Consider the following 57,671-nt stretch of genomic DNA (forward strand, 5'->3'; position numbering starts at 1 on the left):
ATCCCGGAAGACGTCCTCGTTTGCGGGTTCGATGACGTCGGCATCGCGCGCTTCACGAAGCCGTCGTTGACGACGGTCCGCCAGCCGATCGAGCGGCTCGGGGGGATGGCCGTGAGCACGGTCCTCCGCATGATCGACGGCGAGGCCGTCGAGCCGCTGCAGCTCGCACCGGTCGAGCTCACGCAGCGCGAGTCCTGCGGGTGCGGGTACCGCGCGGGCGACACGTTCCTGCAGCCGGTCCCCTCGGTCCGCGGCTTTCCGCGCGCCATCGCGGATCAGCGGGCGTCGCTGGAGCGCGCGCTCGCGAGCACCGTGGCGATCCCGAGCGGCGCCCTCGACGGCTGGGCGGGCGACCTGCTCGCCGCGATCGAGGCGGAGCTCGCGGGCGACGAGGGGCGCTTCCTGAGCGCGCTCCAGTCGCTCCTTGACGGGGCGAGGCGCGAGGGCGTGCTCCTCGAGGAGTTCCAGGCGGTGATATCGCTCTTGCGCTCGCGGGTACAGGGGTCGCCCGTGAGCGGCGACGCGGCGCTGGAGCATCTCTGGCACGCAGCGCGCATCCTGATCGGGAGCGAGTGCGTGCACGTCGAGGGGGAGCAGCGGCTGAACGTCGAGCTCGCCGCGATCGACGTCACCTACGGCGCGCGGGGCTTCTCCGCGTGCTTGAGCCTGCCCGTGCTCAAGGGGTTGCTGGCGTCGGAGCTGCCGAGGATGCGGTTCTCGGACGTCGCCGTGTCGCTGTACGACGACGCTCAGCACGCCACCATGAAGCCGCTGTTCGTGATGGAGGACGGCCACGAGGTGGAGGTGCCGGCCGTGAGCTTCCCGGCGCACCTCCTCGCGCCCCCGGGCTTCCTGGACGCCGACGAGCGCATCAGCAGGATCGTGCTCCCGGTCGCGTTCGGCGACGAGGAGAGGTTCGGCGTCGCGGTGCTCGACCACCGCGCCAGCGGGATGATCTACGAGGTGCTGCGCCTCCAGCTCGGCTCCGCGGTCAAGGCCGCGGCGCTGCACCGGCAGGTCGTCCGTGAGGTGGAGCTGCGCGAGCGGCTGGAGCAGGAGCGGGTCCGTCAGGAGAGCCAGGTCGCGGCGCGTATCCAGACCACGCTGGTGCCGAAGCAGCTCTCTATCGAGGGGCTCGACCTCTGCGCGATCATGAAGCCTGCGGCCGAGGTCGGCGGTGATTACTACGATGTGATCCCGGCGAACGGGGGCGGGTGGCTGGGGATCGGCGACGTCGCGGGGCACGGGCTCGCGGCGGGTCTCATCATGCTGATGATCCAGAGCATGGTATCGGCGCTCACGTGCAACGACCCGGCCGCGAGCCCGGCGAAGGTCGTCACGGCGCTCAACAAGGCAATCTACAAGAACGTCCGCGATCGTCTGGAGCGCGACGAGCACGCGACGCTCCTCTTGCTCCGGTACGAGCGCAACGGGCGCGTGACGTTCGCGGGCGCGCACGACGACCTGATCGTGTGCTCGGCGCGGACGCGGCGCTGCGGGTGCATTCCGAGCTCAGGCGTCTGGATCGGCGCGCTGCCGGAGATCGGCGCGCTGACGCGGGATGCCGAGCTCTACCTTGGGGATGGGGACGTGCTCGTGCTCTACAGCGATGGCGTGACCGAGGCGCGGAACGCCCATCACGAGCAGTTCGGGCTGGAGCGGCTCTGCGCCGTCATCGAGGCTGTCCAGACGGAGCCTGTCGGCGTCATTCGCGACCGGATCCTCGAGGCCGTCGAGGGGTGGTGCCCGAGCCCGGACGACGACATCACGATCGTCGTCGCGAGGTATCGCGCGCCCGAGTAGCTGCTGCGGGCCGGCGCTCGCGCGCAGTTACCGCGAGCGCCCTGGTTTCTGGGGCCTTGTCGCGTTCTGTGCCCGCGGTCCACGGTGGTCCGGCGCGCGCGAGCGCGTCTTGGCAGGGGATCGGCGGGTCGTGCTGGCCGGCTTCGACGCGAACACCTCGCTCAGGGACGCCGCCGTCGCTGCGCGGGCGATCCATCGGTCGAGCTCCGCAGGAGCCGTGCAGGCATCGATGTGAGCCCGCTCATCCGCCGTCGGTGACAGGCCGCGCGCTTCGAGCACCGCGAGCAGGGCCTCCTGCTTTCCCTCGATCTTGCCCTCGATCTTGCCCTCGATCTTTCCCTCGGCCCGACCACGCTTCTCGAAGAAGAGCCGGAAACGTCGAGACGCCGGGGTTTCAGGGACTTTGCTCGGATCCATGGCCATCTCCCTGAGCGCGGCCAGCATGGCGTCGCTCAGCACGGCGAGGATCGCACGCGCCTGCGCGTCCCGCAACGGCTCGTCGGCGAGGTGCTTTTCGGTCAGCTCCAGGGCGCGCATCACGATCCTGCGCGCGGCCGGCCCGCGGCGGTGGTGTACGGCCCACGCGGCGAAGAGCGCGAGTTCCGGGTGCATCGGATCGAGCAGCGCCTCGACGCGTCGACCTGCCAGGAGCAGCACCCGCGGCGTCAGCTCGAAGCGCGTGCCGAGCTCGCCCTGGAGGTGCGCGACCCGCTTCGCCCAGGAGGCCACGCGGCGGCTGGCCGTGATCACGAGCACCTCGCCCATCGCCTTCTCCTGATGGACAAGCACGCTGACCGCAAGCGGCCAGCTCCTCCGCTTGCGCTCATCGATGGAATTCTGGACCTCGACCATCAGCCAGCCCCGCTGTCGCGAGCGCAGCAGCAGATCCGGACGAACCTCGATGGCTCTGGTGAAGCGCACGGTCGCGTCGATCACCTCGGCCGGCACGCCGAGCGAGCAGCCGGTGAGCTGGTGGAAGAGATCGGCGAGCAGCGCTGGACGATCCCGCAGCGCGACGACGAGCACCTCGTGCGGAGTCCCCGGCATCCGCCTGTCTCTACTCGAAGGGAGCGAGGTTGGCGAGCCGCGATGTCGCGAATCCAATCGTCCGTCGGACAGGGCCGTCGCTCGGACCGACGACGTGGAAGCGACCAATTCTTGCTGCTCATGATGAAATAGCAAGAGCGCGTGTAATGAGGCGCGGCGGGCGCCACGGGCCACACGCACAGGGACTGGGGACAACTGCCTTGGCCTGTCGCCGTGGCAACGCTGGCTCGTCGGGGTCCTGCCGGTGATCTTCTCGATTCCGGCGACGCCCTCTGGCGGCCGCCACCCCGTCCGCCGTGTCCGCCACCCCTCCCGCCGCGAAATCCCCTGAGTTCGCCGCCCTCTCTGTCTGGCACGCCTTTCGCGAAAGGGCTCTGGCATGCAGGCCACGGCGCTCACGTTCTCTCTGCTCGGGCTCGACGCGCACCCCATCCGGGTGGAGGTCGACTCGGGCCGCGGTCCGTCGTTTTTCCAGATGGTGGGTCTCGCCGAGGCGAGCGTCCGCGAGAGCCGCGTGCGGGTCCGCGCCGCGCTCCAGCAACTGGGCATCGAGCTTGACGAATATGTGATCACCGTGAACCTCGCCCCGGCAGATCTCAAGAAGAGCGGCGGCGCGTACGATCTCGCCATCGCGATCGCCGCGCTCGCGGCGCTCGGCAAGGTGCCCGCCGAGGGGCTCGACCGGATTGGCCTGCTCGGCGAGCTCTCGTTGAGCGGCGCGGTGCGCCCCGTGCGCGGCGTCCTTCCCGCGCTGCGCGGCGCGGCGGCGCAGGGGGTCACGCGCGCGATCGTGCCCCAGGGCAACGCGCGCGAAGCGGCGAGCGTGGCGGGTATCGACGTCCTCATCGCGGAGCACCTCGGCCAGGTGGTCGCGCACCTCCGCGGCAACAAGCCCCTTCCGGGCGCGGAAGCCATGGCCGCGATCGACGCGGAGCCGAGCGCTGCGGCGGCAGATCTCGCGGAGGTCCGAGGCCAGCACGGGGCGCGCCGCGCCCTCGAGATCGCCGCTTCCGGGGGACACAACCTGATCATGGTCGGCCCGCCAGGCAGCGGAAAGACCATGCTTGCTCGGCGCCTGCCAACCGTCTTGCCGCCGATGTCCTATGACGAGGCGCTCGATATCACCGCGATCCACTCCGTCGCCGGGCTGCTCTCCCCGGACAGGGGCCTCGTCGCGATTCGCCCGTTCCGCGCCCCGCACCATACCGTCAGCGCAGCTGGTCTCGTCGGCGGCGGGGATCCCATCCGCCCCGGCGAGGTCTCCCTGGCCCACCATGGGTGTCTGTTCCTCGACGAGCTGCTCGAGTTCCGCCGCGGCGTCCTCGAGTCGCTCCGCGAGCCGCTCGAAGAGGGCACGGTCGCCCTTTGCCGCGCCCGCGCCCGCGTCGTGTTCCCGGCGCGTCCGATCCTGGTGGCCGCCATCAATCCCTGTCCGTGCGGCTTCCATGGCGACCGCGGCAATCGCTGCGCCTGCTCCCTCGATCGCGTCCGCGCCTACCGCGCGCGGCTGAGCGGGCCGCTGCTCGATCGCATCGATCTCCACATCTCCTTGCCGCCCGTCGATGTCGCTCACCTGTGCGCACCGCTCGCCGACGGCCGGTCGTCGCTCGACGCGCCGGAGAGCTCCGCGGCGGTGCGGGCGCGCGTGGTCGAGGCCCGGGCCGCGCAGCGGGCGCGCTTCGAGGCGGGGGAGGTCGCGGCGACGCACAACGCCGAGCTCGGCCCGCGCGATCTCGCGCGCGTCGCCATGCCGGACGCGACCGGCGCGCGCGTGCTCGCGTCGGCCGTGGAGCGGCTCGGCCTCTCCGCGCGGGCGTACACCAAGGTGCTGCGGGTCGCCCGCACGCTCGCCGACATGGACAGGAGCTCTGCCGTGCGGGCAGCGCACGTGGCAGAGGCGATCGGCGCGCGGCTGTTCGATCGCGAGGCCGCCTGCGGGCCGGCGCCCGCCACCACCGGCGCGGGCGCCTGAGCTCGCCAGAGGGCCAAGGACCACCGCGCCCGCAGCGATGCCGGCGCGATCGCGGCCGCCCCGACGGCCGCGCTGGATCGTCTGTCCGCGCGCTCGGGGGCGCGCACGTTCACCACGCAACCGTTGAACCGCAACAAGCAACGAACGCAGTCGAAAAGGAGAGACCGAGATGATGACCGAGATCGCTGAGAAGCTCCGCACCGTGAAGACCGTCGTTGGCACCATCGAGAAGCAGTTCGGGAAGGGGGCGATCATGTCATTGAACGACGAGAACGAGACCCGGGACATCGGCTTGATCCGGACCGGAGCGCTGTCGCTCGACGCGGCGCTGGGGATCGGGGGATACCCGCGCGGGCGCATCGTGGAGATCTATGGCCCGGAGTCGTCGGGGAAGACCACGCTCACGCTGCACGCGATGCGGGAGGCGCAGCGCGCGGGCGGCGTCGCCGCGTTCATCGACGCCGAGCACGCGTTCGACGTCACGTACGCGCGCTCGGTCGGCGTCGACATCGACAGGCTGCTCGTCTCGCAGCCGGACAACGGCGAGCAGGCGCTCGAGATCGTCGAGATGCTCGCGCGCTCGGGCGCCGTCGACGTGATCGTCGTCGACTCGGTGGCTGCGCTCACGCCCAAGGCCGAGATCGAGGGGGACATGGGCGATTCGCACATGGGCCTCCAGGCGCGGCTGATGAGCCAGGCGCTGCGGAAGCTCACGGGCATCTGCCACCGCACCGACACCACGCTCATCTTCATCAACCAGCTCCGGCAGAAGATCGGCGTCGTCTTCGGCAATCCCGAGGTGACGACCGGCGGCAACGCGCTCAAGTTCTACGCGAGCGTGCGGCTCGACGTGCGCCGGGTGGGGCCCGTGAAGGTGAGCGACGAGGCCATTGGAAGCAGGACGCGCGTCAAGGTGGTCAAGAACAAAATGGCTCCTCCGTTCAAAGAAGCCGAGTTCGACATCCGGTGGGGAGCGGGCATCGACGGCGCGGCGGATCTCATCGACTTCGCCTGCCAGCTCGGGGTCGTGGAGAAGAGCGGCGCGCACCTGTCGTTCGCGGGCGAGCACATCGGGCAGGGGAGGGAGCGCGCCCGCGAGGCGCTGCTCGGCAAGCCGACGCTCGCCTCGTCGCTCCGCGCCGCCGTCGACGCGGCGGCGCCGACGCGCGCCAACGGTGGCAACGGCAGCGCGGCCATGGATTCCTGATCTCGGGGCGGCCGGCGCGCCCGGCGGCTCGCCGGCGCCGGCGCGGTCGCTCTCGCTGCGCGACGACGCCGCGCCTCGCGAGAGGCGCAGGGCGGTGGGCGCCGGCGGATGGTGAGCGACCGCAGAGACGACACGGACAAGAGAACGACAGCAGACGACAACACAGAAGCGGACTGGAGCATGTCATGAACGAAGGACTGAACAAGGTGATCCTCATGGGCAATCTCGGCTCGGATCCGGAGCTGCGCTACACGGGCAACGGCACCCCGGTGCTTCACCTGCGCATGGCGACGAACGAGTCGTTCGTGGACAGGAACAAGGAGCCCAAGGAGCGCACCGAGTGGCACAGCATCGTGTTCTGGGGGCCGCGCGCCGAGGCGCTGGCGAAGGTGCTGACGAAGGGGGACGGCGTGCTCATCGAGGGGGGGCTGCGCACGTCGAGCTACGAGAAGGACGGGATCAAGCGCTACCGCACCGAGGTGATCGCGCGGGATCTCCGCTTCGCGGGGCGGCGGGCCCCGTTGACGGAGCCGGTGCCGGGTCCGGACGACGACGGCGAGCCGACGCAGCCCGGGGCGGGCGTGCCGACCACGGCGCGGCTCGGGAAGAACGGCGCACGGGGGCGGCCCCCGGAGGTGCCTGCGCTGGATGAACTGCCGTACTGAGGCGGTCCGTCCGGACGGGCGCGAGGGCGAGGCGGCTTGTCTCGAGCCGCCTCGCCGCGTCCCCAGCATGCCTCGTCTCACCCGATCGGCGACATTCCCCTCCTGCGGTCGCCACTGCGGCCTCATCGAACCCCAGCGCTCAGCGATTGGCGTGTTGCTGGATTCCGCTGAGGCCAGCTTCCAGACCGACGCGTCACGATGTCTCCCTTCACGGACGCTGACGCTGCGCGCCAGCGTTCGCGAAGGGCTCAAGGCGCGCGAGGCGCGCGAGGCGCGAGGCAAACGACGACCGATTCGATGACTCCAGGTCACCATCACGCGGTGGACAGTATCCGGCAGTGCCGTCTGAAGCGCTCTCGTGTCCTACATGAGCACAGAAAAATGATTGAATGGATGGAGAACGTGATCGAAGTGTGTTGACGAATGCCGTGTGTTGGAAGTAAACACTGGATGCTAGGCTCGACGCGACCAGGTGCGATTCTCTGGCTGTAAACGATCGACCTCCTCAACCGAATCTGCTCGGCCTGCGGAACTGCAACGTGGTAACCGTCAACCGAGGTACTTCATGCTCAGCAATGCGGCTCGCTTTCTGATGGTATCTGCTGCTTCTCTCGTCGCGCTCGGCTCTGCCCCGGCCGACGCGTGCTCCCTGCTCTCCGCCGGAGCGCTCGACTTCATCGCTGCCGGTACGCCATCGGGGACCGGAGCTGTCTTCCTCACGGGCGTTCAGAAAGAGGAGTTCTGGTTCGACCCGAACCCGGTAGTGGACGCGTCGAACGACAACGCCAACATGTCCTACTACTGGGGTTCGACGAGCCCGAGCTCGGAGAAGTACTATACCGAGTTCACCAAGACCGGGGCCATCGTCTCGCTGATCTCGAACGTCAGCAGCATCGCTGCGGGCGACGTGCTCGTCCTCAACAAGACGGCGTCGTACGGTGGGCACACCGTGATCGTCACGGGCCCGGCGGTGCAGCTCACGACCCCCATGACTCCGGTTTACGCGAACACAACGCAGTGGGCGTTGCCGATCGCTGACTCTACTTCCTCGGTCCACGGGTGCAGCACCATCTACAAGGACAGCCGGTGGACGGGCACGTGCACCAACTTCACCGCGGGGCCGGGGACGGGCTACATGCGTCTCTATCACGATACTGTCACGGGGAACATGATCGGCCACTCGTGGAGCGTCACGTCGGGCGCCACGGTGTACTGGACGACGGGGAACGGGGCGCGGCCCTTCGTCATCGGCAGGCTGAACTCCTGCCCGCTGCCCACTCCGACCCCCTGAGCCGGCGCGGCCGCGGCGCAGCGGCACGTTCACCGGGCGATCCTGAGGGCACGCGCCCTCAGGATCGCCCTCTCCACCCCTCGGCGGTTACGGCGTTCCGCCCTTCTCGGCCGCCGCGGGCACGCGGCAGAGCTGGGCGATGCCCTTTCCGCTCAGCTTCTCGCGCGTCAGCTCGAACTGCGGCACGTACATGCAGAAGCGGCCGCCCTTCTCGGTCGCGATGCTCGTTCGACGCGAGATCATCTCCTCGAGCTCCGAGCGGCTGATGGCCTTGTCCGTCTTCAGCGTGTCGGAGACCTTGAGATCGACCGCGTTCGGGCAGCTGACGCTGGCGGCGACGGTGAGGTTGGGCTTCACCTTCTCCTGACCTTCGCGATAGTCAGCACCAGGCCCCGCCTGGCCGCCCGCTTGAGCCCTGCCGGCCTGGGCGCCTTCGTGGTGCTGGGTGCCGCCTTGAGCGCCGGCATGGGCCTGGGCCTGGCTGCCGTCGGTCTGGCCCTGCGCCCCCGCGCCGCCGCCCTGCACACCCCCGCTGCCCCGTCCCAGGTTGCCGCTGCCGGTCTGGCCGCCGGACGGCTGCTGCGACTTGCCCGCGGCGACGGGATCGATCCGACCGTTCACGGAGGCCGTGTAGGTGCACCCTTCCTCGACCGGGAACGAGATCTTCTCCTGGAGATTGATCGCCTGTCTCTTCTGACTCTGCCCCTGCTGCTGCTGCGTGCGCTGTGCGCCGCTCGGGCTGGGCTTGTCGCCCTGATGCAGCGCGCCGCCCTGCGCCGCTCCCGGCGAGCCCGATTCGCGTTGCTGCGGCGAGCCAGTGCCGCCCGTCTGTGCGGCCGCGAGCGCCGGCACGACCGCGAGCGCTCCCATGGCGAGCGCGAGTTGGATGGACCGATTCGATTTCATATTACCCCCAACCTTGGAATCTGCTTCCGATCGTACTCACCACCGCCGCGGGCCGACCGCCCACTAAGCGGCTTGTTCCCAGACCTTCCTTGACAGCGCGTCCTTGATCCACGCGAGGTGCCGCTGCTCATCAGTGTAGTTGCGCTCGACGATCGCGCGCGCCTCGGCCGTGAGCGACTCGTCCAGCGCCGCCTGGTATTGCCGGTTCGTGAGCTCCTCGTTGCCGCGCATGGCGAGGAGCGCGCTCTGGTCTCCCTGGCTCGTGATCGCCGTGAACCCTTCGATGAGCTTGCCCTTGAGGTCGCGGGTCTGTGCCGCGATGCCGCCGAGCGACGTCACATGCGCGGTCAGATCCACCACGTGGCGCGCGTGATCGTCCCTGAAGCTCGCGAGCCTCTCCCTGGTATGAGCGTGCTCGCACGCCTCGATGGCGCGGTCGTAAGCGGCGATCGCGTCGCGATCGAGCTGGATGAGGTCGTTGAGCACCTCGATGACGTCTCTCGCCATGATCGACACTCCTTCCGGGATCCCGCTCCGCTCGGACCCCACCGCCCACCACCTGGGGCATTTGCGTGGGGGCGCAAGCCATGCACACGTCGTCACCGGAACTTGTGGTCGCCGTTGCCGCGCCCGGCTCGGCCGCCGCTCGAGGCTGCCGATGCCGGCCGCGGCGGGCGGTCCGGCATCCCGAACGACCCGGCAACCTCGACCTGGCACGGACCGTGATTACACGTCGGGAGACGGGAGACCCTGACAGCTTCCGTGGACCGGCGCCGCCAGCGCCGGCGCCGCGGGGAGATGGGATGTGCCTATGAAACGCTCTCTTGGCCGCTCGATGCGCGCCGCGCTCGCGCTGCTCCTCGCCGCCTCCGCGGGTTGCGCCGAGGGGCTCGCGAACGCGCCCAGCATCAACCGCGAATGGACCCCGGACGACCGTGGTCAGGACGCCATCGCGAATGGCCCGGGCTCCTGCCCCAGGGAAGGCCCCGATCCGCTCTCGCCCCCCGGTGAGCTGCGCGAGATCTGTCCGAAGGCCGCTCCGCCGAGGCTGCCCAGCGCCGCCGCGTCGCCCTGAGCGCAGCCGGCTCGCGCCAGAAAACCTCGCTGCGTCCTCTGACCTCACGTTCGCGCGCGCAGGAGCGCGCGGCGAGCTCGGCACGAAAGAGGTCCTTCTGCGGTCGACCGCTTCCACGAGCCGACGGACCGGACGTGGTTGTGCCTGCCAGCGCAAAGGCAGAATGTCCCGGCTGAGGCGAACTGCCTCATGCAGAAGGAACGATCGCCAGGGCTCCGGTCTGCCTCTACGGCTCGGACGCGCGGGCTCCCGCCGCGGCGCCCGCTGCGGGGGGGCGACTCCGCCGCTCGCCCGCGGGGCACTCGCGGTGCCCGGCGCCTGCCGCGTCGACCGTGAGTTGGCCGGTCCGGCGTGGCTGCCGCGCGGTCGGGAGGGTGATGGGCTCCTCGATGAGCTCCGGCGCCAGGGCGCCGTGGGCGGGGACGAAGTGCGGCTCGCCGGGCTTGCGATCGTCGGCCACCTTCCACGCGCGCGGCACCTTCCTCAGCCCCACGGGATAGAGGGTGAGGCCGTCGCGGTGGACGTGAATCCGCAAGAAGTTCTTGTAGTCCTGGATCCGGAGCGCCGAGAACGCTTCGTTGCCGTGCCGCCGCGCGACGTTGAGCGAGATCAGGAGATACACGCCCATGATCGTCGACCCGACCACGGCGCCGGTGGCGCCGACGAAGAGCGTCACGACGAGGAGGCTCCACATGGACGGGAGGTCCCGGACGTCGACGCCGAGCAGCGCGCCGCCGAGGTGCGCGAGCCCCAGCGCCGCCCCGAGGTGTGCGAGCGCGTGGAGCGAGCCCGCGAACCGGCGATACCAGGTCTTGTAGGTGTCCGTGAAGACGATGAACACGAGCACGACGACGAGGACCCACCCCACGGCCCCCGGCCCCGGACGGGGCAGCGTCAGGGAGGAGAGCATGTAGACGAAGGCGGCGGCAGGCCAGAAGCCGAGGTTGTGCCGAGCGAACCAGAGGTTGCGCCAGGCGAGCCGGCGCGACTCCGACTCTGACGGAAACGAGGCGCGCAACATATAAGGGCGCTGGTCGGCGCCCGCGCCGGAGCGGACCACGGTGACCGGCTCGCCGTGGGTCGGGTGGAGGAACGCGCCGCCGCCGCCGGCGATGACGTTTTGCCGGCCGTCCGCGGACTCGTGGCGGCGATAGTGGTGCAGATCTCCGGCGATGCGCGCGACGATCTCGACCCCGGGCCGCGCGTCGGCGAGCTGCTTCTCGAAGAAGGCGAGGTTGCTCTGGAGCTCTGGGTTGTAGATGGCGCCCTTCACCCAGTCAGGCTCGGCGGTGCAGAGGATCACGCGATCGCCGTCGCGCATGTCGTGCGTCGCCAGCTTGCAGAAATACTCGATCTGCGGCTGGTCGATGTCGGACTCGAGCTGGATGTCGACGCCGAGCAGCCAGAAGCCGTGGGGCAGCTTCAGCGCGAAGTAGCTCCGCGACTGGAACGTCTTCCAGGCGCCGAGCGTGCGTTTCTGGCCGAAGAGGCGCATGAAGCTCATCAGCCCGTCGTACCAGTCGTGGTTGCCAGGGATGGCGAACAGGTGCGGCGGATCCGTCACATCGGCCTTCGGGAGCGCGGCCGCGTAGGGCTCGACGAGCCGCGTCCAATACGCCTGACGCGTGGCCGAGGGGTAGACCTGGTCGCCGCCCATGATGAGCACCTCTCCGCGCCTCGTCTCCCGGCCGCCCAGCGAGAGGACCGGCCGCGCGAGGAGGGAGGCGATCGCGTAGGTGGGGTTGAAGCCATCGCCCGTGTCCGCCACGTAATCGATCCAGAGCTCGTCGCGCATGACGCCGCTACGGACGGCATAGTCGAAGGGCGGCTGCGGCCCCGCGATCGCCTCGAGAAGGCGGAAATCGCCGCGTGCGCCCATCAGGCGGGAGACGGTGAGGTCGAGCGCGGAGCGGGCCAGCTGGAAGGGGCTGTACCAGCAGGTCATGACGCTCCGCTGGAGCGCCGCGAGCCGCTCGCGATCCGGGCGATCGATCATCCGTCCCTCCGCTCACGGGAGGTTATCACCGCCGGAGCGCCGCGCCGCCTCGCCCGCGCGCTTCCGCGGGGCGCGACGACGTCGTGGGCGCTCCCGCTAGGCGAGATCACAGCCCTCCTTGAGGCAGCCGGCGAGCTCGCTGAGGAGCTTGTCGGTCGCCTCCAGACCGCTCGTGAAGACCTCGCCCTCCTTGGCTCGGCGGGTGAGCCGCATGTCGGGCGAGAGTCGGTAAGGTGAGCTCTTCGGCTGGACCAGCTTGAGCACCTTGGCATGGTCGAGCGGGGTGTCCTCGCGCAAGTGCAGCGTCACGCCCTTGGCGCTCGCCTCGCATGCGAGCGCCTTCAGCCGGCGCAGCTCGGTCTTGAGCCGCATGAGGTGCACGAACCGGCGCGCCTCGAGCGGAGGCGGGCCGAAGCGATCCTCCATCTCGACCGCGAGGTCCTGCACGTCCTCGGTCGAGGCGGCACCGGCGAGCCGCTTGTAGAGGGAGAGGCGTACGCCTACATCGGAAATGTACTCTTCTGGCAGAAGCGCGTCGGCGTCGAAGGAGAGCTCGGTGTCGACGTCGTGGACCACGGGTTCGCCGCGCAGCTCGTGGACGGCCTCGTCGAGCATCTGGCAGAAGAGCTCGAAGCCAACCTGGGCGACGGTGCCGCTCTGCTCGGCGCCGAGGAGGTCGCCGGAGCCGCGCAGCTCCAGGTCGAGCGAGGCGATCTGGAAGCCGGAGCCGAGCTCGGTGTGGCGCTCGAGGGCCTCGATGCGGGCGCGGGCCTCGTCGGTCATGGCGTTCGGGGGCGGGACGATGAGGTAGCAGTAAGCGCGCTCCTTGGAGCGGCCGACGCGGCCGCGCAGCTGGTAGAGCTGCGAGAGGCCGAACATGTCGGCGCGGTCGATGAGGATCGTGTTGGCGCGGGGGATGTCGAGGCCGCTCTCGATGATGGCGGTGGCGCAGAGGACGTCGTAGCGCCCCTCGACGAAGTCGAGCATCGCCTGCTCGAGGTTCTGCTCGCTCATCTGGCCGTGGGCGACGCAGATGCGGGCGCTCGGGACGAGCTCGGCGAGGCGGGCGGCGCGCTCGTAGAGGCCCTCGACGCGGTTGTAGACGTAGAACACCTGGCCGCCGCGGCCGAGCTCGCGGAGGACGGCCTCCCGGAGGACGGCCTCGTCGTGGCGGGTCACCACGGTGCGGATGGCGCGGCGATCGACCGGGGGGGTCGTGATGATCGACATGTCGCGGAGGCCGGAGACCGCCATCTGCAGGGTGCGGGGGATGGGGGTGGCCGAGAGCGTGAGGACGTCGACGTTCGTCTTGAGCGCCTTGATGCGCTCCTTGTGGGTGACGCCGAAGCGCTGCTCCTCGTCGACGACGAGGAGGCCGAGCCGCTTGAAGTGGACGTCCTTGGAGAGGAGGCGGTGGGTGCCGATCACGACGTCGACGCTGCCGTCGCGGAGGCCGCGAGAGACCTCGTCCTGCTCCTGCTTGGTCTGGAAGCGGGACATGACGCGGACCTCGATGGGGTAGGAGGCCATCCGGGATCGGAAGCTGAGGTAGTGCTGCTGCGCGAGCACCGTGGTTGGGCAGAGGACGGCGACCTGCCTGCCGGCGTTTGCGGCGCGGAAGGCCGCGCGGATGGCAACCTCGGTCTTTCCGAACCCGACATCGCCGCAGACGAGGCGGTCCATCGGACGGCCAGACTCGAGGTCGGCCGTAACCTCGGTGATCGCCCGGGCCTGGTCCGGCGTCTCGTCGAAGGGGAAGGTCGCTTCGAAGGCGCGGTAATCGTCGTCCGGCGGTGGAACGGGCTCCGCCGTGGCGGCGCGGCGCTCGGCGTAGAGGCGGAGGAGCTCGTCGGCCATCTTGCGGACGCTCTTCTCGACCCGCGCCTTTGTCTTGGCGAACGTCTGCCCGCCGAGCCGGTCGAGCTTGGGGGCGCCTTCGCCGCCGCTGAATTTCTGGATCTGGTTCAGGCGGTAGACGGGGAGGTAGAGCTTGTCGCCGCCGGCGTACTCGACGGCGATGAGATCGACCGTGGTTGAGCCGACCTGCTTGTGGACGAGGCCAAGGTACCGCCCGATGCCGTGCTCTACGTGGACGACGTAGTCGCCGACGCCGAGGTTGCGGAGGTCCTCTAGAAAGGCCTGCGACGGCTTCGTGGAGGAGGCGGCGGCGCGCGCGGCGCGGCGGTGAGCGCGGGCACCGAAGATTTCCTCCTCCGTGACCAGCGCGAGCCCCTCGGCAGGAGCGATGACGCCGCGCGCAAGAGAGCCCGTGACGACGAGGGCCGTGTCGCGCGGAGCGGCGGAGCTGCTGCCATCGAAGAACGTGGGGTCGAACGGACCGAGGTTGGCCTTCACCCGCACGTCGCGATGGCGGAGCAGGGCGACGAGGCGCTCAACCTGGGTCTGCGCGCGTGCAGCGATGAGCACTCGTAGGCCTGCTTCTTGCCAAGCGACCACGCGACGAACGAGCGGGTCGAGAGCGCCGTGCTTGCCGCGTGACGCGCGGGCCGTCTTGATGGCGCGCTCGAGGTCCGACTGGTCGCGCGTCGCGAGCGACGGGACGTCCTCAGGGACGACCTCGAAGCGCTCCAGCGAGTTCCGGTTTTCCGCAGCACCCTCAACCCCGGTGCGGTGCAGGGCAAGCACGACACGCGCGCCGAGCCACGAGGCAACGTGCGCCTCGTCCTCGTAGAAGGAGGCCAGCGGGAAGTGCGGCTCACGGTCTTTGTTGCTCCGATCGGCCGCAGCGCGACCGAGCTCGTTGCGCACGGCGGCAGTGACGGAGGATGGGTCCTCAAGGAGGATGAGCGCGTCGTCGGGCAGGTACGACGTGAAGGAGGCGAGGTCGATGAAGGCAGGCAAGTAGCCTTCGGCCCCGAAGAAGGCGCGGCCGCTCGCGACGTCGTCGACCAGGGCGCGCGCCTTGGTTGAAGGGAAGTCGATGACGTCACACGCGGCGCGCACCCGCTGGCGGGCCCGCTCGACATTGGCAGGCGTGAGGATCGCCTCGCGTGCCGGCGGGATCCAGACCTCCTTCACGTCGGCGACCGTGCGCTGGTCGTCGGGGTTGAAGGTCTTGATCGATGCGACGATGTCTCCGTAAAAGTCGATGCGCACCGGCAGCTCGGCGGAGGGCGCCCAGACATCGAGGAGCGCGCCGCGGACGGCGAAGGTCCCGGGGTCTTCTACGAGGGGGCTGCGGACGTAGCCCGATGCACCGAGGCGCGCCGAGAGCGCGTCGCGATCCATCTCCTGCTCGGCGATGACGAGCTCGGCGTGTTCGGTGATCTCGTCCCTGGGTACGACCTTGCGGGCGAGCGCGGTGATGGGGCAGAGGAGGACCGACCAGGGAAGGTCCATGCCGAGGTGGAAGAGCGTGGCGAGGCGGGTCTGGGCGCCTCGGCGGTCCGGGTTGACATCCGCGTAAGGGCTGGCCTCGTTCGGCAGGTAGAGAAGGACGCGGCCGAACGTGGTCGAGCCGGCGGCCTCGGCGTCATCGGCGTCCCGATCGACGAGCAGGAACGAGGTATCGGCCGCCAGAGCGCGGGCGCTGTCGACGTCGGGAGTGAGGGCGATGATCCGGCGCCCGGCGGCGGCCGCGATGAGGCGACGGATGACGAGGGCACCGGCCGAGCCGGCCGAGCCTGTGACATGACGGGTGCCCGGTGGCGCCGCGGCGAGCTCTGCGGCGAGCTCACGGGGCGTGACGACCCGGCGGTCTGCCGGGAGGTCGAACGACGGGAGCGGCTCGAAGTCGGCCGGCGTGGAGGCGGGCGGGCCGCTGGTAGCGGTATCGTTCGAGGCGCTGTCGTCGACGTGGCCTGAGAGCTCGGCGATCGTGGCGCTGAGCGGGGAGATCGAGGTGGAAGTGAGGGAGCGCTCGGGGGGCATCGGCGCAGCGCGGTCTAGCATAGGCGGCGCGATTCGACCCGCGGTCTCGACCCGACCGTGGTTCGCTCCGCGCGCGGGCTCAACCCCACCGTGCTGCGGCCGGGCACGCAACCCCACCGTGCTGGGAGCTTATCTCGTGTACGTCGTAGCGGGGGCGCTACGCGACGCGCGCGCCAGCTCGGTCCCCGTCCCGGATCGCCTCTCGTCACGATGGCAATGTCGACTCACGACTCCACTCCACGCAGACATCTCGACCGCTCGGACTCTGTTCACGCCGAGGCTGGCAGCCTCGAGCAAACCCGAGCTGGCGAGCCAGTACGCCTGCCTGCCAGCCGAATCGTCCGTTGTTGCGCATGAATCGAGTCTTGAAGGAGATCGAATGCTTGGTCCCGCCCGTCGCGTGCAACAACGCCGTATCCAGGCGTTGGTCGTGTCGTGCGACGGGCGAACCGATGCTCCTGGTTTTCCGATATTAATGTAATCGTGTCAACGTGCGCTGGTCCTGCGTCTATGCGGCCGCAGGCTCGCCCTCGTTAACGGTGACCCCGTGGAACACGCGCATCCACCACGTGCCCGCAGGGAAAATTACGCTGCGCGCGCCTGTGCGCCATTGATTGATCGAATGTCGGTATGCGATGCGAAAGGCTCGGACAGCCGCGATGGCGGCGCTCTTTGCGTCTGCCTGCCGGCGGCCGACTGCGAATACTGGATTGAGATCGCGAAGTGGCTCGATGCTCGTTGCTCGCTTGTAAGGAGAAATGTTCCTCGCGCGCGCAGCCCCGAGGAAGCCAAGCCTTTGTCGCTGTAGGGCAGCGTGAGCCTGCCTCTCGTGCAGATCGATCCGTCCTGTGATCTCACGGCGAAATTTGTCGGCGTTGGAATCGCTGATTGACGGTGGAAGCGTGATCGCAAGTGCCACGTCGGTTGGCCATTCGGGGTTTTGTGGATTGAAGTATATTTCAGGGCGTTGTGCGCGCAGCACGCCGCGGCCGATGTCGCCGACGAGCACCTTGGCCCCTGGCCACTCATGTGCATGCGGAACGAGACCAGCAGCGACCGGATTTGCGAGCGTATAAGCGATCTTCTCCACCAGAGCGTCCCGTGTTGCTAGCCGTACCACGCTCGTTGCTCGATCGTCCCACACCGGCCCCTCCCACGCGCGCAAGATCTTGGTGCCGAGAGCGACAAGTCGATGGAATCTCTGAAGAAATCGTGGTAGTTCGCCGTGTGTGTCTGTTACAACGATATGAATGTGCGTGGACATCACGCAGAGGGCATGCACGAGGATACCATAGCGATGGGCCGAGACGGCCAGGGTATAGATCACGAGCCGTGTGATCGCGGAATCGGGGCGGAAGAGAAAATGCCTTCGCAGTACACGGCGGGTGAGAAGATACGTAGCGCCGGGGACGATCGCACGAGGCTGGCTCATGCCTGACGGGTATGTCAAGCGCCGTGCCAGACTAGAAATTCAGGGATTTTTGAGGATTGGGGTGACCGAGCCGGTGGCGGCCGCCATCCTCTTCGCCACCTGCGCCACCCAATGGTCAGGTCGTGGGGCAGGGCAGAGCGTGTGTAGAGCGCAACGTCAGTCGAGCGCGACGTCGCAACGCGGCTCGGTAGACGGCGGCCGCTGCGAAGGCAATGAGGGCGATGCTGGCGATGCATCGTGGGCCGGTAACAAAACCAAAGAAGGAGCTCAACAGTTCTACAGGTGGACCCCGCCTCCCAGCGATACCCCCCACGTAGTCGCCCCTCGCTGCCCGGTCAGCCCGGACGGCGCATCCAGGTTGACGGCAGGTGAGGGGTCCGCCGCCAACCCGGGTGAGGGCCCCGGCCGCCAACCCGGGTGAGGGCCCCGTCGGAGATGCGGAGGTGGCCTTCGCAGCGGCACGCCGTCTCGCGGACCTCGTGCTCGCCCCCCGTCCGCCCAGGCGCCTGCCGGCCCCACGACGCTCCGCGCGGGACGCACCGGCTCCTGGCACACGGCTCGCCGGCCAGGACGAAAGGGGACGAAATGGAAAGCGCGTCGACGCGCGCCTTCGCGCCGGGCGCATCCGTCGCGCGGCGCGCGGCTTGCGCTGGCGTTGTGCGAGACCGACCCCAGCACATCGCGCCCGTTCGCCGGACAGGCCTCGCAATGTCGGGGAAATCGGCACGTCCTGAGAGCTCGCGGCATCTATCTCCTTTCGGAGGTGTTATGCGCGCGCGACGCACTGTCGCTTGGTTGCTCAGCGGGGGGCTCCTCACCGCCGGCGCCGGTTGTGGCAGCGACGAACCGGAGGCGCTCGGCGCAGCTCGGCTCGCGGCCGTCGCGAGCGCCGACCGCACCGTGCACGCGGTCGACGCGCTCGGCGCTCAGCACCAGCCCGCGCTCGCCGCCAACGCGGACGCGAGCATCCTCATCGCGACCTACACCGATCCGCGCGGCGCCCTCGCGAATCCGATCAGCCTGTCCGGCGTTGCGCGCTCCGCCGACGGCGGGAGATCCTTCGCCGAGGTCCTCGGCCCGAGCGGCGCGGGGGTGCTGCCCTCGGTCGCCGGCGGCCAGGTGCTCGGCGCCCCGCGCGTCGTCCACGATCCGACCCGCGACGTGTTCGTCAGCTCCTCCACCTACGTTCGCCCCGCCGATGGCCTCCAGGGCCTCTGCCTCCATGCCTCGAACCCCGGCAGCAGCACGGCCGGCTCCTCGTGGTCCGCGCCGGTCGAGGTGACCCCCGCGTTCGTCGCGGGGGAGAGCGCCGAGCAGGCCTCCATCGACGTCAACCCGGCGACCGGGCGCCTCTCCGTTACCTGGGTTCAGCGTGGCGGAGCGTCTCCGAGGATCGTCTACAGCCACTCCGACGATCTCGGCCAGACCTGGTCGCCAGCGGCCACGATCGCGCAGGCGCCCGCCGGTGGCGATCTCGACGGGCCGAACGCGCGCATCCTCGCCGGGGCGACCGACAGGGACTCGGTCGTCTACGCCGTCTTTCGCGCCATCGAGCCGGGGACCTCGCTGCGCAACATCGGTTGCCGCCGGTCGATCGACGGAGGCGTCACCTGGGGGCGGCTCACCCTCCTCGACGACGCCAGCTACCCCACGGAAGACCAGATCCTCGGCGTCGACCACGGAAGGAGCGCCCCGTCGATCGACGTCGACCAGGCCACGCGGCAGGTCTACGTCGTCTATCAGCGGAGCGGCGCCCACGGGACAGGGGACATCGCCCTGCGCTCGTTCACGGAGCAGTGCACCGCAGGCCCCGCCGTCCTCCTCAACAGCAATCCGGGGCGCGATCGGGCCCAGTTCTTCCCCTTCGTGGCCGTCGACCGAACGACCGGCACCGCGCACGTCGTCTACTACGACCAGGATGTCGACAGCTCCGGCGACCTGACCGAGATCGTCCACACCGCGTCGAGCGATCAAGGCGCCTCCTTCAGCCCGCCTGCGCCGATCTCGGACCACCCCTTTCACGCGGGCCATGGCAACGACGCCTCCCGGCAGAACCTCGGCGATCGCATCGGCGGCGTCGCGCTCGCCGGTGAGCTCTACAGCGTCTTCAGCATGACGGCCACCCCGCCGCGGTTCGACGAGGGGCAGCCGTCGTCGACCTCCCTGATCGCACCCAACGTCCACCTCGACGTCCTCGACGAGCTCGCCCGCGTTCCGCCGCTGCGCGCGGCCGGCGCCCGGATCGACGACACCGCGTGCGGCGCCCTCGCGAACGAGCGCGTCGATCCGGGGGAGCTCGTCGACGTCGGCGTCTACCTCGAGAACTACCTCGCCAACCCGATCTCCGGCAGGACGACCGTCTCCCGGATCACCGCCACGCTGTCCACAGAGACGCGCTCCGTGACCATCGTGAGGGCGAGCGCGCTCTACCCGGATATCGAGCCCCTCCGCACAGTCGCGGGCGACGCGCCATTCGTCCTCAGGACGGGCCGGGACTTCGTTCCTGGAGCGCCGATCGATCTGACGCTCACGGTGAGCTCGGCTCAGGGCACGGTCGAGCTGCCGATCCAGATCGAGACGGGCTCGCCGGGCGCCGCGGAGGTCCTCCTCCGCGAGGATTTCGACGCAGCGAGCGCGCCGGCGCTGCCCTCCGGCTGGCGGTCGGTGCGCGCCGGCGGGACGGCCGCCGCCTCGCCATGGACCGTCGCGCAGACGCTGACGCCCGGAAATAACGCGGCATTTCACGACGAGGAGGCGGCGACGTCGCTCGTCGCGCTGGTGTCGCCCGCCGTGACCATCCCGGAGAGCTCCGGGAACTCCCACGTCACGCTCGACTTCGATCTCACCTACGAGCTGGAGGACGATCCGCAAAAGCTCATCCAGGCGTTCGACGGTCTGACGCTGCGCGTGGAGGATCTCACGGCCGGCGCCGCGCCCCGGGCGGTGCTCGCGGAGGCGTTCGCCGAGCGGATCGTCACCGGCGGGAGCCACCACTTCCCAAAGCACCTTCCAGCCCGCGACGACCCGGCCTACCTGGAGGATAACGCGGTATGGTCCGGCAGCTCCAGCGGGAGCAAGCGCGTGTCGATCCGCTTCCCTGGCGCGGGGCTGCGCGGGCGGACCGTGAGGCTCCGCTTCGACTACACGCAGGACGACAGCCGGGTCTGCACGGATATCGGGCGCCCCGGGCCGTGCGGCGTCGCGGTCGACAACATCGTGTTCGCGGCGGTGCCGGTCGTGTCCGGTGCCTGCGGGGCGGATCTGGCCATCACCCAGACGGCCGCGCCGGATCCTGTGTCGCCGGGCGCCCAGCTCACGATGACGATCGACGTCGCCAACGAGGGACCGGGCGATGCGAGCGACGTCGTCGTGTCGTCCGTTCTGCCCGCCGGGGCGAGCCTCGTCAGCGCCTCGGGGACCGGCTGGACGTGCGACCGGGCCGGCGAAGAGCTCGCGTGCCGGCGCGCCTCGCTCGCCGCACGCGAGAGCTCGTCGATCGCGGTCACCCTGGTCGCGCCCACGCTCCCGCCGTCCACGGTCGACGAGGAGATCGAGAGCACGGCGAAGGTGAGCGCGAGCGAGCACGATCCGGCGCCGGAGAACAACGAGAGCGGCGTGCGCATCGACGTCTCCGTGCCAGCGCGCCTGATCGGCTATCTCACGGTCGTCGGCGAGCGCATCGCCGGTGAGGACCTCGCCTATACGGCGCTCATCAGCAACACGGGTGGGCGCGTGCAGCCCGACAATGCAGGGTTCGAGTTCGTGGACGTGCTCCCCCCCGAGCTCCTGCTGGAAGGCGCGTTCGCGAACAGCGGCGCGGTCTCGGCCGATCCCGCCACCAACACGGTGGGCTGGGACGGCCATATCGAGCCGGGGGAGTGGGTGGAGCTCACGATGGAAGCGCTCCTCCTTCCCCTGACCGATGGACTCGTCGTCACGAACCAGGGCACGCTCTTCTTCGACGCGGACTCCGACGGCGTCAACGAGTCGAGCGCGATGACCGACGAGCCCCTGTTCGCCGGCGCGGCCGATCCCACGGTGCTCACGGTGAGGCCCGCCGTCTGCGGCGATGGCGAGCTCGGGCTCGGCGAGCAGTGCGACGACGGCAACCTGCGCAACGGGGATTGCTGCTCGGCTCTGTGCACCGCCGAGCCGCCGACCACGATCTGTCGCATCGCGACCTCGCTGTGCGATCCCGGGGAGTATTGCGACGGCGCAGGGAGCTGCCCCACGGACGTGAGCCTGCCGGACGGCGCCAGCTGCGATGATTTCGATGTCTGCAATGGCAGCGAGGTCTGCTTCCAGGGACTCTGTCTGAGCGACATCCCGCTCTACTGCGATGACGGGGATCCGACGACCACGGACGAATGCCATCCCTTCTTTGGCTGCCGGAACACGCCGATCAGCGCCACCGCGGGAGGGGGCGGAGGCGGCGACGACGGAGGGACTGCAGTAGGCGTGGGCGGCGGCGGAGAGGGCGGCAGCGGCGCAGGCGGCGGCGGAGAGGGCGGTGGCGGCGCAAGCGGCGGCGGCGCAGGCGGTGGCGGCGACGCCGGAGGACCGGCCGAGGGCGCTGGAGGCAGGGGCGACGGCGCCGGCGGCGATTGCTCCACCGATGCCGGCGGGGCGGGCGGCACAGGGGTCGGCGGTGGCCGAGATGCGGCGGGTGGGGGTGGGGAAGGGGGAGGGGGCCAATCCGAGGGAGGAGCGCCCCAGGGCCACTGCTGCTGTTTGAGCATCAGCTGCGCGTATGCGGTCGTCGGCGGTGAGACCGGGTATGCGTCAGGAGCGGCCCGCGCGCTCGCGCTGTGCGGCGTCTTCGTGGCGCTCGGCAGCGCGCGCCGCGCCCGCCGCCGTCGCTGCTGACGGCGGCGCCCGCGCGCCCTGCGATCACCTGTAGACGAAGACCCCCTTCAGATCCTCGGTCTGCGAGATGGGCGTGCCGTCCTTCTTCGAGGTGGTCCTGAACTGGTAGATCATCCCCGGGATCAGCGCTGGACCGTCGTACTCGACGGAGACGTTCTCGCTCCCCGACACCCTGGGCACCTCGAGGTTCTCCCAGATCTTGGCGCCGAGCGCGTCGAACAACCGCACCTCGTACAGATCTTCGCTGGAGTCGTCCTCGAAGACGAACGTCGGTGTCCCGCTCACCTCCTCCATCGTGCTCGCGCCGGGCGAGACCACGGCGAGCGCGCCCGTCACCTTGAAGGACTCCGCGACGGGCAGATCCTGGCCGGAGACCGCGATGCGCACGATCTCGGTCCCGCCAATCGACGTGTCAGGATCCCGCACGAGCGCGTCGTCCTCGAAGGCGGCCAGGACCACGTACTCGCCGTCGGGCACCCCGGCGATCGAGAACTCGCCGGTGACGTTGCCTTGCCGGAGCCCTCGCGGGGTCTCGCCGCGCGCTGTCGCCTCGTCAAAAGTATCGGCCACGACGAGGATGACCGACGTCGCGCTCCCCCCTGGAGCATTCACGATCTCGACCTTGCCGCTCACCACCGCCGTGGCGTCTCCGGTCGCGTGGAGATCCACGCCCGTCGTCTCCTTGCCGGCGCTGACGGTCGCGCTCGCCGTGTCGAGCGCGAGGTCGGCGGCATAACCCTTCACCGTGACGTCGCCCGCAGCCACGTTGTAGATGGTGTAGCTGCCGTCGAGATCGGCCGCGCCGGTGGCGCCGCCCGCGACCAGCAGCGTCCCGCCGGGCTGGTCGGCGTGGACGACCCCGGAGATGGAACCGAGCCCCTCGCTGTCCGAGAGCGGCAACAGCGAGATCTCCGTCGCCGCCGACTCGATCGCGAGCGGTTTGCCCGCCGCGGTGGAGAGGTCGATGGGCAGCGCGACCCGCGGCGCCTTCGGGAACGTCTCGTACGTCTGCGCGTCGGCGCGCAGCGTGATGTTGACCTCGATCGGAGCGCCGCTCGCGTCGCGCCGCGCGGGCACGACGAGCTCATACGTCCCGTCGGCCGCGGTGACGGCCACCCGGGAGATCACCGCGTCGCTCGGGTCCCGGGCGAGCACGTGCGCGCCCGCGATGGCCTTGTCGTCGAGCGAGTCGTAGACGCGCCCCCTCAGGGTCACCGGCTCGAAGCAAGCGGGCTCGGCGCCCTCCACCTCCTCGCACACCTGCGGGGCGGCGCACCCTGTCTGCGCGGCCACCGAGCAGCTCTGCGGCTGACCCTCGTCGTCGCCGCCGCACCCCATCCCCATCAAGGCGCACAGCATCCCAACAGACATCGAGCGCATCACCATCGACTCGTCTCCTTTCAAACCACGTCTTGTCGCTGCAGGCTCAGCTTCTCAGCTCGCGAGCGGCCAGCGCCGCCGCCTGCGAGCCTGTCGCCGCTCCGAGCAGGGACAGTGAATCACGCAGGCGCGGCGGGCACCGAGCAGGGGGAGCACATACCTCCGGTTCTTCCGTGTCTTTCGTGGTTCAATCCCTGTCCTCGAATCCAGGGAGAACCCGGTCAAGCGCAGGGCTAGTTCAAGATGACCTGGCAGCAGCCGGTGATGCAGTAGTAGCCTGCGGCACAAGGCTCCTGGCCGGAGAGCCCGCACGGCTGGACCCCCGCTGCGCACTGGCCTTGGGGCTCGCCGGTGGGCCCGCCGCCGCTGCCGGTCGCGTCTCCGCCGCCGCCTGTCGCGGCTCCGCCTCCGACTCCGCCGCTGCCCCCTGCGCCGGTGCCGGACTCGAAGCAGTCGTCTGGCAGCGTGTCCTTGCCAAGGCACAGCTCGCAGCGGCCGCACTCGTTCAGGCAAGCATCCACCGGTGTGCAGGGCTCGCAGCGGGTCGGGTCGGACTCGTGGCCGCGCGAGCAGGAGCCTTCACCGCTGCCATCGGCGTCGGAGCCGAGCCAGACGTACTTGCCGCCGCCCGCCGGCAGCTCGCAGCAGCCGAAGCAGTCGCAGCCGTTCGGCGTGAGCGGACCGCAGGTCGTATGGCACATATCGGACTGCTCGCCGTTGAGATCGCTGCAGCTCTTGCCATCGGCGCCCGGCGTCGAGGCCCGGCTGTCATAGGCGCACATCGTCCCGTTGTTGGACTCCGGGTGAAACCCGGGCGCGACCTCGTGCTCATCGCATTTGTGGTTCCAGTGGCAATCGTCGTTGCCGGACCCGGAGTCCTGGTCGAAATAACAGTCGACGGTGCACGCCGGCCCCGCCTGGCCGGGGATCCCGCCGTAGTAGCTGCCCTCGGTGTTGTCGCACGGGCCGAGGCAGTCCGGATCCTGCGCGTCGAGGAGCCCATCGTCGTCGTTGTCGACGAGATCCCCGCACGCGTACGTCTTGCCCTGGCACTCGACGATGCTCGTCGGCGTCGCCATGCCTCCGCCCGCGGCGCCGGTGCCGGCCCCTCCGCCGCTCGCGCTGCCGCCGCCGCTCGCGCTGCCGCCGCCGCTCGCGCTGCCGCCGCCGCTCGCGCTGCCGCCGCCGCTCGCGCTGCCGCCTCCCCCCGCGCCGCCGGACGGGGCGGCGCCGTCAACGGTGCTGTCGCTACAGCCGGCGCTGAGGGTGAGTCCAAACAGGGCGGTCACCAACGAGAGAGAGAGAGAGAGAGCTAGGCGCATGGTGTCTCCAGAGGTGGCTCAGGCGCTCCCGTCCGCAGCGCGCGCTGCGGAGCGGGACTACCGGCGCGTTCATCCGGAGCAGTTCCGCCGCGGTCAGGTCACGGCTCAGAAAAAGACCCGTCGCGAAAAAAACGCGGAGCCATCGCGAAACCGGCGTGTCGTCGTGGGGTGATAACCCACGTTGTGCTCTCCGTTGTCTCTTCTCTTCGGGGTGGCAACCGAGCGGGCACGCTCGTCGCTCTCATGGGGTCGCGTGGCCCGCTACACGCCAGGGCCGCGCGCAGCGGCGGTCACGCCGCGTGATCGCGCCGTCGGCGAGCGCCCAGGCCCAGCGCGCCCGCGAGGAGCGCCACGAGGCCGACGAGCGCGCCGCCGCGCTCGCCTCGCTGCATCGCGCAGACCAGCCCGGACGAGACCTCCGGCTCCGTGGACCCGCCGCCGCTGCTGCCCGCACCGCCGCTGTCGTCGCAGGCGTCGCCTACCCCGTCGGCGTCGCCATCCCCCTGATCCGCGTTGGCCGCGAGCGGGCAGTTGTCGTCGCCGTCCGGGACGCCGTCGTTGTCGTCGTCCGCGTCATCGACGTCGCAGGCGTCGCCCTGATAGTCCTCGTCGTTGTCGGCCTGATCCGCGTTGGGGACGGAGGCGCAGTTGTCCTGCTCGTCCGGGACGCCGTCGTTGTCGTCGTCTTCCTCGCAGGCGTCGCCCTGACCGTCGCCGTCGCTGTCGGCCTGATCGGGGTTGTACTCCTCGTCGCAGTTGTCCGCCGCGTCGCTCAGGCCATCTCCGTCCACGTCCTCGCAGGCGTTGCCCACGCCGTTGTCGTCGGCGTCCGTCTGATCGGGGTTCGGCACGTGCGGGCAGTTGTCCGTCTCGTCCGTGATGCCGTCGCGGTCGCCGTCGACATCGGCCCCGAGGTCGCAGGCGTCGCCGCGGCCGTCGCCGTCGCCGTCGGTCTGATCCTGGTTGAGCACGTGCGGGCAGTTGTCCTCCGCGTCCACGACGCCGTCGTTGTCGTCGTCGTCCTCGCAGGCATCGCCGGTGCCGTCGTCGTCCGTATCTTCCTGGAACAGATTGGACACGACAGCGCAGTTGTCCTCCACGTCGACCACGCCGTCGTCGTCGCTGTCGGGATCGCAGGCGTCCCCGAGGCTGTCCCCGTCGGCGTTCTCCTGGCCAGGGTTCTGATCTACAGGGCAGTTGTCCTCTGCGTTGCGCAGCCCGTCGCCGTCGGTGTCGATGTCGGGCTCGCAGAAGTCGCCGATGCCGTTGCCGTCGCCGTCCTCCTGGTTCGGATTGCGCGTGGCAGGGCAGTTGTCGCAGAGATCGCCGATCTTGTCGTCGTCTCTGTCCTGCTGGAGCGAGTTCGGGACGTCGCGGCAGTTGTCGACGTCGTTGTCGATGCCGTCGCCGTCGTCGTCACCGGCCTCACAAACGTCGCCGGTGCCGTCTCCATCGGAGTCCAGCTGATTGGCGTTCACCGTGAAAGGACAGTTGTCGTCGGCATCCAGGACACCGTCGTTGTCGTCATCGTCGTCGCAGGCGTCGCCGGTGCCGTCCGCCTCCGCGTCCGACTGGTCCGGGTTCATCGCGACAGGACAGTTGTCGCACGCGTCGCCGACGCCGTCGGAGTCCGAATCCCGCTGATCCTGGTTGGGAGCGGACTGGCAGTCGTCGCACGCATCGCCGACCACATCGCCGTCGGCGTCCGCCTGGTCCGGATTCTGGGTCTGCAAGCAGTTGTCCTGGGAATCCACGACCCCGTCCAGATCGGTATCGGGGTCCTCCGCCCAGCCCGTTGCCGGCAGGATCAGCCCGAACAGGCCCGCCACGAGCCCCACCGAGAACCGTCGCCCGCGCGACCGCACGCCCCTCGTCCCCGCACGTTTCATCGCGCCTCCATTCGTCATGGCCTTCATGGCGACAGCTTGGTCACGAACACGTCCGTGCCCTCGCCTCCCTCGATCCGCTTTTCCCCGAACGTCACCTTCCCGGTGAACGCGCCGGTCACGTAGACCTGCCTGTCACGGTCGATGGCCACGCCCGTCGCCCGGTCCGCGCCGGCGCTGCCGAAGCGGTGGCTCCACCGGTAGCCGCCCTCCGGATCGAGCTTGGCCACGAACACGTCGTCGTCCCCCGCGCTCGTCACCGATCCGTCCGCCAGCGTCGTGTCTCCGCGGAACCCCCCCGCGACGACCACGTCCCCCACGCCGTCGACGAGGAGCTGCCCCAGCGACGCGCCGTCCTCGCCGATCACCCGGCTGTAGATGTGCTCGCCCTCCGGATCGAGCTTGGCCACGAACACCGCCTGGTGCTCTCCGGCCGTCCGAGGGCCCCCGCCGAGATCGATCGTCGCGCCGAACTCCCCGCCGACGATCACGTTGCCCGCCCCGTCCACCGCGACCGCCTTGGCCCGCTGCGGCCCCGCGTCGCCGAAGCGCTTGCTCCAGCGGTGCTCGCCGAGCGCGTTGAAGCTCGCCACGAACACATCGAAATCCCCGGCGCTCTCCAGCGGCTCGCCGCCCAGATCGAGCGTGCCGGCGAAATCTCCGATCACGATCGCGTTGTTGCGCGCGTCCATCGCCACGGCGCGGGCCTGCTGATCGAAGCCGTCGCCGAAGCGCTTGCTCCAGAGCGGCACGCCGTCGTTGTTGAAGCTCGCCAGGAACACGTCGCTGCCTCCGGCGCTCTCGAGCCGGTCCTTGCCGACGTGCAGCGCGCCCGAGAAGCGGCCGGCCACGGCGAGGAGCCCCGCCGCCGTCGCCCCCACGCTCGTCGCCGCCTGGAAGCCGATGCCCCCGAGCGGCTGCAGCCACAGCTCCTGCCCCTCCGCGTCGAGCCTCGCGACGTAGCCGTCTCGCCCGCCGGCGCTCGTCCGCGGCTCGCCGCCGAACTCCAGCGTGCCGGAGAACTCCCCCGCGACCAGGAGGCCCTCGTTCCCGTCCGGCACGAGCGCGTTCACCGTCTGCGGATCGAACGCACCGAAGCGCTTCAGCCCGAGCCCCGACCCGTCGCTCGCCGCGAGCCGCGCCCAGAAGACGTTCTCCTCGCCGATCGGGGTCACGCTCTCGTCGTCGAGGGCCACGTCCTCCGCCTTCGTGAGCCTGCCAACGAGCGCCGCGGTGCGGTCGTCGAAGACGGCCACGCTCGCCCCTGCACGCTCCCCGTCGCCCCCGAGCGCGCGCGCCCACTGCACCTCGCCGCCCGACCGCGGCGCGCCGCCGCCGCCTTCGCCGCCGGCCCCCACAGGGGTCGCCAGGCTGAGCTCGGGAGCGCAGCCGAGGACCACAGCGCCGAGCGCCGCAGCGCCGACCATCACGACGCTGAGCGCCGCGCCGGCTGTCGCCGGATAGAACCGCCGTACCCTCATCAGAACACCCCCTGCCACACCAGGCCCTGCGCCGTGGGCGTCGCGATCGGCACGAGCGACGACGCCTGCTCGCCGCCCGCCCTGGGCCGCAGGAGGATGCCGCCCAGCGCCGCGCCCACGCCCACGAGGCCGACCGCGCCGAGCGTCACCGACAGCCCCAGGCTGCGGTTCCACCGCGCCCGGAGCCCCTCCATGCTCTCGAAGTCGTGGACGCCCCGATCACACACGGACCCGGGGCACTCGTCCTCGACCCGAGCCCGCGCCGCCAGGTGGTCGGCAGCGAACACCGCACCCCCCGCGAGCGCCGCGAGCCCCACGCCGCCCGCCGTCCATGCCCACAGCGGCACCGGCGCGCGGGGCTCCGCCGGCGCGTCCGCGGGCGGCTGCTGCCCTCCGCCCACGTTTGCGCTCATGCTCCCACCTGCGGCAGCACCTGGCTTCGGCTCGGTCGAGCGCCCCGGCACGAGGTGGATGCGGACCTCCACCGGCGCGCGCTCCGCCTGCTTCAGCGTGACCTCGCGCCGCGCCGTCTGGAAGCCGGGCGCCGACACCACCACCTCGTGGCGACCGGGGTTGAGCTTGCGCGGGTAGGGGAGCGCCGCGCGGGGGATCGGCTGGCCGTCCACGCGCGCGTCGATCTGGTCCAGCGCCGCGCCGTCGACCCGGAGCTGGAGCGACGGGATGCGCGCCTCGAGCTGATCGACCATCGCCGCGGCGGACGCCCGCGCCTGCGTGAACACCGGCGGCTCGTCGCTCCCGAGGGGCAGGTGGACGACCTCGTAGGCCGTCTCCCGGGCCTCGATCAGGCGACCGAGCGCCTCGTCGGCGCGCGCGAGATCGAGCCCCGTCGTGGGGGCGCGCACGAGCGCATGGGCCGCCTGGAAATCCTCGCGGGCGCCGGCGACGTCCCCCGCGTCGCGCTTCTTGCGCCCCTCGATGAGGAGCGTCCGCGCGGTCTGCCGATCGGCCGCCGAGGGCTCGGCCCGCGCCGGAAGCGCCCCGGCGACCGAGAGGACAGCCAGGGCTATGCCTGCGGCGCGGGAGGCACGGGGGCGCAACAATTTCATCTCATCACCAAGCCGCCCGGGACTGTCCCGGACTACTCGATCATGATCGCACGCCGCTCGCGCGGGGGTCAACTACGCCAGCGCGCGCGCATCGTGCTCATGGGCCCATGGCGCGCGCATCGCGGTTGGCGTCGATCGTGTTGATCCCGTTGATCACGTCGATCCATGCCCATTGCGCTCACCGCATGTTGGCGTTCGCGACTCGCTCCGTTCACGTGGCCGCGCGACTCTGGGGCAGGGGCACGACCGCAGGCTGGCCGGCGACCCCCTCCCGCTCCCTCGGCGGCGAGACCGATCCTCCGGCGCTGAGAGGCGCCTCGCTCGGCGCGATCGGCGTGAGATCGGCCGTCGCCGGGCCCCGGAGGACGCGGCCCATGGCGTCGAAGCGGGCGCCGTGACAGCGGCAGTCCCAGCTGCGCTCCGCGGAGTTCCACGAGACCACGCCGCCGAGGTGGGAGCACATGGCCGACATCTCGTGGATCTGCCCTTGCGGATCACGGTAGACGGCGAGCTTCTTCAGGCCCCTGCGCACGACGGCGCCTGCGCCGGGCGCTATCTGCGCCACGTCAGGGACATCGCCCTTGCCGAGCCATGAGGCGTACTGGCACGCGACATTGAGGTTCTCCTTCGCGTACTCGGAGACGGCGGCCAGGCTCAGGTTGACGCGGGCGGGATCGAAGAGCGACGCCATCCGGCTCTCGCGGCCCTGCACGAGATCGGAGATCACGAGGCCCGCGATCGTCCCGTGCGTCATGCCGTTGCCACAGTCGCCCGTGGAGATGAGGATCCTCGATCCCTTCTTGATGCGACCGATGTACGCGAGGCCGTCGACCGTCTCCATCACCTCGCCGGACCAGCGGTGCAGCACCTCGCCGGCCTGCGTGAAGCGCTCTCTCGCCCATGCCTCGAGCCGCGCGTGGCGCTGGTCCGCGTCGCTGGCCTGTCCGGTCTTGTGGTCCTCTCCTCCCACGAGGAGCACCTCGTCCGGGCCGTCCGCGCCGTTGATGTTGGCGAGGCGGACGTAATGGAACGGTTCGGCCGTGTCCCAGTAGAGCCCCGGTGGGACAGCGCCCCGCGGGATGCGCAGGCCGACGACGTAGGTCCGGTAACCGGCTTGCTTCAGGTGCACGGAGAAGCGCGGAATGAACGGGGAGTTCGTGGCGAGCACGGCCTCGCCGGCGATCACCCGGTGCCCGCGCGCCGTCTTGACGACCACCCGGTGAGGCACGGCGCCCTCGTCGACGTCGACCACGTGCGCGAGCGTGTAGAGCTTGCCGCCGTCGCGCTCGATCGCTCGCGCGAGCCCCGCGAGGTACCTGCGGATATGAAACTGCGCCTGATCGGGGAAGCGGACCGCGGGCCCCGTATCGAAATCGAGCAGCGGCGCGCGGTCGACGTAATGGGTCGAGCCGAGCCCGGCGCGGTGCGCGGCCTCGAGCTCGTCCCGGAGGGTGGACGGGGGCGATCCCGGGGCTGTGAAGAGATAGCCGTGGACGCGCCGGAAGTCGCAGTCGATCTTCTCTTCCGTGACGATCCGCTCGATCGTCTCGATGGCCGCCGTGTGGCTCCTTGCGGCGCGGCGCAGGCGGCTCTTGCTGTGGAGCTTCGCGAGCGAGGCCCAGCGCCGGTCGAGCGCGTGCGTGATGTGCGCGGTGGTGAGCCCTGACTCGCCCCCGCCGATGGCGCCGTTGTCGAGGACGACGACGCGCTTGCCGGCCTTCGCGAGGAGATACGCAGTCGTCAGCCCGGCGATCCCCGCGCCAACGACGCACACGTCCGCCTCGTGGTCGGTCGCGAGCGGGGTCATCGGAGGGATGACGGCGTGGGTCCAGGCGGTGTTTTTATCGTAGGCTCGCTCCGTCATAGGCGCTCCGCGTCTGGACGCCGAGCGCTCTGGCTCGGCGCTTCGTCTCGGTGATGGGTCATGGGGTCTGCCGCCCGGGAGGCGTGATGATCCGCCTCGCCAGACGCCCCGGATGCGGCCTCCATGGCCGCCGCGCCGCCGGCGCGCGCGGGGGGACGCGCGCCGGCGGCGCTCTTCGTTCGCGCGCGAATGCGCGCTCGGGCGAGCTCGTCAGACCCCTTCCGCGGGTCGGCGGAGAGGTGGTTGAAGCGAGCGGGCGACAGGCGGGTGAGCGGCCGAGCACCGTAACGGCTCTTGTCCGCGCGGCGCTTGTCGCCGCTGCACGCGAAGGGCGCGAGCGTAACGAGCGTAAACGGAGTCGTCGCGCTCCTGAGCCAAGCCACCCACATCACTCACGGGACGATGCAGATCGCGTACCGCGCCCACCGCCGCCCGGCGCGGCTTGTATGTTGGACGTGCCGCCGGCTCGCGGTGGGGCATTCTGCCACGATGAGGCAAACCTGCGACGGGCGCGGCGCGCGTCCGAGGCCATCGCGGGCCGCGTGCAAGAGAACGGTTGGTCAGCGGGGAGCGCCGTTCAGGCGAGGCGCGCCGTCCAGGTGGGACGCGCCGTTCCGGCGGATCCAGGGGTAGCCGATCGTTGCCACGAATTCGCCGCGACAGCCGCTTGATTCGATCCGCGCGCACGCGTACTTGACGTCCACGACACAGCAGATTGAGGACGTTCGACAGCCCACAGCGAAGGGGTGCCGGATCGGCCTTGGCTCCACCGAGCGCCCACGGCTCGGGCTCTTCGTCGAGACATGGAGGATGGATGAAAGCGCACCTGGTGACGAACGTGGCTCGGATTGCTCTTCTGACGAGCATGGGGCTTCCCCTGGGCTGCAACGGCTGCGACTCGGAGCCTGAGGACGGCGTCACCTCGTCGGCGAGCGGCGTCGGAGGCGCCGGCGGGCAAGGCGGCGAAGGCGGGCAGGGCGGGGCCGGAGGCGGCGGGGGGCAAGGCGGTGAAGGAGGTGCCGGGGGCCAAGGCGCCGGCGGCAGCGGTGGAGTCGGAGGCGCCGGGGGGCAAGGCGCCGGCGGCAGCGGTGGAGTCGGAGGTACTGGGGGGCAAGGTGGCGAAGCGGGCGCCGGGGCATCAGGTGGAGTGGGGGGCGCAGGCGGCGACGGCGGCGCGGGCGGTAGCGGCGGCGGCGAGCCTCCGGCGTTCCTCGGAGATGCCCTGTGGGGGCTCGGCGCCGGCGAGGCGAAGAACGAGCGAATCGAGGCGATCACGGCGGATCCGCACGACAACGTCGTCCTGGTCGGCGGCTTCGAGACGGCGATCAACTTCGGTGGCGAGGCAGACGCCCTCGTGAGCGACGGTGGTCTCGACCTCTTCGTCGTGAAGCTCGACGCGGCGGGAGGCCACGTCTGGAGCAGGCGTTTCGGGGGCAAGTCCGATCAGGTAGCGTTCGCGGTGGCCACGGATTCGATCGGCAACGTCGTCGTCGCCGGGGAGTTCGAGGGAACCCTCAACTTCGGCGCGGACGCGAGCACGGAGCTCGTGAGCGCCGGTGGGAAGGACCTCTTCGTCGCCAAGCTCGACGCCGGCGGCAACCACCTCTTCAGCAAGCGCTTCGGCGGCGAGCTCGACCAGGGCGCCACGGCCGTGGCCGTCACCGAGGCGGGGGAGATCGTCGTCCTCGGCATGGTCGACGGCAGCATCAATTTCAGCGAGGCGCCCGGGACCGCGCTCGAGGGGAGCGGCGGTCCCAACGTCGTCGTGGCGAAGCTCGACGCCGGCGGCGGGCACCTCTGGAGCCGGCGGTTCGGCTCCGCGGAGAGCTGGCAGCGCTTCCGCAGCATCGCGGTCGGCGAGTCGGCCCTCTACGCGGCCGGCGCGTTCGGCGGAAGGCTCGAGATCGACGGCCTCGTCGTGGAGAGCGCCGTCGACGGCTCGCGCGACGACGAGCCGATCTACGGCATCGATGGGCTCGTCCTGCGGTTCGATCTCGCGTCGGGCAGCCTCGTCTGGGGCCGGTCGCTGGGCGCCGCCGGCGAGCAGTTCGCCAAGTTCGTCGGCCTCGGGCTGGATGGCCATCCGGTCGTGCTCGGCAACTACAGCGCTCCGTTCCGCGTCGGGCTCACGGACATCGAGCGCGCCGCGGTCGGGGATTACGACCTCTACATGGCCCGGCTCGACGCGGAGACCGGTGAGCCGCTCGCCGCCCGTGGGCTCCCGTCCGCGGGCGACGAGTTCGTCTGGGGCTTCTCGCAGGACCCCTGGGGCAACCACGTGCTGAGCGGTTACTTCACGGAGGCGCTCGAGCTTGGCGGGCCGCCCGTGGAGATCGTGCCGCCCGAGTCGGGCGATGCGTTCGTCGCGAAGCTGAGTCCGGACTTCTCCGAGGAGCTCTGGTCCGACGTCTACCGCGATGGGGTCTTCTGCTTCTCGACGGCCCAGGCCGTCACCCGAAGCGGGAACACCGTTGCCGCTGGCCTCTTCCACGGCGAGCGGATCGAGCTCGGCGGCGGCCTCCCCGCCATCGAGCACAGCGCGCGTGTGGGCGATCGCAGCAACGGCGACGTCTTCCTCGTCACGCTCTCGCCGTGACGGACGATCGGGCGCGCGGGCACCCCCGCGCGCCTGATCACCGGCGGCGATGTGCCGCAGCGCTGCTCAGTTCGCCTCGTGGCGCGGCTCGGCGGCGTCGGCGTGCCGTGCGGCGCTGCTGCCCTGCTCGCCCTCGCGCTCGCTCTCCCCCAGCGCGTCGCTCTGTCCGTCGCCGCGCGACTCGCCGCCCTTGCGGCCGATCTGCGCCATGTGTCCGCGGTTCTGGCTCACGGCCGCGCCGCCCTTGCGGCCGATCGCGGCCATGTGCTCGCGATTCTGGCTCACGCTCGCGCCGCCCTTGCGGCCGGCCGCGCGGGCCTCCTCGGAGCTGAACTCGTGGGCCGTGCCCTTCTCGTGCGCGGCCTTGCCGCCCATGCTGGCGATCGCGCGTTGCTGCTTCTGGTCCATCGCGGCGAACCCACGACTGCTGCTCTGACCGTGTTGCTGTGCCATGCGTCGTCTCCTTGGTGTCTGGGCGCATCGCATCAGCGCCCTCACGGGGCGACCCAGGCGTGGTGCCCTGTGGGATCGTCGCTGAACGATGTCGGCTCCTCCGGGGGACTGCAACGCGAGTGCCATGAAGAGGGATCCATGGACACGCGACGTCACCGGCGCGGATCCAGCGGGACTTCCGTGGACTTTCGTGGGCGCTCGGGAGCGTCCAGGGTGCGCTCCAGCAGGGTGAGGTGACCGCGATCCTCCGCGCGCGCCCGGGGAAGACGCGGTTTCTGCGCCGACGTGCGCAGCGCCGATTGCGTCGCGTTGCGTCCGGCGCCGCTCAGCCCGGCCGAGACCGGCGTTCCAGCGGACGCCCCGCCGCGCGGCAGACTGCCCCACCGATCATGAGCGCGCGGGCCATCGCGCCTCGTCCGCGCCACGTGGTCGAAATCCACGGCGCCCTCTCGTGTGGACGACTCCAGCGCTCGCGACGTCGCCGACGTCGCGGCCGACGGGACGCCGCGACGATCGAGCTCCGGTGCCCAGCGTGCTTGACGGCCCGCGTTGTCGATCGCCGTCGCGGATCCCCCGACCCACGTTGTGGGCGCAGCCGTCCCGCAGATCCAGGGGCGACGCCGTCGCGCAGATTCTGCGCTTCCGGGAGCCCGGCAGTCCAACCTGGGACGCGACAGCGTCGTCGTGACGCGTAGACCCTGCGCCGCTGCGTCGCCGCGTTCGCACGCGAGCGGTCCGCCGAGGCGGCGGTTCGGCTGTCGCGGGAGCGCCATCCCGGGAGCGTGGAGGCCCCCTAGGCTGTCAGGCGGCGCGAACCGGCCCGTCAAAAACTCGACATCCGTGTGGCCCCCGAGTTGCTCCGCCCGTTACCTCCCGGTCGCTGGAGCGTCACCGATGTCACGGTGACGCCACGCGCGAACACGTGATACAGAGCGGCCCGGCGTCATCAGCCCATGCGCACCATGCCATCCCTGGAACATCCCCGAATGCAAGAGAGGCTCACAACGGACTGCGATGAGGTCGCCGGCTCCGGCGGGCTGGTCGACGTCGAGCCCGAAGGCGCGCTGTTGAAGGACGCTCTGCGCGGCCTGGTCGGCGTGTTCGCTCTCCACGACGCGATCCTCATCGGCTATCTCGCCTTGACGACGATCGTCCTGCTTGGCGCGCCGCCGACGGAGCTGCGAGCGCAGTGCATGAACCGCAATCTGGCGGGCATCGCCGCCCTGGTGTCCGTCTGCGTGCTCGTGCGCCGCGCGACGTTCCTGGCGCCCTTGCTCCGGAGCGTCCTTTATCGACTCTCGCTCGTCGGCGCTTTCCTCCTCAACTACCTGTCGCTCCGGACCCTCCTGCCGACCGTCCGGAGCGACAGCGTCGACGCGGAGCTCCTCCGCCTCGACCTCGTCCTCTTCCACGTCGAGCCGGCGCTCTGGATGGAGCGCTTCAACACGCGCCCGATCGTGGAGTGGTTCTCCTTCTTCTACTTCAGCTACTTCTTGATCTGTTTCCTCTCGATGGTGCTGGCGCTATGGGTCGCCCGCCCAGGCCGGGGGACGACGGAGTACGCGGTCGGCACCACGATCGTCTACTGTGTTGGCCAGCTCGGTTACATGGCGGTCCCTGCGTACGGCCCCATCAAGGCGCTGAGCCACCTCTATCAGGGGCCGCTGGACGGCGGCTTCTTCTGGGGCTGCGTGAGCAGCGTCGTGCAGGCCGGCGGCGCGATGAAGGACGTCTTTCCCTCCCTGCACACGGCCGCTCCCCTCTGGTTCGCCCTGTACACGTTCCACCGCGCCCGCACCGACCGGCGCCTCTTCTGGCTCGCCGTGGTGGCCGCGTTCTTCTCCATGAACATCATCGTCTCCACCATGCTCCTCCGCTGGCACTACGCGGTCGACGTCGTCGCCGGCGCCGTCCTGGCCGTGGGCACGGCGTGGCTCACGCCGCGGCTCGTCCGCTGGGAGGAGGGCCTCCGCGCCCGCATGGGTCAGCCGCAGCCGTGGAGCTTCCGGTAAGCGCGCCTCTCCGGCGCCGGCGCGCTCCAGTCCTGCGCGCCTCGGCGTCGGGGGACGCTCGCCTCAAGGAGCCGGCCTCGGCCTGAGCTCGGTGAGCACGAGCGCCCGCGGCCTGCTCGATCGGGCGGCCGCTCAGGCGAGCGGTGCCTCCCACGCTTTCAGCGGAGCACCCCGCGGGAGCTCGTCGGCGCGGTCAGCCGCCGGCTGGAGCCGCGGTGCCTCGTGGACGCGGGCCTGCGGCGCCTCCATCGCCGCAGGCGCGTCGGCGGCGCTCTCCGGCAGAAATCCGTCCGACTGCTTGCTCCAGAGCCGCTTGTAGGCCCCGTTTCGCGCGAGCAGCTCGGCGTGCGTGCCGTCCTCGATGATCCGGCCGTCCTCGAACACCAGGATGCGGTCGAGGTGGACCACGGTCGAGAGGCGATGGGCGACGACGAGCACCGTCTTCCCCTTCATGACGTCGTCCAGCGTGTCCTGGATGGCCTGCTCGGTGATGCTCCGCGCGGACGCGGCGCGCACCGCGTGGGGCTGACACCGGGTCGCGAGCCAGTAGGAGATGCCGACGAACAGCGCCGCCCACGCCGAGACGACCGCGGCGAGCGCCGGGTGAGCGCGGTAGAGCAGCCCGAACGAGACCGAGAAGACGATGGCGATGGGCCAGAAGTCGAAGAGGATGGCCCACAGGGTCTGCGAGACCCCCATCGACGTCTCGCTGATGCGGTGGGCGAGCGCCCCGGCGAAGTTGTTGCTGAAGTAACGATGGGAGTGGTGCTGGAGGTACGCGTACAGATTGCGGGTCACGTTCTGGCGCTGCCACGGCCCGACGAGGATCTGACAGAGGCCGGCGATCCGGCTGAACAGGAACTCGCCGGCGATGAGCGCGACGAACAGCGCCAGCGCGTCGCGCAGCCGCCCGCTCAGCGCGGCGCGGCCAGCGCCCGACGCCTGCGTCACCCCCTGGATGACCTGTGCCCGATGGCATACGGGATCATGATGCCGCACGAGGCGTGGGCCGACTCGAACACGAACATCGCCAGATACCAGGCGCGGTAACGGCCGACGAAGTGAACGATGAACCGGAAGGGCGTGTCCGGGAGCACCGGAGCGCCGAGGGCGCGCTGCAGAGATGTCTTGAGTTCCACCGAGATGTCCTGGGGCGCCCTGCGCGCCCTCATGAGCTGACGGTCTTCGCGCGCTCCGCCCTCACATGCCAAGTGCACTAACCGGGCCAGCTCTGCCCTGGCCGTGACCGTGGAGGAGCGGTGGGAGGGGGCTGCTGCCTCAGCAGCAGCGGGTGGTGATCGGCTGCTGCGGCGCGCGCAGGGGGGCGTGCGCTCGAACGATCCGGATCCGCGCGCGGGCCCCCGTGGAAGTTCAAGGGGGGTTGCCGCTCAGCCCTTGCGTGGTCGGCGATCTCCACTAAGCGCTTCAGGATGAGCTGTTCTCTGCCTCGAGCAGCCGCGAGCGTGATGCGAGAAGGGATGAAACAGCGGTCGAGCGAGGAGCGCGCAGAAGGGCGCGACTTCATCGAATGCCTGGAAGACCTCGCGATCGTGCGACCTGTGGACGACTCCGAAGAACATCTCCTCTGGGACACCGAGCTCCTGAAGCAGGAGCTCGCCCGCGCGAGCCCTGGCCGCGAGTCGGGGCTGATGCGGCTCCTCGCGGCGCGGGTCGCGATGAACAGCTCTTTCCAGTTCTTCGGCCTTCTCGACGCCCACGGTACGAGCTGGGAGTCGAACCACACCTCGACCAGCGGCGCCGGCGTGGAGCGGAGGGAGGTGCACGGCGTGCCCTTCTGGGAGTGCCGCTGGTGGCAGGGCTCTCCGGAGATCCAGGAGCGCCTGAAGGACGCCGTGCGGCGCGCGGCGCGCGGCGAGTTCGTCAGGTACGACGTGGAGGTGCTCGGGGGGAACGAAGGTGAGAAGCGCATCACGATCGATTTCAACCTGAACCCCGTGAAGGATCGGCAGGGCAAGGTCGTCTTCATGATCGCCGAGGGGCGGGACGTCACCGAGCAGCGGCGGCTCGAGCGCGAGGTCGCGCAGCACCGGGACGAGCTCGCGACGCTCGACCGCCTCAAGACGGAGTTCGTGGCCAACGTGAGCCACGAGTTCCGCACCCCGCTCACGCTCATCCTCGGGCGCGTCGAGGACGCGCTGTCGAGCCCGGCGGGGTCTCTCGCGGGCGACGGCCTCGCCGCGGCCCACCGGAGCACGCTCCGGCTCCTCCGGCTCGTGAACACGCTGCTCGATTTCTCCCGCATCGAGGCGGGGCGCCTCCAGACGTCGTTCGCGCCCACCGATCTCGCGCGGCTCACGGCGGAGCTCGCGAGCTCCTTCCGCTCGCTGATCGAGGGCGCGGGCCTGTCGCTCGTCGTGGACTGCCCGCCGCTGCCCGAGCCCGTCTACGTCGACGCGGCGCAATGGGAGAAGGTCGTCATGAACCTCCTCTCGAACGCCTTCAAGTTCACGTTCGAGGGGGAGATCGCGGTCTCGCTGCGCGCTCACCCGGACCACGTCGAGCTGACCGTGCGCGACACCGGCACCGGGATCCCCTCGGAGGAGCTCCCGCGCATCTTCGAGCGGTTCCACCGCGTGCACGGCGCGCGTAGTCGGAGCATCGAGGGCACCGGGATCGGGCTCTCCCTGGTCCAGGAGCTCGTCAAGGCGCACGGGGGCTCGCTGCGCGCCTCGAGCGCGGTGGGGCAGGGGAGCGCGTTCACCGTGGCGATCCCGAGGGGCCGCGCGCACCTCTCGCCGGAGCGCGTGGTCGCCCCCGGGGAGCCGGCGCCCTCGCCGGCGAGCGCGAGCCTCCACGTGCTCGAGGCGTCCCAGTGGTCTTCACCCCAGTCACCCGGGCGCGAAGCAGCGGCGCCGGCGGGCCCGGAGCCGCGCGCCGACGCCGCGGCCGCGCAGGTCGGCCCGGGCGGCGGAGAGGGCCGGATCCTCGTCGCCGACGACAACGCGGACATGCGCGAGTACCTCGTCCACCTGCTCACGCCGAGGTGGAGCGTGGAGGCGGCCTCGGACGGGCGGGCGGCCCTCGAGGCCGCGCTCGCGCGCCCGCCCGACCTCGTGGTGAGCGACGTGATGATGCCCGAGCTCGACGGCGTGGAGCTCCTCCGGGAGCTCCGCGCGGACCCGAGGACGAGCAGCGTCCCTGTGGTGCTCGTGTCCGCCCGGGCGGGGGAGGACGCCGTCGTCGAGGGCCTCGACACGGGGGCGGACGATTACCTGGTGAAGCCGTTCTCGCCGCGCGAGCTCCTCGCCCGCGTCCGGACGCAGATCGAGATGGCGCGGATGCGGCGGCGCGCGGTCGAGGCCGCGGAGCGGGAGCGCGCGCAGGAGCTGCCCCGCTTCCTGGACGCGGCGAGCGTGGTGCTGGCCGAGTCTCTCGATTATTCCACGACGCTCGCGCGGGTGGCGCAGCTCGCGGTGCCCGTCCTCGCCGACTTCTGCGTCGTCGACGCGCTCGACGAGGAGGACGGCGCCTTCCGGCGGGTGGGCGTGGCGCACTCGGACCCTTCGCTCGCCGCCGTGGCCGAGGAGGCGAAGCGCTTCGCGCCCAGGCTCGACGGCAACCCGGAGCACCCGCCGACCAAGGTGCTCCTCGAGCAGAGGTCGGTGCTCGTCGAGCACTTCACGGACGAGCAGATGCGCGCCATCGCGCAGAACGAGGAGCACCTCCGGGTGATACGGGCCATCGGGGCGCACTCGTTCATGTGCGTCCCGCTGGCGCGGCGAGGGCGGCTCTTCGGGACGCTGAGCTTCATGGTCGTGCGATCCGAGCGCCGGTACAGCCAGGCGGACCTCGCGGCGGCGGAGGAGCTCGGGCGCCGCTGCGCGCTCGCGGTGGACAACGCGCGCCTGTACAGGGACGCGCAGAGCGCGATCGCGCTGCGGGACGAGTTCCTCTCGATCGCCTCCCACGAGCTGAAGACGCCGCTCACCCCGCTCGCGCTGCAGATCCAGACCCTGATGCGCCGTGCGCCCGAGCTGTGCCCCGACAGGGAGCGCCTTCCGTGGCTCATGGACAGGCTCGGGCTCGTTCGCCGGCAGAGCGAGCGGCTGAGGCGGCTCGTCGAGAACCTCCTCGACATCTCCCGCATCTCCGCGGGGCGCCTCGCCCTGGAGCTCGAGCAGGTCCGGCTGTCGGACATCGTCCGGCAGGTGGTGTCTCGCTTCCAGGAAGGCGGCGAGATCGCGGAGGCGGGCTCGCGGGTCACCGTGAGCGCGGCGGACGACGCCGCAGGGAGCTGGGATCGTGTGCGGCTCGAGCAGGTCGTCGAGAACCTCGTCTCGAACGCGCTCAAGTATGGTCAGGGAAACTCGATAGAGATCACCGTCGCCTCGATGGACTCGATGGCCACGTTGACGATCGCGGACCACGGCATCGGGATCGCGCAGGAGCACATCGGCCGGATCTTCGGGCGGTTCGAGCGCGCCGTGTCGGCGCGGCACTATGGCGGCCTGGGCATGGGGCTCTACATCACGATGCAGGTGGTCGAAGCGCTGGAGGGTTCGATCGAGGTGAGCTCTGTCCTGGGAGAGGGCTCGACCTTCAAGGTGACCCTGCCGCTCGCCGGCCCTCGAGCCTCGGGCCGGCAGGGTCTGCCGGGATTCGAGGGCGCCTGAGGCGCCCGGCGCGAGGGGGCCCCGCGGGCCGGCCCGAGGTCGTGGCGCCCTGGTCGCTGTCACCCTGCGAAGGGAGCGAGTGCGCATGACGACGAGCCGTCCCAGCAAGCGCATCCTGATCGTCGATGACGACGCCGCGATCCGCCGGACGTTGAGCGAGCTCCTCGAAGAGGAGGGGTATGCGGTCGCCTGCGCCTCGAACGGGCGCGAGGCCCTCGCATGCCTGCGGGACGACCCCTCGTCCATCGCGCTCGTCCTGCTCGACCTGATGATGCCGGTCATGGATGGGTTCCAGTTTCGCGCCGAGCAGAAGCGCGACCCGACGCTCGCCGCCACGCCCACCGTGGTGATGACCGCGCGCGGCGCGACGGAGCGCGCCGGCATCGACGCGGACGCGATCCTCAGCAAGCCGTTCGACGTGCTGAAGCTGATGGACACCATCGAGCGGAGCTGCCGGAGGGGGTGAGCCGGCGGCGCGCCGCGCCGCGCCGATCGTGCGAGCGGCGCGATGGCGCGATCGCGCGCCGCAGGCGACCTAGGAGCCCGCCCTCGAGCCGCACATGGTCGTGAGCACCGCGAGCAGCTCCGCCGGCTCGATGGGCTTCGGGACATGGGTGTTGAACCCTGCCCGCAATGCGCGCATGCGGTCCTCCGTGCGCGCATAGGCGGTGAGCGCGATCGCCGGGGTGCGCCCCCCGCTGGCCGCCGGGAGCGCGCGGATCTTGCGGATCAGCACGTAGCCGTCCTCTCCGGGCATCGCGACGTCGGACACGAGCACGTCGGGCTGCAGCGCCTTCACCGCGAGCAGCGCCTCGGCGGCGGACGACACGGCCGTCACGCGCGCGCCGCACTGCTCGAGCATCGTGACGAGGAGCTCGCGCGTGTCGTCCTCGTCCTCGACCACGAGCACGTTCAGCGCCGCGAGCTCCGGCGGGCGGTCGCTCCCGGAGGCGGCGGACAGCAGCGGCGCCAGCCGGCGCCCCCGGTCGTGGCTCGGCGGCGCCGCGAGCGGCAGCTGGACGACGAACGTGGCGCCCCGACCCTCCCCGTCGCTCAGCGCGTGGGCCGTGCCGCCGTGCATCTCCACCAGGCTCTTCACGATCGTGAGCCCCAGGCCCAGGCCGCCGTGCCTGCGGGTCGTGCCGCTCTCGGCCTGCCGGAACTGCTCGAACACGTAAGGCAAGAACGCGGGCTCGATGCCCTGGCCGGTGTCGGACACGGTGATCTCGGCGGACCCGTCGGCGCGATCGAGCCGGATGTGCACCACGCCGCCCCGCGGCGTGAACTTCACCGCGTTGTTGAGCAGGTTCCAGACGACCTGCTGCAGCCGGCCCGCGTCGCCCGCGACGGCGCCCACGCCGGGCTCGAGGTGCGACTGGAGCCGCACCCCCTTGGCGTCGGCGGCCGGCCGCACGACCTCGATGGCGGCGTCGATCACGGGCACGAGCTCGATCGGATGGACGTCCAGCCGGAGCTTGCCGGCCATGATGCGCGAGATGTCGAGCAGATCGTCGATGAGCTGCGCCTGCGCCTGGGCGTTGCGCTCCACCGTCTCCAGCGCCTTGTCGCGGCGCTCCTCGGCGAGCTTGCCGGTGCGCAGCATCCGGACCCAGCCGAGGACCGCCGTGAGCGGCGTGCGGAGCTCGTGGCTCATCGTCGCCAGGAACTCGTCCTTCAGGTGGCTCGCGGCCTCGGCCTCCCGCCGGGCGGACTGGGCCGCGGCGAGCAGGTCTTGCCGCTCCTCCTCCGCGCGCTTTCGCGCCGTGATGTCGAAGAACGAGGAGACGACGCCGGCCACCGAGCCGTCCGCGTGGCGGAGCGGCTGCGCGTTCACCGAGAGCCACTGGACCGAGCCGCCCTGCCGCTCCAGCCCGAGGACGCCCGACTGGGGCGCGCCGGTCCGGAGCGCGATCTGCGAGGGGTACATCTCGAAAGGGAACGACGAGCCGTCCTCGCGGATGATCCTGCACGACGGGCCGAGCATCGTGGACCCGACGAGCTCGGCCATGGGCAGGCCCAGGATCCGCTCGGCGCTCGCGTTCGCGGTGCGGATGACGCCTCGCTCGTCCTGGAGCGTGATGCCCTCCTCGAGCGCGCTGATGATGACGCGATAGCGCTCCTCGCTGTCCCGGAGCGCCCGCTCCGCCTCGATCGCGTCGGTCTCGTCGCGGGTGATCAGCACGGCGCCCGCGGGCGAGCCGTCGGCGTGCCTGAGCGGCGATGCCGTCCCGGCGAGGGCGCGGATCGAGCCGTCCGGGCGCGTGACGAGCCAGCGCGCGTTCTCGACCTTCTCGCCCCGGAGCGCGCGGTGGAGCGGGTCCTCGTCGGGGCGCAGCGGCCGGCCGTCCAGCGCGAGCAGCCCGCGGGTCCGGAGCGACGCGAGCGCGTCGCGCGCGTCGCTCTCGTACACCCCGTGCTGCCGCTGGGCCTCGCCGTTGCAGATGCGGAGCGCCCCGCGCGCGTCCGCGGCCATGATGCCGTCGCCGCTCTGCTCGATGAGCGCCCGCAGCAGATCGCGCTCCACCGCCGCGATCCGCTCGGCCCGCTCGGCCCGCTCGCGGAGACGCTTCGTGCGAAGGAGCGCACCGACGCGCGCCGACAGCGCGGCCGCCGGGCAGGGCTTGACCACGTAGTCGTCGGCGCCCGCGGTGAGCCCCTCGACGAGGTCCTCCTCCTGCCCGGCCACGGTCAGGATGAGGATCGGGAGCCCGACCGTGGCGGCGCGCGACCGCAGGAGACTACAGATCTCGGTGCCGGACAGGCCCGGCATCACCTGGTCGAGCACGAGGACGTCCGGCAGATCGCCCCCCGCCACGCGCTCGAGCATCGCGGCGGCGTCCGTGAAGACCTGGGCCTCGTACCCTGGCGCGAGGGCGCGCGCGGCCATCTCGGCCTCCAGCAACGAATCGTCGAGGATCCACACCACCCCGCGCTGCGCGTGCTCGCTCGGCGGAGGCTCCATGCCCCCCTCCCGGACGCCTCGCCCCGCGGCCGGCGCCGGGCGCCGGGGCGGGCCGTCCGCGTCGCGCGCGGCGTCGGCGAGCACGAAGTCCATCGTCATTGGCCGATTCATGGTTCTCCAGGAGCAGCGGGGGCCGTGAGGCATATCGCCACAGGGCGGCGCCTCGGGGCGGGATGGGGCGCGGAGACCCGTTGGTTCCGCAAGCATCTTTACCGCCCAGTCTCATCTGAGGGAGAGCCCGCGACGATGCAAGCCCAATACGATGAAAGGCGCCCTGTCGCCCTCTTCCGCCTGTCTGCGTCGGTTGCTTCCGGTTGCAGCCGGTCGGGTCGGGGCGCGTCGGTTGCGTCGGTTTCGTCAGTTGCGTCAGTTGCGTCAGTCGCGTCAGTTGCGTCAGTTGCGTCAGTCGCGTCAGTTGCGTCAGGTCGCTTCCGGTCATTGCGCGTGTCACCCAGCGCTCGCCGGGTCCCATCGACGTCTGTCTTGGCGATGGCGTTCGCGTCCGCCGACGTTCGCTGGCGCACTGGCGCTCCTCGGCGCGCGGGCAGCGTCTGGCCGCCCGAGCGTCGCCTCCGCAGCTCGGGACGTGTCCGACGGGATTTCCCTGATTCTGGCACGGACGCACAAGCGCGATTGACACCCCGCATTCGGAAAGGCTATTCCCTCGGCCGAGCACCGCTGTGGCAGAGATCCTCGTCGTCGATGACAGCCGGGTGATGCGCGAGATGGTGGTGGCCTGCCTCCGGGCAGAGCAGCACGGGTTCGCGCACGCGGCGAGCGGGCTCGAGGCGATTGAGACGCTCTCGCTCAGGCCGTTCGATCTCGTGGTGCTCGACCTGAATATGCCCGACATCGGGGGACTCGAGGTGATCGAGTTCATCCGGGGTCAAGACAGGCTGCGGAGCCTGCCGATCCTGGTGGTGACGACCCGGGGTGATGAGGAGTCCCGCGCCCGCACGCTCGCCGCGGGGGCGTCGGAGTTCATGACGAAGCCCTTCACTCCCGACGCCATCCTGGCCAGCGTGCGCGCGCTCCTGCAGGACAGCGTCGCCAGCGCCGGATGATCGGATGGGCGGCGCGCTCGATGTGAACGAGTTCGTGGCCGGCTACCTCGTCGAGGTGGAAGAGCACCTCTCGGCGTCGACGGCCAACCTGCTCGCCGCCGAGGCGGCCCTCCGCGGCGGCGAATCGAGCCCCAAGGCGATCCGGGAGCTCTTCCGCGCTCTTCACACCATCAAGGGCCTCTCCGCCATGGTCGGCGTGGAGCCGATTGTGGATCTCGCCCACGCGATGGAGACCGTGCTCCGGGCGGCGGACCGGGCGGCCGGGAGCCTCTCCGCCTCGTCGATCGAGGTGCTGCTCCGCGGGCTCCGGTCCATCGAGGAGCGGGCGCGGGCCCTCGCCGAGGGCAAGCCGGTGCTGCCGGCGGCGCCCGAGCTCCTCGCCGCGCTCAACGCGCTCGATCTCGCCGCCGCGCCGTCGCCGCCCGTGCCGACCATCGGCGCCGATCCCGAGATCCTCGCGAAGCTCGGGCCCGGCGAGCGGGTGCAGCTCGCGCAGGGCGTGGCCGGCGGGCGGCGCGCGCTGCGCGTCGACTTCGTCCCCTCGCCGGCGCGCACCGCCGAGGGGGTGAACATCACGACCGTCCGCGAGCGCGTCGGCAAGCTCGCCGAGATCGTCAAGGTCATCCCGCTCTCGGTGCCGGCCAGCGAGGGCGCGCCGGGCGGCATCGCCTTCGCGCTCCTCGTCCTCACGGGCGCGACCGACGAGGAGGTCGCGCGCGCGGCGGCGGCGGATGGCGTCCGCGCGCTCACCGTGGAGCCCCCCGTCCCGCCGGCTGTCGCGGCGCTGGCGGAGCGCGAGCCGGACGAGCCGGCGGACCGGGAGCCCCAGCTCCGAGGCGTCGTCCGCGTCGAGGTGGCGCGCCTCGACGACGCGCTCGACAAGCTGTCGGCGCTCGTCGTGACGCGGTTCCGGCTCGCTCGGGCGGCCGCCGCGCTGCGCGCCCGCGGGGCCGACACGCGCGATCTGTCGGAGATCCTGCGCGAGCACGACCGGACGCTGCGCGACCTCCGCGGCGCCATCATGCGCGCGCGCATGATCTCCGTGGCGGAGCTCCTCGAGCGCGTGCCGCTCGTCGTCCGCGGCCTCGGCCGCGCCACCGGCAAGCAGGTCCGGCTCGAGATCGACGCCGGCAAGGCCGAGCTCGACAAGGCGGTCGCGGAGCGCGTCTTCCCTGCGATCGTGCACCTGCTCCGCAACGCCGTCGATCACGCGATCGAGCCGGCCGCCGAGCGGCGGCGCCTCGGCAAGCCCGAGGAGGGCGTCGTCCGGGTCTCGTGCTTCGAGCGCTCCAGCAACCAGCTCGAGCTCAGCGTCGCCGACGACGGCCGCGGCATCGATCGCGCGCTGGTCGCGAGGCGGGCCGGCCGCCCCGCGCCCGAGAGCGACGCGGCGCTGCTCGACCTCATCACGCTCCCCGGGCTGTCGACGCTCGACAAGGCGACGAAGACCAGCGGCCGCGGGCTCGGGATGGACATCGTGCGCCGCATCGCCGTGGAGCAGCTCAGCGGCGAGCTCTCGGTGAGCACGTCGCCCCGCGCCGGCACCACCTTCACCCTCCGGATCCCGCTCACGTTGACCATCGTGGACGCCTTCTCCTTCCTGTGCGGTGACCAGCTGTTCGTGACGCCCGTCGCGGGCGTCGAGGAGGTCGTGGAGATCGACGCCGCGCGCATCATTCGCGGCCCAGCGCCGGGCGAAGCGCGGGGCGGGGCGATGTTGCCAGCCCTGGGCGAAGCGCGGGGCGGGGCGATGTTGCCAGCGCCGGGCGAAGCGCGGGGCGGGGCGATGTTGCCAGCGCCGGGCGAAGCGCGGGGCGGGACCATGTTGATCGAGCGCCGCGGTGAGGTCGTGCCCCTCGTCGATCTCGGCGCCCTCTTCGAGCTCGGGGCCTCGCCGGCGCGCAGGGCGCTCGTCGTCCGCCGCCACGGCGCGCCCTTCGCGTTCGGCGTGACCCGCGTGATCGGCCAGCAGGAGGTGGTCGTGCGGCCGCTCGAGGACCCGCTCGTCCGGGTGCCGGGCGTGTCGGGCTCGACGGATCTCGGCGACGGCCGCCCCACGCTCGTCCTCGACCTCGTGACCCTCAGCGGCAAGGTCTCCGCTGGCCGCGGCGGCCGCGGCGCGCTCGCCCGGGTGGCCTCGTGAGCGACCTGCACGTGGTCCTGAAGGTGGCGGACACCGAGTACGTCATCTCGGCGGCGGACGTGCTCCACATGGAGTCGTTCGCCGGGGCGACCCGGGTGCCGGGGGCGCGATCGTACGTCGGCGGCCTGGTGCAGATCCGGGGCCGCGTGGTCCCGGTCGTGGATCTGCGCGTCCGCTTCGGGCTCCCGAGCGCGGAGCCGACGCTGGACTCGCGCGTCATCGTCGTTCAGCGCGGCGGCCGCACCGTGGGCCTCCTGGTGGACAGCGCGCGCGAGGTCGTCAACATCGCCGAGGGCGAGCTGAGGCCGCCCCCCGAGGTCATGGCGGAGGAGAGCGCCGGGTTCGTCAGGGCCGTCGCGAAGCTCGGGGAGCGCCTCGTCATGCTCGTCGACGTCGGCAGGATCATCGGTGAGGAGCAGGATCATGGCATCTGATGCAATCGCGGACATCGACGGCGCGCTCGCGCGGGCGGAGCAGACCGAGCGCGCGCTCCGTCAGGCGGTCGCGACCGTCGCCGGCGTCGAGCAGGCGGCCGCGCGGCTCGCCGCCCTCGGCGCCGAGCAGGCCGCGGCCGGCAGGGAGCAGGGGGCCATGGCGGGGGCGCTCGCGGGCGAGCTCGAGGAGGCCGGCGCGGCCGCGCAGGCGCTCGCCCGCTCCGGGCAGCGGGTGGGCGACGCCGTCATCGAGGTCGTGAGGGGGACCGAGGGCATGGCGAGCGGCATCGGCGCCCTCGCCCCCGCGCTCGCCAGCGTGAAGGGCGACGCAGAGACGCTCGCCGCGTCGGCGGAGACGACCGCGGCGGCGCTCGAGGAGATCGCCCGATCGGTGAAGGCGGTGAGCGCCAGCGCCGAGGAGCTCGCGTCCTCCAGCGAGGAGCTCCTCGGGTCGGTCTCCGTGACGAGCGGATCGGCCGACGAGGCGGCGGCCCGCGGCGAGAGCAACGCCGCGGCCATCGAGGAGATCGGGGCCACCATCGAGGAGATGTCGAAGGGCGTCGCGCGCCTCTCGAGCGACGCCAAGGGGGTCGGGGCGCAGATCTCGACCATGGCGGGGACCGTCGTGGGCGTGAGCGGCTCCCTCGATCGCGTCGCGAAGGACGCGATCGAGATGGCGAGCGCGGTCGAGGAGACCGCGGCGACCGCCGAGCAGATGGCGCGGTCGATCCGCGGGGTGGCCGAGAGCGCGAAGGCGCTCGACTCGAGCACGTCGACGACCGCGAGCACGATCACGGAGATCGCGAGCTCGGTCGAGGAGGTCGCGGCCACCGCCGAGAAGAACGCTGCGACCGTCGAGGCGAACGCCGTCGCCGCCGAGGAGCTCGCGCGGACCGCGCAGCAGGTCGCGCAGAGCGCCGAGCAGATCAGCGGGCTCGCGGCCGGCAACGCCGCCACGTCGTCGCAGGTCGAGGCCTCGACGCGGCGGATCGTCGCCATCGTCGAGACCGCGCGCGCGACCGCCGAGCAGGGGGTCGCGACCGCACGCCAGGGCGCCGCGACGGTCGGCAGGTCCATCGCCGGGCTCGGGAGCATCCGGCAGGCGATGGCCGACTCCGCGTCGGTCATGAAGGAGATGGGCAAGCGGGCGGAGGAGATCGGCGACATCGTCCAGACGATCAACCTGATCGCCGACCGCACGAACCTCCTCTCGCTCAACGCCAGCATCGAGGCCGCGCGCGCGGGGGAGCACGGCCGCGGCTTCGCCGTCGTCGCCGAGGAGATCCGCAACCTCGCCGATCGGGCCGCCGTCTCGAGCGCCGAGATCGCCAAGATCGTCCGCGCGCTCCAGGCGAGCGCCCGGGAGGCGGTGGCCGCCTCGAGCGAGGGCGTGAAGGTCGCGGACGAGGGGACCCGGCTCGCGAGCGACGCCGATCGGGCGCTCGCGTCCATCCTGCAGGGGGTCGAGGAGCTCGGCCGCTCGATCCGCGACATCGACCGGGCGAACGCGGATCAGGTGCAGGCGGTGGCCTCCCTGACCCAGACGGCGTCGCGCATGAGCGACGAGGGCAAGGCGGTCGCGCGCTCCGCGGCCGAGCAGACCAAGGCGATCCAGTCGCTCGCGCAGGGCAGCGCAGAGATGCGGCGCATGGCCCGGCAGACGAAGGACGCGACCGCCGAGCAGGCGCGCGCGCTGCGGGACGCCGTGAGGGCCAACGCGCAGCTCACGTCCACCGCCGAGCGGGTGTCGCGGGCGATGGACGAGCAGGCGACGGGGGCGTCGCAGCTCGCCAAGGTCGCCGCGCAGATGCGCGCGCTGACCCAGCAGACCAGCGTCGCGGTGGTCGAGCAGACCCGCGCCCTGGCCGGGATCACCGCGCTCACGCAGGAGGTCTCGGGCGCGTCTCAGCGCATGGTCGCCGGCCTCGCGGAGCAGGCGGGCGGCGCGACCGAGATCGCGCGCGCCATGGACGACATCCGGCGGCTGTCGGTCCAGTCGGCGCGGAACACCGGCGAGCAGGCGCGGGCGGCGAAGCAGCTGGAGGCGTCCGCCCGCCAGGTCGCGCGGCTCGCGGCGGCGGTGACCGCCGCCACGGCGGACCAGGGCAAGGCGACGGCGTCCCTCGCGAAGGAGGGGGAGTCCGTGCGCCGGATCGCCAGGCAAACGGCGCGGGCCGTGGCCGATCAGGCGGAGGCGATCGCGGCCCTCGCGTCGGGCGCGAGCCGGCACACGTCGTCGCTCCAGGCCGCCGAGAAGGGGATCGGTGAGCTCTCGACCCGGAGCGAGCAGCACGCCGCCTCGCTCTCGCGGCTGCGCGACCCGGTCCGGGAGCTGCTCGCCTCCACGGCCAGGCACGCGAGGGACACCGGCGCGATCGCGAGCGACGCAGGCCAGGTGCTCGAGCAGCTCGGCAGGATCCGGCAGGTGAGCGCGGAGCACGCGGACGCGGTCGCGGGCGTCGTCGCGACGGTCGCCCACGCCGTCGCCCACATCAAGACGAACGGGACGCCGCACCCCACGCCGGAGACGGCATGATCGCTCGTCGACACGCGCCCGCGGTCTCGGACGCGGAGCGGCAGCGCGTCGAGCGGGTCGAGCGGCTCGCCGCCTCGGGGCCTCCGGGGGCGCCCGAGCTCATCGAGATGCTCGCGGATCCGAGCTGGACCGTGCGGCGGGCCGTCGTCGCGTCGCTGGCGGCGCTCGGCGACGCGGCCGTCCACCCCCTCTGCGCGTGCCTCTCCGCCCGGCGCGACAGCGAGGCGCGCATCGCCGCCACGGTCGACGCGCTCGTCGCGTCGCTGGGCGACGTCGACGCCGCCGTGCTCGCGCTGACCCTGGATCCTCGCCCCGCGCTCGTCGCCGACGCGGCGCAGATCCTCGGCCGCCGCGGCAGCGCGAAGGCCGTCCCCCGGCTCGCGGAGCTCACGTCGCACCCCGACGACAACGTCGCGGTCGCCGCGATCGAGGCGCTCGGCCGGGTCGGCGGCAGGTCCGCTGTCGACTCGCTCGTGGATGCCGTCTCGAGCGGAAATTTCTTCCGTGTCTTCCCGGCGATCGACGTGCTGGGCCGGAGCGGCGACCCGCGCGCGACCGACCCGCTGGCGGTCCTCCTCGAGGATCCGCGCTACGTGCTCGAGGCGGCGCGGGCGCTCGGTCGCACCGGCAGCCGCGGCGCCGTGGCGCCGCTGGTGCGCCTGCTCGCGCGGCCGAGCGACGGCGTCGTGCGTGTCGGCGCGGCGGCGCTCGCCGAGCTGCGCGAGCGGTACCGCGAGCGCTACGCGACGGTCGCGCCGATCGACGAGGCGCTCCGGAGCGAGGCGCCGGCGCCCGGCGTGGCGCGGCGGCTCTCCCAGAGCCTCGCGGGCGCGGATCCGGCCGAGCAGGCCGCCCTCTGCAGCGTGCTCGGCGCGATCGGGGGCGAGGAGGCCCTGCTCGAGCTGACGCGCCTGCTCGACGCCGATCCTCCCGTCGCGAGCGCCGCCGCGGAGGCGCTCGGCCAGCTCTCGCGGAGCGCGGACCCCCGGGTGCTCGCGGCGCTGCGCGACGGCGACAGCGCGCGCAGGCTCCTGCTCCTGCCGCTCGTCCGGGGCGTCGCGGCCGCGGGCGACGTGGAGCGCTGCCTCGCCGATCCGGACGCGGAGGTCCGCGCCGCGGCGTGCGACGCGCTGGCGCGCATCGCGGAGCCCGGCTCGGCGCGCGCGCTGTTCCAGGTCCTCGACGACCCGAGCCCCCGCGTGGTCCACGCCGCGACGGCCGCGATCCAGGGCCTCGGCGGCCCGGACGTCGAGGCGCTCGCGCTCGCCGCGGCCCGCGACGGGGCCCCGGCCGCGCGGCGGACGGCCCTCCGGATCCTCGGGCACCTCGCGCCTCCGTCGGCGCTGCCGGTCTTCCTCGACAGCCTCGGCGACCCCGACGTGCGGGCGCGCGAGCAGGCGATCCATGGCCTCGCGTCCCTCGCGGCGCCGGCGGCGCTCGACGCGCTCGTCGCGGTCGCGGCCGATCCCGCGGCGCGGATCCGGGCCGTGGCGATGCGGGCGCTCGGGCAGTCGCGCCGGGATCCCCGCGTGATCGACGCGCTCCTCGCGGGGCTCGGCGACGGCGACGCGTGGGTCCGGTACTACGCCTGCCAGTCGCTGGGGAAGCTCGGGTGGGAGGCGGCGGCAGGGGTCATCGCCGAGCGGCTCCGGGACGAGAGCGGCCAGGTGCGCGTGGCGGCGATCGAGGCGCTGTCGGGGATCAAGGGCGATCTCGCGCTCGCGGCGCTGGAGCAGGCGGCCCGGGACGGCGACACGGACATGCGGCGGTCGGCGCTGATCGGGCTCGGCATCGCGGGGCGGGAGGCGTCGCTGCCGACGTTGCTCGACGCGCTCTCGTCCGCGGACGTGGCGACCCGGCTGGTCGCGGTCTCGGCGATCTCCGGCTTCTCGTCGCCCGAGGTCCTGCCCGCGCTCGTGCGGGCGGCGAGCGACTCCGACGAGAGCGTGCAGGCGGCCGCGACCAGCTTCATCGCCGGGCGGCCCGGCGTCGAGGCGACGAGGACCCTTGTCGCGCTGCTCGTCACGTCGCGGGCGCAGGGCCCTCTGCTCTCCGCGCTCTCGACGCCCGTGCCGGGCCGCATCGAGGGCATCCTCGACGCGCTGGGGACGGCGGACGACGAGCTCTCGCCGCTCCTGACCGCGGCGCTCGCGCGGATGCGGCTCCCCGGGGCGTACGCCGCGCTCCTCGAGGCGCTCCGGCTGCCGCGCGCGCCGGCGCGGAAGGCGGCCGCCACGACGCTCGCCGCGGTGGCCACCCGCGAGGGCTTCGCGGCGGTCGAGCGCGCCGCGAGGACCGATCCAGATCCCGAGGTGCGGCGCGTTTCCGCGTCCGTCCTCGCGCAGTGGGCCTGATCCCGTGGGCATGACGAGCCGCCTCCCCATCTCTCCGCAGGTCTTCGCGATCTTCAGCGCGCTCGTCGCCGAGAAGATCGGCTTCCACTACGACGCGGGCGATCGCGAGCTGCTCGGCGACAAGCTGTCGGCGCGCGCCCTCGACGCCGGCTTCGACTCGCTGCTCGATTACTACTACTTCCTCCGCTACGACCCGGGGGGCGCGGCCGAGATGGACGCGCTGATCGACGGGCTGGTCGTGGGCGAGACGTACTTCTTCCGCGAGCTCGCGCAGCTCGAGCTCGCGGTCTCGGAGTTCGTCGCGCCGCGGGTGGCGGCGGGCGGCCGGCCGCGGATCTGGTCGGCGGCCTGCTCGAGCGGCGAGGAGCCGCTCACGCTCGCGATGCTCCTGGCCGAGCGGGGCCTGCTCGACAAGGTCGAGCTCATCGCGAGCGACATCAGCGCGCGGGCGCTCTCGCGGGCCCAGGGCGGCGTGCACGGGCCGCGCTCGCTCCGGAGCAACGCCCCGCCGCCTCCGTTCGCCGACCGGTGGCTGCAGGTGACGCCCGATCGCGTCGTCGTGAGCGCCGAGCTGCGGCGGGCGATCGACTGGCGGCGGATCAACCTGCTCGACGCGTCCCAGGTCGCGTCGCTCGGGCAGCTCGACGTCGTGGTCTGCCGCAACGTGCTCATCTACTTCCACGACAACACGGCGCGGTGGGTGGTCAAGAACCTCTCGGGGGCGCTCTCCGCGGGCGGGGTCCTCCTGGTCGGGGTCTCCGAGTCGCTCTTCAGGCTCGGCACCGCGCTCGCCTGCGAGGAGCGGGGCGGCGTGTTCCTGTACCGGAACGCGCAGCCATGAGGCGCCCCGCGGTCCGCGTGCTCGTGGTCGACGACTCGGCCTTCGTGCGCAAGGTGCTGCGGCAGGTCCTCGGCGCGAGCTCCTCGATCGAGGTCGTCGACACGGCCATGGACGGCCTCGACGCGCTGGAGAAGATCGCGCGCTACAAGCCGGATGTCGTCACGCTGGATCTCGTGATGCCGAACCTCGACGGCCTCGGCGTGCTCGCGTCGTTGCCGCGCGAGGGCGCGCCGCGGGTGATCGTCGTCAGCAGCGCCGACGCGGACAGCGATGTCGGGGTCAGGGCGCTCCAGGAGGGCGCGACCGATCTCGTCGAGAAGCCGACGGCGCTCGCGACCGATCGCCTCTTCGGCCTCGGGGACGAGCTGGTCCGCAAGGTGCTCGCCGCCGCCGAGGCGAAGGTCCACCGCGCGGAGCCGCCGCTCGCCCCGCCGCCCGCGCCCGGCGCGATCCCGGCGCTCTCGCGCACGCGGCTCGTCGTGATCGGCGCCTCGACCGGCGGCCCGCTGGCGCTGACGCGGCTCCTCGCGGCGATGCCCGCCGGGTTCCCGGTCCCCATCGTCGTCGCGCTGCACATCCCTCCTGGTTACACGGAGTCGCTGGCGCGCCGCCTCGACGACGGGAGCGCGCTCTCGATCGTCGAGGCGTCGGACGGCCTCCCGCTCCGGCCCGGGCTCGTGGTCCTCGCGCGCGGGGGGACGCACATCGAGGTCCGGCGCAACCTGACGCGCGCCAGCGTCTGCTTCCCGGCGACGGCCGGCGCGTCCCTCTATTGCCCGTCGGTGGATCTGCTCTTCGCGAGCGCCGCGGCCGAGTTCGGGCCGGGCGTGCTCGGGGTCGTGCTGACGGGCATGGGGGACGACGGCCTGGAGGGCTCCCGGGCGATCCGCGCGGCGGGCGGGAGGGTCCTCGCGGAGGCCGAGTCGTCCTGCGTCGTTTACGGCATGCCCCGCCGCGTGCTGGAGGCCGGGCTGGCCGCGGCCGCGGCGCCGCTCGACCAGATGCCTGCGGCCATCCTGCGGCATCTTTGACATCGCAGGTCGCGCCTCGTCAAAGCGGCCAGTAGACGACCTTCCCCTCGATCTCCTGGAACGTCGCCGCGTTGCCGTCCTGGGAGACGATGAAGGCGATCCGCTCCGGGTACCCCGCGACGAACGCGGCCGCCGCGCGGTGGCGGGTGCCGCGCGCGTCGAGGCTCAGGCTCGCGTCCATCCGCTGGTCGGGGGTAGCGGCGAAGACCTCGGAGATGATCGCCCGCGGAGGCGGCAGCTTCGCGCCGAACGCGAGCACGTCGAGGGCGTGGCTCATCACGACCGCGCCGTCGACGGTCGTCAGCCGCACGATGATCTCGAGCAGCCGGCTGACGCGCTCGGATCTCTGCAGCGCGTGCTCCGAGTCGCGCGGCGCTGGCCTCCTCACGGACGGCGGGCATGGCCCGTCCGGCAGGTAGGCCTCGTGCGCGCCGGCGAGGTCGAGGATGGCCGAGCCGAGGCACAGGGCAGGGGCCAGCCGCTTGACCTCGGTGTCGAGCTGATTGCCCTCTTCCCCGAAGAGCTGCGGCAGGCCCTCGCCCGGCCCCAGAACGACGAGGAGCCCGCCGCGACCGAGCTCGACCATCCCCTCGACGATGCGTAGCAGGTAGCCGCGCACGTTGCGGGCGAGCGCGCTCGCCTGGTCCCGCGCGACGGTCCGCTCGATGGAGTCGAGCAGCGGCCGGTTCTTGGGCATCCACGTCCGCACGGCCCCGCGCTCGTAACGGACGACCTCCCATTCACCGCGGTACACGGCCACGACGCCGGGCTTCGGGGCGACGACGCGCACGAGCTGATCGAGCGCGAACGACGGCCGGCCGTGCGGCACCGCGATGCCGGCGACGGCGAGCGACCCATCGAGCGGCACCACGGCCAGGAAGGCGCGCGGCCACGCGCTCGCCGGACCGAGGTTGGCCAGGTGCTCCGCGTCGAACGCCACCGGGGACGCGAACCGCACGAGATCCCACGCGGGCTCTCCGGACTCGAACTCGGCGAGGTGCTCGGCGAACACGACGCCGATCGGGTTGAGCCGCCCCTCCTCGGTCGCCATGGACGCGAAGAACAGCGTCTCGATCAGCTGCGTCAGGATCGCGGCGAAGGAGGGCGGCGCCTCGTCGGGGGCGACGCGGGCGCCCGGAGCCAGCTTCTGCGCCGCGAGCGGGGGCTGCCCCTGCAGCTCGAGAAAAGCCGCCGTGACGTCCGCCGGATACTTGGGGCGCATGAGCTCGCTCTACCCTCCCTCTGCGCCCCCGGCCAGACCGGCAGGCGGCGTGCAGGCCGCTTCTCCGTGCGCGCTACGCGGCCCGACGCGAGCTGCCGCCCTTCCGCTTCGGGGCCTCCGCCTTTCGCACCCTGGATTTGCCGCCTTCCGGCGCTCTTCCACCGCTTTTCGCGCCGTTCTTCGCGCCGTTCTTTGCGCCGTCTTTCGCTTCGTCGTTCGCGGCCTTCTCGCCCTTCTGTCCGAGGCTCTTCTTGAGCAGCGCGATGAGGTCCACCGTGCCGGTGGAGCGGCGGTGGGGCTCTTCCTCGACAGGCTCCGCGGGCGCCGTCGTGCGGCCGGATTTCACCTTCTTCTCGATGAGCTTCATCACGTCGTCGCGGTACTCGTCCTTGTATTTCTCCGGCTCCCACGCGGTGGCCATCTCGGCCACCAGCCGCTCCGCCATCTCCAGCTCCCGCTTGCCGAGCCCCTTTCCCTGGGCGTCCATCTCGGGCAGGTCGAGCTCCTCGTCGGAGCGGAGCTCGTGCGCGAACCGGAGCAGGTTCAGCATGAGCCCTCTGCCGTGCGGCCTCACCGCGGCGATGTGCTCACGCGTCCGGATCACGACCTTCGCGATACCGACCTTGCCCGTCTTCCGCAGCGCCTCGCGCAGGAGGACATACGCCGTCACCGGCGATCGCTTCTTGCCGTTCTGGGACGCGGGAGCGAGGAAATACGGCTTGTCGTAGTAGATCGGGTCGATCTCCGAGGCGTCGACGAAGTCGAGGATGTCCACGGTCTGCGTCGCCTCCACGTTCGCGCGGCGCAGGTCCTCGTCGGACAGGACGACATACTCGCCCTTCTCGTAGGCATAGCCACGGACGATATCGTCCCAGCTCACCGGCTCGCCCGTCTCCCGGTTCACGCGCTCGTAGCGGATCGGCCCCATGGTGCGCCTGTCGAGCTGCGTGAAGTGGAGCTCGTCGGGCTCCTCGGCGGGGTAGAGGGCCACCGGGATCTGCACGAGCCCGAAGCTGATACTCCCTTTCCAGATGCTGCGAGGCATGTGCGCTCCTTCGACCCGGAAGGCGACCCGAGGGGCCCGCGCCAGGTCCGTCATGGCGAGCAATGCAAGCCGGCGGCCGACGACGCGTCCTCGCTGATCCTGCGCAGCGGGCCCGTCCTGGCCGCCTGGGGGCATCGCGGAACCCGCGCCTCCTGCCGCGCGCCGCCACGGCCGAGGTCGCGTTTCGCCACGGCGGACCGGGCGCGGCGGTGATCGGCGGTGATCGCTGCCCCACGCGCCCTCTCTGGCAGGTTATAACCGGCGCACGACATGCCTCGGCGTTCCCACGATCTTCACGGCGCCGCGCCGGACGAGAGCCGGACAGCGCTGCTCCTCATCGACGTGATCAACGATCTGGACTTCCAGGGAGGTGATCGGCTGCTCGCCCACGCGCGCCCGATGGCGCACCGCATCCGGGCGCTGAAGCAGCGGTGTCGCGACGCCGGCATTCCGGCGGTCTACGTGAACGACAACTTCGGCCGCTGGCAATCCAACTTCCACCGTCAGATCGAGCACTGCCTGGAAGAGGGCGTGCGCGGCCGCGAGATCGCGGCGCTGCTGCGGCCTGGAGAGGACGATTATTTCGTGCTCAAGCCCAAGCACTCCGGCTTCTACGGCACGACGCTGGAGATCCTGCTCGAGTCGCTGGGCGCGCAGACGCTCCTCCTCACCGGCATGGCGGGGAACATCTGCGTCCTGTTCACGGCGAACGACGCCTACATGCGCGATTACCGGCTGCTCGTCCCGTCGGACTGCGTGGCCTCCGAGACGGAAGAGGACAACGGCCACGCGCTCCGGCAGATGCAGCGCTTCCTCAAGGCCGACATCACGCCGTCGGACGAGCTCGACCTCGAGCGGCTGCCCGCCTGACACCGGCCGATGCGCGGCGTCAGGCGGGCAGCTGCCCGAGATCACGTGGGATGACAGCGCGTCACGCTCAGGCGACGGCCCTGTGCTTCGACGAGATCCCCTCTTCGGTGAGGACCGCGACGTCGGTCGCGCCGCCGCGCTCGAGGATCTGCTTGGCGAGCGCGCGCTCGTTGCTGTCCTCGACGTGGACGGAGATGAGGATGTTGCCGCCCTTGATCTTGCCCTCGTACTGCTTGGCCTCGACCTCGGGGATGCCGAGCCCGATCAGGGCGCCGGTCACGCCGCCGAGCGCGGCGCCTGCCGCGGCGCCGCTCAGCGCGGCC

At 71.5% G+C, this 57,671-nt stretch carries 38 protein-coding genes (2 of these 38 running past the window's edge); 19 read left to right on the forward strand and 19 right to left on the reverse strand.

Annotated elements, in window-relative coordinates; genetic code table 11:
• A protein-coding gene (locus WMF45_RS15185; RefSeq protein ID WP_437717599.1) for a SpoIIE family protein phosphatase crosses the window boundary here: on the forward strand, window positions 1–1,803 show its 3' portion. It extends 657 nt beyond the left edge of the window; the window shows 1,803 of its 2,460 coding nt (coding positions 658–2,460); the start codon falls outside the window, past its left edge; the stop codon is at window positions 1,801–1,803.
• Between the two features lie 27 nt (window positions 1,804–1,830).
• Here the strand turns inward: WMF45_RS15185 and WMF45_RS15190 are convergent, their stop codons facing one another.
• Window positions 1,831–3,024 carry a hypothetical protein gene (locus WMF45_RS15190; RefSeq protein ID WP_437717600.1) on the reverse strand — a complete coding sequence of 398 codons (1,194 nt, stop codon included), beginning with the start codon at window positions 3,022–3,024 and terminating at the stop codon, window positions 1,831–1,833.
• A gap of 205 nt (window positions 3,025–3,229) precedes the next feature.
• On the opposite strand from WMF45_RS15190, the gene WMF45_RS15195 reads away from it, so the two are divergent.
• The 4 genes from WMF45_RS15195 to WMF45_RS15210 all read left to right on the forward strand — a co-directional run bounded on the left by WMF45_RS15195 (window position 3,230) and on the right by WMF45_RS15210 (window position 7,985).
• Window positions 3,230–4,822, forward strand: a complete 1,593-nt coding sequence (locus tag WMF45_RS15195; protein ID WP_437717601.1) for a YifB family Mg chelatase-like AAA ATPase — start codon at window positions 3,230–3,232, stop codon at window positions 4,820–4,822.
• A gap of 169 nt (window positions 4,823–4,991) precedes the next feature.
• Window positions 4,992–6,029: a recombinase RecA gene (recA, locus tag WMF45_RS15200; RefSeq protein ID WP_437717602.1), complete on the forward strand. Its 1,038-nt coding sequence runs from the start codon at window positions 4,992–4,994 to the stop codon at window positions 6,027–6,029.
• A gap of 185 nt (window positions 6,030–6,214) precedes the next feature.
• On the forward strand, window positions 6,215–6,694 hold the full coding sequence (locus WMF45_RS15205; protein WP_437717603.1) for a single-stranded DNA-binding protein: 480 nt from the start codon (window positions 6,215–6,217) through the stop codon (window positions 6,692–6,694).
• A 565-nt stretch (window positions 6,695–7,259) separates the two neighbouring features.
• Entirely contained in the window at window positions 7,260–7,985 is a 726-nt protein-coding gene (locus WMF45_RS15210) for a hypothetical protein (protein WP_437717604.1), read from the forward strand.
• Between the two features lie 87 nt (window positions 7,986–8,072).
• On the opposite strand, the gene WMF45_RS15215 is transcribed toward WMF45_RS15210, so the two are convergent.
• Together WMF45_RS15215 and WMF45_RS15220 are read right to left on the reverse strand one after the other, a co-directional pair.
• Entirely contained in the window at window positions 8,073–8,891 is an 819-nt protein-coding gene (locus WMF45_RS15215) for a hypothetical protein (protein WP_437717605.1), read from the reverse strand.
• A gap of 63 nt (window positions 8,892–8,954) precedes the next feature.
• Window positions 8,955–9,398 carry a ferritin-like domain-containing protein gene (locus WMF45_RS15220; protein WP_437552457.1) on the reverse strand — a complete coding sequence of 148 codons (444 nt, stop codon included), beginning with the start codon at window positions 9,396–9,398 and terminating at the stop codon, window positions 8,955–8,957.
• A 304-nt stretch (window positions 9,399–9,702) separates the two neighbouring features.
• Here WMF45_RS15220 and WMF45_RS15225 point away from each other — a divergent pair, with 304 nt between their 5' ends.
• On the forward strand, window positions 9,703–9,966 hold the full coding sequence (locus tag WMF45_RS15225; protein WP_437717606.1) for a hypothetical protein: 264 nt from the start codon (window positions 9,703–9,705) through the stop codon (window positions 9,964–9,966).
• 226 nt (window positions 9,967–10,192) lie between these two features.
• Here the strand turns inward: WMF45_RS15225 and WMF45_RS15230 are convergent, their stop codons facing one another.
• The 3 genes from WMF45_RS15230 to WMF45_RS15240 form a co-directional block, all read right to left on the reverse strand.
• Window positions 10,193–11,962 (reverse strand): metallophosphoesterase, encoded by a 1,770-nt coding sequence (locus tag WMF45_RS15230; protein ID WP_437717607.1) that lies wholly within the window; start codon window positions 11,960–11,962, stop codon window positions 10,193–10,195.
• Between the two features lie 96 nt (window positions 11,963–12,058).
• The gene (gene mfd / locus WMF45_RS15235; RefSeq protein ID WP_437717608.1) at window positions 12,059–15,853 is read right to left on the reverse strand and encodes a transcription-repair coupling factor; all 3,795 of its coding nucleotides are present in this window, start codon (window positions 15,851–15,853) and stop codon (window positions 12,059–12,061) included.
• Between the two features lie 508 nt (window positions 15,854–16,361).
• Window positions 16,362–17,285 carry a transposase gene (locus tag WMF45_RS15240; protein ID WP_437717609.1) on the reverse strand — a complete coding sequence of 308 codons (924 nt, stop codon included), beginning with the start codon at window positions 17,283–17,285 and terminating at the stop codon, window positions 16,362–16,364.
• Window positions 17,286–18,053: 768 nt separating this feature from the next.
• Between WMF45_RS15240 and WMF45_RS15245 the strand changes: the two genes are divergently transcribed.
• Window positions 18,054–22,151 (forward strand): hypothetical protein, encoded by a 4,098-nt coding sequence (locus tag WMF45_RS15245; protein WP_437717610.1) that lies wholly within the window; start codon window positions 18,054–18,056, stop codon window positions 22,149–22,151.
• Between the two features lie 24 nt (window positions 22,152–22,175).
• Here WMF45_RS15245 and WMF45_RS15250 read toward each other — a convergent pair whose 3' ends face one another.
• From WMF45_RS15250 to WMF45_RS15275, 6 genes are all read right to left on the reverse strand, one after another.
• The gene (locus WMF45_RS15250; RefSeq protein WP_437717611.1) at window positions 22,176–23,537 is read right to left on the reverse strand and encodes a hypothetical protein; all 1,362 of its coding nucleotides are present in this window, start codon (window positions 23,535–23,537) and stop codon (window positions 22,176–22,178) included.
• A gap of 227 nt (window positions 23,538–23,764) precedes the next feature.
• Window positions 23,765–24,853 carry a hypothetical protein gene (locus tag WMF45_RS15255; RefSeq protein ID WP_437717612.1) on the reverse strand — a complete coding sequence of 363 codons (1,089 nt, stop codon included), beginning with the start codon at window positions 24,851–24,853 and terminating at the stop codon, window positions 23,765–23,767.
• A 290-nt stretch (window positions 24,854–25,143) separates the two neighbouring features.
• The gene (locus WMF45_RS15260; protein ID WP_437717613.1) at window positions 25,144–26,742 is read right to left on the reverse strand and encodes a thrombospondin type 3 repeat-containing protein; all 1,599 of its coding nucleotides are present in this window, start codon (window positions 26,740–26,742) and stop codon (window positions 25,144–25,146) included.
• Window positions 26,743–26,765: 23 nt separating this feature from the next.
• A complete protein-coding gene (locus WMF45_RS15265) occupies window positions 26,766–28,220 on the reverse strand; it encodes a hypothetical protein (RefSeq protein ID WP_437717614.1) in 1,455 nt (484 codons plus the stop codon).
• Window positions 28,220–29,287, reverse strand: a complete 1,068-nt coding sequence (locus WMF45_RS15270; RefSeq protein WP_437717615.1) for a PEGA domain-containing protein — start codon at window positions 29,285–29,287, stop codon at window positions 28,220–28,222. The genes WMF45_RS15265 and WMF45_RS15270 overlap by 1 nt, the downstream gene beginning before the upstream one ends.
• Window positions 29,288–29,498: 211 nt before the next feature.
• Window positions 29,499–31,151 (reverse strand): FAD-dependent oxidoreductase, encoded by a 1,653-nt coding sequence (locus WMF45_RS15275; protein ID WP_437717616.1) that lies wholly within the window; start codon window positions 31,149–31,151, stop codon window positions 29,499–29,501.
• A gap of 814 nt (window positions 31,152–31,965) precedes the next feature.
• Between WMF45_RS15275 and WMF45_RS15280 the strand changes: the two genes are divergently transcribed.
• Window positions 31,966–33,747: a PE-PGRS family protein gene (locus WMF45_RS15280; protein ID WP_437717617.1), complete on the forward strand. Its 1,782-nt coding sequence runs from the start codon at window positions 31,966–31,968 to the stop codon at window positions 33,745–33,747.
• Between the two features lie 66 nt (window positions 33,748–33,813).
• On the opposite strand, the gene WMF45_RS15285 is transcribed toward WMF45_RS15280, so the two are convergent.
• Window positions 33,814–34,200, reverse strand: a complete 387-nt coding sequence (locus tag WMF45_RS15285; RefSeq protein ID WP_437717618.1) for a KGG domain-containing protein — start codon at window positions 34,198–34,200, stop codon at window positions 33,814–33,816.
• A 986-nt stretch (window positions 34,201–35,186) separates the two neighbouring features.
• Here WMF45_RS15285 and WMF45_RS15290 point away from each other — a divergent pair.
• Window positions 35,187–36,212, forward strand: a complete 1,026-nt coding sequence (locus WMF45_RS15290) for a phosphatase PAP2 family protein (RefSeq protein ID WP_437717619.1) — start codon at window positions 35,187–35,189, stop codon at window positions 36,210–36,212.
• A 132-nt stretch (window positions 36,213–36,344) separates the two neighbouring features.
• Here WMF45_RS15290 and WMF45_RS15295 read toward each other — a convergent pair whose 3' ends face one another.
• Together WMF45_RS15295 and WMF45_RS15300 are read right to left on the reverse strand one after the other, a co-directional pair.
• Entirely contained in the window at window positions 36,345–37,163 is an 819-nt protein-coding gene (locus tag WMF45_RS15295; RefSeq protein ID WP_437717620.1) for an ABC transporter transmembrane domain-containing protein, read from the reverse strand.
• Window positions 37,160–37,351: a hypothetical protein gene (locus WMF45_RS15300; protein ID WP_437717621.1), complete on the reverse strand. Its 192-nt coding sequence runs from the start codon at window positions 37,349–37,351 to the stop codon at window positions 37,160–37,162. Before WMF45_RS15300 ends, WMF45_RS15295 begins: the two co-directional genes overlap by 4 nt.
• A gap of 339 nt (window positions 37,352–37,690) precedes the next feature.
• Between WMF45_RS15300 and WMF45_RS15305 the strand changes: the two genes are divergently transcribed.
• A complete protein-coding gene (locus WMF45_RS15305) occupies window positions 37,691–40,846 on the forward strand; it encodes an ATP-binding protein (RefSeq protein ID WP_437717622.1) in 3,156 nt (1,051 codons plus the stop codon).
• Window positions 40,847–40,931: 85 nt separating this feature from the next.
• Entirely contained in the window at window positions 40,932–41,312 is a 381-nt protein-coding gene (locus WMF45_RS15310; RefSeq protein ID WP_437717623.1) for a response regulator, read from the forward strand.
• Between the two features lie 69 nt (window positions 41,313–41,381).
• Here WMF45_RS15310 and WMF45_RS15315 read toward each other — a convergent pair whose 3' ends face one another.
• Window positions 41,382–43,907, reverse strand: coding sequence for a hybrid sensor histidine kinase/response regulator (locus tag WMF45_RS15315; RefSeq protein ID WP_437717624.1), 2,526 nt, complete (start codon window positions 43,905–43,907; stop codon window positions 41,382–41,384).
• Window positions 43,908–44,488: 581 nt separating this feature from the next.
• On the opposite strand from WMF45_RS15315, the gene WMF45_RS15320 reads away from it, so the two are divergent.
• From WMF45_RS15320 to cheB, 7 genes are read left to right on the forward strand one after another with little or no spacing between them, the layout of a single operon-like run.
• On the forward strand, window positions 44,489–44,872 hold the full coding sequence (locus WMF45_RS15320) for a response regulator transcription factor (RefSeq protein WP_437717625.1): 384 nt from the start codon (window positions 44,489–44,491) through the stop codon (window positions 44,870–44,872).
• 4 nt (window positions 44,873–44,876) lie between these two features.
• Entirely contained in the window at window positions 44,877–47,015 is a 2,139-nt protein-coding gene (locus WMF45_RS15325; protein ID WP_437717626.1) for a chemotaxis protein CheA, read from the forward strand.
• Entirely contained in the window at window positions 47,012–47,449 is a 438-nt protein-coding gene (locus WMF45_RS15330; RefSeq protein WP_012235290.1) for a chemotaxis protein CheW, read from the forward strand. The genes WMF45_RS15325 and WMF45_RS15330 overlap by 4 nt, the downstream gene beginning before the upstream one ends.
• Entirely contained in the window at window positions 47,439–49,985 is a 2,547-nt protein-coding gene (locus WMF45_RS15335; RefSeq protein WP_437717627.1) for a methyl-accepting chemotaxis protein, read from the forward strand. The genes WMF45_RS15330 and WMF45_RS15335 overlap by 11 nt, the downstream gene beginning before the upstream one ends.
• Window positions 49,982–52,339, forward strand: a complete 2,358-nt coding sequence (locus WMF45_RS15340; RefSeq protein WP_437717628.1) for a HEAT repeat domain-containing protein — start codon at window positions 49,982–49,984, stop codon at window positions 52,337–52,339. The genes WMF45_RS15335 and WMF45_RS15340 overlap by 4 nt, the downstream gene beginning before the upstream one ends.
• Before the next feature lie 10 nt (window positions 52,340–52,349).
• A complete protein-coding gene (locus tag WMF45_RS15345) occupies window positions 52,350–53,180 on the forward strand; it encodes a CheR family methyltransferase (RefSeq protein ID WP_437717629.1) in 831 nt (276 codons plus the stop codon).
• Window positions 53,177–54,211, forward strand: coding sequence for a chemotaxis-specific protein-glutamate methyltransferase CheB (gene cheB, locus WMF45_RS15350; RefSeq protein ID WP_437717630.1), 1,035 nt, complete (start codon window positions 53,177–53,179; stop codon window positions 54,209–54,211). Before WMF45_RS15345 ends, cheB begins: the two co-directional genes overlap by 4 nt.
• 19 nt (window positions 54,212–54,230) lie before the next feature.
• On the opposite strand, the gene WMF45_RS15355 is transcribed toward cheB, so the two are convergent.
• Window positions 54,231–55,433 carry a putative sensor domain DACNV-containing protein gene (locus WMF45_RS15355; RefSeq protein ID WP_437717631.1) on the reverse strand — a complete coding sequence of 401 codons (1,203 nt, stop codon included), beginning with the start codon at window positions 55,431–55,433 and terminating at the stop codon, window positions 54,231–54,233.
• Window positions 55,434–55,506: 73 nt separating this feature from the next.
• Window positions 55,507–56,478, reverse strand: coding sequence for a Ku protein (locus WMF45_RS15360; protein ID WP_437717632.1), 972 nt, complete (start codon window positions 56,476–56,478; stop codon window positions 55,507–55,509).
• Between the two features lie 270 nt (window positions 56,479–56,748).
• Here WMF45_RS15360 and WMF45_RS15365 point away from each other — a divergent pair, with 270 nt between their 5' ends.
• Entirely contained in the window at window positions 56,749–57,348 is a 600-nt protein-coding gene (locus WMF45_RS15365; RefSeq protein ID WP_437717633.1) for a cysteine hydrolase family protein, read from the forward strand.
• A gap of 67 nt (window positions 57,349–57,415) precedes the next feature.
• Here WMF45_RS15365 and WMF45_RS15370 read toward each other — a convergent pair whose 3' ends face one another.
• Window positions 57,416–57,671 carry the 3' portion of a DUF3341 domain-containing protein gene (locus WMF45_RS15370; protein ID WP_437717634.1) on the reverse strand. It continues 290 nt past the right edge of the window, so only the last 256 of its 546 coding nucleotides appear in the window; its start codon lies off the right edge, out of view; it ends in the stop codon at window positions 57,416–57,418.

It is taken from the genome of Sorangium sp. So ce448 (assembly GCF_051520915.1).
Classification (GTDB): Bacteria; Myxococcota_A; Polyangia; order Polyangiales; family Polyangiaceae; genus Sorangium; species Sorangium cellulosum_B.

Bases quoted from the DNA above. Each gene is read 5' to 3' on its own strand.
- WMF45_RS15195 (WP_437717601.1), top strand. From the start codon at position 3,230: ATGCAGGCCACGGCGCTCACGTTCTCTCTGCTCGGGCTCGACGCGCAC.
- recA (WP_437717602.1), top strand. From the start codon at position 4,992: ATGATGACCGAGATCGCTGAGAAGCTCCGCACCGTGAAGACCGTCGTT.
- WMF45_RS15205 (WP_437717603.1), top strand. From the start codon at position 6,215: ATGAACGAAGGACTGAACAAGGTGATCCTCATGGGCAATCTCGGCTCG.
- WMF45_RS15210 (WP_437717604.1), top strand. From the start codon at position 7,260: ATGCTCAGCAATGCGGCTCGCTTTCTGATGGTATCTGCTGCTTCTCTC.
- WMF45_RS15215 (WP_437717605.1), bottom strand. From the start codon at position 8,891: ATGAAATCGAATCGGTCCATCCAACTCGCGCTCGCCATGGGAGCGCTC.
- WMF45_RS15220 (WP_437552457.1), bottom strand. From the start codon at position 9,398: ATGGCGAGAGACGTCATCGAGGTGCTCAACGACCTCATCCAGCTCGAT.
- WMF45_RS15225 (WP_437717606.1), top strand. From the start codon at position 9,703: ATGAAACGCTCTCTTGGCCGCTCGATGCGCGCCGCGCTCGCGCTGCTC.
- WMF45_RS15230 (WP_437717607.1), bottom strand. From the start codon at position 11,962: ATGATCGATCGCCCGGATCGCGAGCGGCTCGCGGCGCTCCAGCGGAGC.
- mfd (WP_437717608.1), bottom strand. From the start codon at position 15,853: ATGCCCCCCGAGCGCTCCCTCACTTCCACCTCGATCTCCCCGCTCAGC.
- WMF45_RS15240 (WP_437717609.1), bottom strand. From the start codon at position 17,285: ATGAGCCAGCCTCGTGCGATCGTCCCCGGCGCTACGTATCTTCTCACC.
- WMF45_RS15245 (WP_437717610.1), top strand. From the start codon at position 18,054: ATGCGCGCGCGACGCACTGTCGCTTGGTTGCTCAGCGGGGGGCTCCTC.
- WMF45_RS15250 (WP_437717611.1), bottom strand. From the start codon at position 23,537: ATGGTGATGCGCTCGATGTCTGTTGGGATGCTGTGCGCCTTGATGGGG.
- WMF45_RS15255 (WP_437717612.1), bottom strand. From the start codon at position 24,853: ATGCGCCTAGCTCTCTCTCTCTCTCTCTCGTTGGTGACCGCCCTGTTT.
- WMF45_RS15260 (WP_437717613.1), bottom strand. From the start codon at position 26,742: ATGAAACGTGCGGGGACGAGGGGCGTGCGGTCGCGCGGGCGACGGTTC.
- WMF45_RS15265 (WP_437717614.1), bottom strand. From the start codon at position 28,220: ATGAGGGTACGGCGGTTCTATCCGGCGACAGCCGGCGCGGCGCTCAGC.
- WMF45_RS15270 (WP_437717615.1), bottom strand. From the start codon at position 29,287: ATGAAATTGTTGCGCCCCCGTGCCTCCCGCGCCGCAGGCATAGCCCTG.
- WMF45_RS15275 (WP_437717616.1), bottom strand. From the start codon at position 31,151: ATGACGGAGCGAGCCTACGATAAAAACACCGCCTGGACCCACGCCGTC.
- WMF45_RS15280 (WP_437717617.1), top strand. From the start codon at position 31,966: ATGAAAGCGCACCTGGTGACGAACGTGGCTCGGATTGCTCTTCTGACG.
- WMF45_RS15285 (WP_437717618.1), bottom strand. From the start codon at position 34,200: ATGGCACAGCAACACGGTCAGAGCAGCAGTCGTGGGTTCGCCGCGATG.
- WMF45_RS15290 (WP_437717619.1), top strand. From the start codon at position 35,187: ATGCAAGAGAGGCTCACAACGGACTGCGATGAGGTCGCCGGCTCCGGC.
- WMF45_RS15305 (WP_437717622.1), top strand. From the start codon at position 37,691: ATGAAACAGCGGTCGAGCGAGGAGCGCGCAGAAGGGCGCGACTTCATC.
- WMF45_RS15310 (WP_437717623.1), top strand. From the start codon at position 40,932: ATGACGACGAGCCGTCCCAGCAAGCGCATCCTGATCGTCGATGACGAC.
- WMF45_RS15315 (WP_437717624.1), bottom strand. From the start codon at position 43,907: ATGACGATGGACTTCGTGCTCGCCGACGCCGCGCGCGACGCGGACGGC.
- WMF45_RS15325 (WP_437717626.1), top strand. From the start codon at position 44,877: ATGGGCGGCGCGCTCGATGTGAACGAGTTCGTGGCCGGCTACCTCGTC.
- WMF45_RS15335 (WP_437717627.1), top strand. From the start codon at position 47,439: ATGGCATCTGATGCAATCGCGGACATCGACGGCGCGCTCGCGCGGGCG.
- WMF45_RS15340 (WP_437717628.1), top strand. From the start codon at position 49,982: ATGATCGCTCGTCGACACGCGCCCGCGGTCTCGGACGCGGAGCGGCAG.
- WMF45_RS15345 (WP_437717629.1), top strand. From the start codon at position 52,350: ATGACGAGCCGCCTCCCCATCTCTCCGCAGGTCTTCGCGATCTTCAGC.
- cheB (WP_437717630.1), top strand. From the start codon at position 53,177: ATGAGGCGCCCCGCGGTCCGCGTGCTCGTGGTCGACGACTCGGCCTTC.
- WMF45_RS15355 (WP_437717631.1), bottom strand. From the start codon at position 55,433: ATGCGCCCCAAGTATCCGGCGGACGTCACGGCGGCTTTTCTCGAGCTG.
- WMF45_RS15360 (WP_437717632.1), bottom strand. From the start codon at position 56,478: ATGCCTCGCAGCATCTGGAAAGGGAGTATCAGCTTCGGGCTCGTGCAG.
- WMF45_RS15365 (WP_437717633.1), top strand. From the start codon at position 56,749: ATGCCTCGGCGTTCCCACGATCTTCACGGCGCCGCGCCGGACGAGAGC.